The 57,671-nt window shown below is 42.0% G+C and carries 56 protein-coding genes, 1 pseudogene and 1 riboswitch (1 of these 58 running past the window's edge); of the genes and pseudogenes, 23 read left to right on the top strand and 34 right to left on the bottom strand.

Annotation, left to right across the window (positions count from 1 at the left end; genetic code table 11):
- Window positions 1-252: 252 nt before the first annotated feature.
- Window positions 253-1,128 carry a nucleotidyltransferase-like protein gene (locus tag ACFX4H_RS24400; RefSeq protein WP_241637343.1) on the bottom strand — a complete coding sequence of 292 codons (876 nt, stop codon included), beginning with the start codon at window positions 1,126-1,128 and terminating at the stop codon, window positions 253-255.
- Between the two features lie 172 nt (window positions 1,129-1,300).
- Between ACFX4H_RS24400 and ACFX4H_RS24405 the strand changes: the two genes are divergently transcribed.
- A complete protein-coding gene (locus ACFX4H_RS24405; RefSeq protein ID WP_034305326.1) occupies window positions 1,301-1,654 on the top strand; it encodes a YgzB family protein in 354 nt (117 codons plus the stop codon).
- Between the two features lie 96 nt (window positions 1,655-1,750).
- On the opposite strand, the gene perR is transcribed toward ACFX4H_RS24405, so the two are convergent.
- From perR to ACFX4H_RS24430, 5 genes and pseudogenes are all read right to left on the bottom strand, one after another.
- Window positions 1,751-2,194: a peroxide-responsive transcriptional repressor PerR gene (gene perR, locus ACFX4H_RS24410; protein ID WP_034305329.1), complete on the bottom strand. Its 444-nt coding sequence runs from the start codon at window positions 2,192-2,194 to the stop codon at window positions 1,751-1,753.
- Between the two features lie 166 nt (window positions 2,195-2,360).
- Window positions 2,361-3,205, bottom strand: a pseudogene (locus tag ACFX4H_RS24415) (D-2-hydroxyacid dehydrogenase).
- A 230-nt stretch (window positions 3,206-3,435) separates the two neighbouring features.
- Complete coding sequence (locus ACFX4H_RS24420; RefSeq protein WP_241637194.1) at window positions 3,436-4,545, bottom strand: aminopeptidase; 1,110 nt, start codon at window positions 4,543-4,545, stop codon at window positions 3,436-3,438.
- Window positions 4,546-4,556: 11 nt separating this feature from the next.
- Entirely contained in the window at window positions 4,557-5,027 is a 471-nt protein-coding gene (bcp, locus tag ACFX4H_RS24425) for a thioredoxin-dependent thiol peroxidase (RefSeq protein WP_034306447.1), read from the bottom strand.
- Window positions 5,028-5,089: 62 nt separating this feature from the next.
- Window positions 5,090-5,509: a potassium channel family protein gene (locus ACFX4H_RS24430; protein WP_034305333.1), complete on the bottom strand. Its 420-nt coding sequence runs from the start codon at window positions 5,507-5,509 to the stop codon at window positions 5,090-5,092.
- Window positions 5,510-5,745: 236 nt separating this feature from the next.
- Window positions 5,746-5,937, top strand: a riboswitch (cobalamin riboswitch).
- A 146-nt stretch (window positions 5,938-6,083) separates the two neighbouring features.
- Between ACFX4H_RS24430 and metE the strand changes: the two genes are divergently transcribed.
- Window positions 6,084-8,393 (top strand): 5-methyltetrahydropteroyltriglutamate--homocysteine S-methyltransferase, encoded by a 2,310-nt coding sequence (metE, locus tag ACFX4H_RS24435; RefSeq protein ID WP_377436420.1) that lies wholly within the window; start codon window positions 6,084-6,086, stop codon window positions 8,391-8,393.
- Complete coding sequence (locus ACFX4H_RS24440; RefSeq protein ID WP_063592101.1) at window positions 8,386-8,862, top strand: acyl-CoA thioesterase; 477 nt, start codon at window positions 8,386-8,388, stop codon at window positions 8,860-8,862. The genes metE and ACFX4H_RS24440 overlap by 8 nt, the downstream gene beginning before the upstream one ends.
- Before the next feature lie 41 nt (window positions 8,863-8,903).
- Here the strand turns inward: ACFX4H_RS24440 and ACFX4H_RS24445 are convergent, their stop codons facing one another.
- The 3 genes from ACFX4H_RS24445 to ACFX4H_RS24455 are packed head-to-tail and all read right to left on the bottom strand — an operon-like array spanning window position 8,904 to window position 11,541.
- The gene (locus ACFX4H_RS24445) at window positions 8,904-9,689 is read right to left on the bottom strand and encodes an ABC transporter permease (protein WP_377436421.1); all 786 of its coding nucleotides are present in this window, start codon (window positions 9,687-9,689) and stop codon (window positions 8,904-8,906) included.
- Window positions 9,690-9,693: 4 nt separating this feature from the next.
- Window positions 9,694-10,485 (bottom strand): ABC transporter permease, encoded by a 792-nt coding sequence (locus tag ACFX4H_RS24450; RefSeq protein ID WP_063592102.1) that lies wholly within the window; start codon window positions 10,483-10,485, stop codon window positions 9,694-9,696.
- A 48-nt stretch (window positions 10,486-10,533) separates the two neighbouring features.
- The gene (locus tag ACFX4H_RS24455) at window positions 10,534-11,541 is read right to left on the bottom strand and encodes an ABC transporter ATP-binding protein (RefSeq protein ID WP_057278728.1); all 1,008 of its coding nucleotides are present in this window, start codon (window positions 11,539-11,541) and stop codon (window positions 10,534-10,536) included.
- Window positions 11,542-11,692: 151 nt separating this feature from the next.
- On the opposite strand from ACFX4H_RS24455, the gene ACFX4H_RS24460 reads away from it, so the two are divergent.
- The 4 genes from ACFX4H_RS24460 (at window position 11,693) to ACFX4H_RS24475 (ending at window position 19,672) form a co-directional block, all read left to right on the top strand.
- A complete protein-coding gene (locus ACFX4H_RS24460) occupies window positions 11,693-12,019 on the top strand; it encodes a hypothetical protein (RefSeq protein ID WP_377436422.1) in 327 nt (108 codons plus the stop codon).
- Window positions 12,020-12,147: 128 nt separating this feature from the next.
- The gene (locus tag ACFX4H_RS24465) at window positions 12,148-13,437 is read left to right on the top strand and encodes a glutamate-1-semialdehyde 2,1-aminomutase (protein ID WP_283867122.1); all 1,290 of its coding nucleotides are present in this window, start codon (window positions 12,148-12,150) and stop codon (window positions 13,435-13,437) included.
- A 339-nt stretch (window positions 13,438-13,776) separates the two neighbouring features.
- Window positions 13,777-18,249 carry a glutamate synthase-related protein gene (locus ACFX4H_RS24470; protein WP_283867121.1) on the top strand — a complete coding sequence of 1,491 codons (4,473 nt, stop codon included), beginning with the start codon at window positions 13,777-13,779 and terminating at the stop codon, window positions 18,247-18,249.
- 331 nt (window positions 18,250-18,580) lie between these two features.
- Complete coding sequence (locus ACFX4H_RS24475; RefSeq protein ID WP_034305350.1) at window positions 18,581-19,672, top strand: FUSC family protein; 1,092 nt, start codon at window positions 18,581-18,583, stop codon at window positions 19,670-19,672.
- Window positions 19,673-19,729: 57 nt separating this feature from the next.
- Here ACFX4H_RS24475 and ACFX4H_RS24480 read toward each other — a convergent pair whose 3' ends face one another.
- Entirely contained in the window at window positions 19,730-20,188 is a 459-nt protein-coding gene (locus ACFX4H_RS24480; protein WP_084738069.1) for a MarR family winged helix-turn-helix transcriptional regulator, read from the bottom strand.
- A 328-nt stretch (window positions 20,189-20,516) separates the two neighbouring features.
- Between ACFX4H_RS24480 and ACFX4H_RS24485 the strand changes: the two genes are divergently transcribed.
- The 5 genes from ACFX4H_RS24485 to ACFX4H_RS24505 all read left to right on the top strand — a co-directional run bounded on the left by ACFX4H_RS24485 (window position 20,517) and on the right by ACFX4H_RS24505 (window position 24,936).
- Window positions 20,517-21,155: a biotin/lipoyl-containing protein gene (locus ACFX4H_RS24485; protein ID WP_057278723.1), complete on the top strand. Its 639-nt coding sequence runs from the start codon at window positions 20,517-20,519 to the stop codon at window positions 21,153-21,155.
- Window positions 21,156-21,210: 55 nt separating this feature from the next.
- Window positions 21,211-22,815, top strand: a complete 1,605-nt coding sequence (locus ACFX4H_RS24490; protein ID WP_371748515.1) for a DHA2 family efflux MFS transporter permease subunit — start codon at window positions 21,211-21,213, stop codon at window positions 22,813-22,815.
- 18 nt (window positions 22,816-22,833) lie between these two features.
- A complete protein-coding gene (locus ACFX4H_RS24495) occupies window positions 22,834-23,364 on the top strand; it encodes an NAD(P)H-dependent oxidoreductase (RefSeq protein WP_034305357.1) in 531 nt (176 codons plus the stop codon).
- 13 nt (window positions 23,365-23,377) lie between these two features.
- The gene (locus ACFX4H_RS24500; RefSeq protein WP_063592107.1) at window positions 23,378-23,725 is read left to right on the top strand and encodes a hypothetical protein; all 348 of its coding nucleotides are present in this window, start codon (window positions 23,378-23,380) and stop codon (window positions 23,723-23,725) included.
- Window positions 23,726-24,018: 293 nt separating this feature from the next.
- Entirely contained in the window at window positions 24,019-24,936 is a 918-nt protein-coding gene (locus ACFX4H_RS24505) for an EamA family transporter (protein WP_048678324.1), read from the top strand.
- Window positions 24,937-25,014: 78 nt separating this feature from the next.
- Here ACFX4H_RS24505 and ACFX4H_RS24510 read toward each other — a convergent pair whose 3' ends face one another.
- The 5 genes from ACFX4H_RS24510 to fabL all read right to left on the bottom strand — a co-directional run bounded on the left by ACFX4H_RS24510 (window position 25,015) and on the right by fabL (window position 29,293).
- Complete coding sequence (locus ACFX4H_RS24510; RefSeq protein ID WP_034305364.1) at window positions 25,015-26,763, bottom strand: ABC transporter ATP-binding protein; 1,749 nt, start codon at window positions 26,761-26,763, stop codon at window positions 25,015-25,017.
- Between the two features lie 241 nt (window positions 26,764-27,004).
- The gene (gene ntdP / locus ACFX4H_RS24515) at window positions 27,005-27,535 is read right to left on the bottom strand and encodes a nucleoside tri-diphosphate phosphatase (RefSeq protein WP_048685440.1); all 531 of its coding nucleotides are present in this window, start codon (window positions 27,533-27,535) and stop codon (window positions 27,005-27,007) included.
- A gap of 233 nt (window positions 27,536-27,768) precedes the next feature.
- Complete coding sequence (locus tag ACFX4H_RS24520; RefSeq protein WP_048685443.1) at window positions 27,769-28,023, bottom strand: YgaB family protein; 255 nt, start codon at window positions 28,021-28,023, stop codon at window positions 27,769-27,771.
- Between the two features lie 160 nt (window positions 28,024-28,183).
- Window positions 28,184-28,462: a gamma-type small acid-soluble spore protein gene (locus ACFX4H_RS24525; protein ID WP_063592108.1), complete on the bottom strand. Its 279-nt coding sequence runs from the start codon at window positions 28,460-28,462 to the stop codon at window positions 28,184-28,186.
- An 81-nt stretch (window positions 28,463-28,543) separates the two neighbouring features.
- Entirely contained in the window at window positions 28,544-29,293 is a 750-nt protein-coding gene (gene fabL, locus ACFX4H_RS24530) for an enoyl-[acyl-carrier-protein] reductase FabL (RefSeq protein ID WP_063592109.1), read from the bottom strand.
- A 67-nt stretch (window positions 29,294-29,360) separates the two neighbouring features.
- On the opposite strand from fabL, the gene ACFX4H_RS24535 reads away from it, so the two are divergent.
- A complete protein-coding gene (locus ACFX4H_RS24535) occupies window positions 29,361-29,585 on the top strand; it encodes a hypothetical protein (RefSeq protein ID WP_034305377.1) in 225 nt (74 codons plus the stop codon).
- 95 nt (window positions 29,586-29,680) lie between these two features.
- Here ACFX4H_RS24535 and mutY read toward each other — a convergent pair whose 3' ends face one another.
- Window positions 29,681-30,796, bottom strand: a complete 1,116-nt coding sequence (mutY, locus tag ACFX4H_RS24540; protein WP_063592110.1) for an A/G-specific adenine glycosylase — start codon at window positions 30,794-30,796, stop codon at window positions 29,681-29,683.
- Window positions 30,797-31,004: 208 nt separating this feature from the next.
- Here mutY and ACFX4H_RS24545 point away from each other — a divergent pair, with 208 nt between their 5' ends.
- Window positions 31,005-31,982, top strand: a complete 978-nt coding sequence (locus tag ACFX4H_RS24545; protein ID WP_063592111.1) for a metal-dependent hydrolase — start codon at window positions 31,005-31,007, stop codon at window positions 31,980-31,982.
- Window positions 31,983-32,031: 49 nt separating this feature from the next.
- On the opposite strand, the gene ACFX4H_RS24550 is transcribed toward ACFX4H_RS24545, so the two are convergent.
- A complete protein-coding gene (locus ACFX4H_RS24550; RefSeq protein WP_034305384.1) occupies window positions 32,032-32,298 on the bottom strand; it encodes a YfhJ family protein in 267 nt (88 codons plus the stop codon).
- A gap of 113 nt (window positions 32,299-32,411) precedes the next feature.
- Here ACFX4H_RS24550 and ACFX4H_RS24555 point away from each other — a divergent pair, with 113 nt between their 5' ends.
- A complete protein-coding gene (locus tag ACFX4H_RS24555) occupies window positions 32,412-32,567 on the top strand; it encodes a small, acid-soluble spore protein K (protein ID WP_034305387.1) in 156 nt (51 codons plus the stop codon).
- Window positions 32,568-32,608: 41 nt separating this feature from the next.
- Here the strand turns inward: ACFX4H_RS24555 and ACFX4H_RS24560 are convergent, their stop codons facing one another.
- Together ACFX4H_RS24560 and recX are read right to left on the bottom strand one after the other, a co-directional pair.
- The gene (locus ACFX4H_RS24560) at window positions 32,609-32,920 is read right to left on the bottom strand and encodes a YfhH family protein (RefSeq protein ID WP_034305394.1); all 312 of its coding nucleotides are present in this window, start codon (window positions 32,918-32,920) and stop codon (window positions 32,609-32,611) included.
- 76 nt (window positions 32,921-32,996) lie between these two features.
- On the bottom strand, window positions 32,997-33,794 hold the full coding sequence (recX, locus tag ACFX4H_RS24565; protein ID WP_098187156.1) for a recombination regulator RecX: 798 nt from the start codon (window positions 33,792-33,794) through the stop codon (window positions 32,997-32,999).
- A gap of 126 nt (window positions 33,795-33,920) precedes the next feature.
- Here recX and ACFX4H_RS24570 point away from each other — a divergent pair, with 126 nt between their 5' ends.
- From ACFX4H_RS24570 to ACFX4H_RS24580, 3 genes are all read left to right on the top strand, one after another.
- Window positions 33,921-34,841, top strand: a complete 921-nt coding sequence (locus ACFX4H_RS24570; RefSeq protein WP_328137233.1) for a TIGR01777 family oxidoreductase — start codon at window positions 33,921-33,923, stop codon at window positions 34,839-34,841.
- 52 nt (window positions 34,842-34,893) lie between these two features.
- Window positions 34,894-35,016, top strand: a complete 123-nt coding sequence (locus ACFX4H_RS24575) for a YfhE family protein (protein WP_081088510.1) — start codon at window positions 34,894-34,896, stop codon at window positions 35,014-35,016.
- Between the two features lie 112 nt (window positions 35,017-35,128).
- Window positions 35,129-35,311, top strand: a complete 183-nt coding sequence (locus tag ACFX4H_RS24580) for a YfhD family protein (protein WP_034306455.1) — start codon at window positions 35,129-35,131, stop codon at window positions 35,309-35,311.
- Window positions 35,312-35,660: 349 nt separating this feature from the next.
- On the opposite strand, the gene ACFX4H_RS24585 is transcribed toward ACFX4H_RS24580, so the two are convergent.
- From ACFX4H_RS24585 to ACFX4H_RS24605, 5 genes are all read right to left on the bottom strand, one after another.
- Entirely contained in the window at window positions 35,661-37,241 is a 1,581-nt protein-coding gene (locus tag ACFX4H_RS24585) for a fatty acid--CoA ligase (protein WP_063592113.1), read from the bottom strand.
- Between the two features lie 131 nt (window positions 37,242-37,372).
- Window positions 37,373-38,524 carry a thiolase family protein gene (locus tag ACFX4H_RS24590; protein ID WP_377436423.1) on the bottom strand — a complete coding sequence of 384 codons (1,152 nt, stop codon included), beginning with the start codon at window positions 38,522-38,524 and terminating at the stop codon, window positions 37,373-37,375.
- A gap of 25 nt (window positions 38,525-38,549) precedes the next feature.
- Window positions 38,550-39,695: an acyl-CoA dehydrogenase family protein gene (locus ACFX4H_RS24595; protein WP_034305403.1), complete on the bottom strand. Its 1,146-nt coding sequence runs from the start codon at window positions 39,693-39,695 to the stop codon at window positions 38,550-38,552.
- 70 nt (window positions 39,696-39,765) lie between these two features.
- Window positions 39,766-40,533 (bottom strand): 3-hydroxyacyl-CoA dehydrogenase, encoded by a 768-nt coding sequence (locus tag ACFX4H_RS24600; RefSeq protein WP_034305405.1) that lies wholly within the window; start codon window positions 40,531-40,533, stop codon window positions 39,766-39,768.
- A 73-nt stretch (window positions 40,534-40,606) separates the two neighbouring features.
- Window positions 40,607-41,002 carry a MerR family transcriptional regulator gene (locus ACFX4H_RS24605; RefSeq protein WP_034305406.1) on the bottom strand — a complete coding sequence of 132 codons (396 nt, stop codon included), beginning with the start codon at window positions 41,000-41,002 and terminating at the stop codon, window positions 40,607-40,609.
- Between the two features lie 166 nt (window positions 41,003-41,168).
- On the opposite strand from ACFX4H_RS24605, the gene ACFX4H_RS24610 reads away from it, so the two are divergent.
- The 3 genes from ACFX4H_RS24610 to ACFX4H_RS24620 all read left to right on the top strand — a co-directional run bounded on the left by ACFX4H_RS24610 (window position 41,169) and on the right by ACFX4H_RS24620 (window position 43,169).
- Window positions 41,169-41,594, top strand: a complete 426-nt coding sequence (locus ACFX4H_RS24610; RefSeq protein WP_377436424.1) for a universal stress protein — start codon at window positions 41,169-41,171, stop codon at window positions 41,592-41,594.
- A gap of 159 nt (window positions 41,595-41,753) precedes the next feature.
- A complete protein-coding gene (gene cidR / locus ACFX4H_RS24615) occupies window positions 41,754-42,635 on the top strand; it encodes a cidABC operon transcriptional activator CidR (RefSeq protein ID WP_377436425.1) in 882 nt (293 codons plus the stop codon).
- Window positions 42,636-42,797: 162 nt separating this feature from the next.
- Entirely contained in the window at window positions 42,798-43,169 is a 372-nt protein-coding gene (locus ACFX4H_RS24620; protein WP_034305408.1) for a hypothetical protein, read from the top strand.
- Between the two features lie 56 nt (window positions 43,170-43,225).
- Here the strand turns inward: ACFX4H_RS24620 and ACFX4H_RS24625 are convergent, their stop codons facing one another.
- From ACFX4H_RS24625 to ACFX4H_RS24645, 5 genes are all read right to left on the bottom strand, one after another.
- Window positions 43,226-43,948 (bottom strand): amino acid ABC transporter ATP-binding protein, encoded by a 723-nt coding sequence (locus tag ACFX4H_RS24625; RefSeq protein ID WP_034305415.1) that lies wholly within the window; start codon window positions 43,946-43,948, stop codon window positions 43,226-43,228.
- A complete protein-coding gene (locus ACFX4H_RS24630; RefSeq protein WP_054397812.1) occupies window positions 43,945-44,601 on the bottom strand; it encodes an amino acid ABC transporter permease in 657 nt (218 codons plus the stop codon). Before ACFX4H_RS24630 ends, ACFX4H_RS24625 begins: the two co-directional genes overlap by 4 nt.
- A 78-nt stretch (window positions 44,602-44,679) precedes the next feature.
- The gene (locus tag ACFX4H_RS24635) at window positions 44,680-45,501 is read right to left on the bottom strand and encodes a basic amino acid ABC transporter substrate-binding protein (RefSeq protein ID WP_034305421.1); all 822 of its coding nucleotides are present in this window, start codon (window positions 45,499-45,501) and stop codon (window positions 44,680-44,682) included.
- Between the two features lie 339 nt (window positions 45,502-45,840).
- Window positions 45,841-46,860, bottom strand: coding sequence for an AI-2E family transporter (locus ACFX4H_RS24640; RefSeq protein ID WP_377436426.1), 1,020 nt, complete (start codon window positions 46,858-46,860; stop codon window positions 45,841-45,843).
- A 980-nt stretch (window positions 46,861-47,840) separates the two neighbouring features.
- Entirely contained in the window at window positions 47,841-48,071 is a 231-nt protein-coding gene (locus ACFX4H_RS24645; RefSeq protein WP_048687214.1) for an excisionase family DNA-binding protein, read from the bottom strand.
- A gap of 244 nt (window positions 48,072-48,315) precedes the next feature.
- Here ACFX4H_RS24645 and ACFX4H_RS24650 point away from each other — a divergent pair, with 244 nt between their 5' ends.
- Window positions 48,316-49,242, top strand: coding sequence for a glycine-rich domain-containing protein (locus tag ACFX4H_RS24650; protein ID WP_377436427.1), 927 nt, complete (start codon window positions 48,316-48,318; stop codon window positions 49,240-49,242).
- 105 nt (window positions 49,243-49,347) lie between these two features.
- Window positions 49,348-49,596, top strand: coding sequence for a hypothetical protein (locus ACFX4H_RS24655; RefSeq protein ID WP_241637205.1), 249 nt, complete (start codon window positions 49,348-49,350; stop codon window positions 49,594-49,596).
- A 113-nt stretch (window positions 49,597-49,709) separates the two neighbouring features.
- Here ACFX4H_RS24655 and ACFX4H_RS24660 read toward each other — a convergent pair whose 3' ends face one another.
- The 5 genes from ACFX4H_RS24660 to ACFX4H_RS24680 all read right to left on the bottom strand — a co-directional run.
- The gene (locus ACFX4H_RS24660; protein ID WP_377436428.1) at window positions 49,710-54,380 is read right to left on the bottom strand and encodes a hypothetical protein; all 4,671 of its coding nucleotides are present in this window, start codon (window positions 54,378-54,380) and stop codon (window positions 49,710-49,712) included.
- 166 nt (window positions 54,381-54,546) lie between these two features.
- Entirely contained in the window at window positions 54,547-55,743 is a 1,197-nt protein-coding gene (locus ACFX4H_RS24665) for an MFS transporter (RefSeq protein WP_048687223.1), read from the bottom strand.
- A gap of 477 nt (window positions 55,744-56,220) precedes the next feature.
- A complete protein-coding gene (locus tag ACFX4H_RS24670) occupies window positions 56,221-57,015 on the bottom strand; it encodes a DUF4097 family beta strand repeat-containing protein (protein ID WP_063577353.1) in 795 nt (264 codons plus the stop codon).
- Window positions 57,008-57,562, bottom strand: a complete 555-nt coding sequence (locus tag ACFX4H_RS24675) for an HAAS signaling domain-containing protein (RefSeq protein WP_034305443.1) — start codon at window positions 57,560-57,562, stop codon at window positions 57,008-57,010. Before ACFX4H_RS24675 ends, ACFX4H_RS24670 begins: the two co-directional genes overlap by 8 nt.
- A protein-coding gene (locus tag ACFX4H_RS24680) for a PadR family transcriptional regulator (protein ID WP_034305446.1) crosses the window boundary here: on the bottom strand, window positions 57,559-57,671 show its end. The gene runs 208 nt beyond the window's last position; the window shows 113 of its 321 coding nt (coding positions 209-321); the start codon falls outside the window, past its right edge — the gene reads right to left on this strand; the stop codon is at window positions 57,559-57,561. Before ACFX4H_RS24680 ends, ACFX4H_RS24675 begins: the two co-directional genes overlap by 4 nt.

The following is a 57,671-nucleotide window of genomic DNA, read 5'->3' on the forward strand; positions in this document are numbered from 1 at the left end:
ATTTGCTTTTTTGATAGTGTGTGCTCACTTAAAATTTAACGTTGGCGCTTTGTTTTGTTCAGTTTTCAAAGAGCAATCTCGATGTCGTCTACTTCGTAAGCGACTTTTACATCTTATCATGTTTCCAACTCTGTTGTCAACATGTTTTTTATTTTTTTTGTTTTGATGAAGCTGCGAAAGCTGATGTCCCGCAGCGACATGTATTAATATAACACCTATATTATTATTGGTCAACAATAAAAATGCATTTTTTTAAAAGTTTTTTGATACACGATAAAACCGATGATATACCTCTTGCCCTTTTGTCTCCGCTTTGATGACATCGATTACCTTCTTCTCTATCAAATATTCCAATAAAACGCCTAGGTCTACTGAATAAAACTTAACTTCCGGATGCTCCATAAGCTCTGCAATCGTCCACGGATCTTCTTTCATTCCCATTATTTCGACCAAATGCTGTGAACCTGCATTCGTCCTCGAATATATAAGAAATTCGCTCGCAAGGAATAAAAGCTCCAATCTTTTTTCGAGCGTTTCCTCACTGCTGATCAATTCTTTATACAGCTTGTAAATTTCAGGTTCCATATGCTTCACTTGGTTCCAGACAGTAACCTCCGGATAAAAGCCCTGTTCTATTATCTCCAAACGGGCCAAATGATGCAGGGAATGAACGATATGATTGTATGCCTCAAGATGATGGCCTTTTTCAAAGAAGCTTTTCCCATCCATGTACCTGCGAATTAACTTCGCGAACTCCATCCCCATCTTTAACTTCCTTCCATAGAAGGGGAACTCCCGGATTTCGGTTTTCAAACGGTCCAGATATTCGTTCCGGTCAAAAAGGACCTTCCCGTTATATATCCAGTCAACCACTTTGCGGTTCGTGCCTAATAGGAGCCATTCTTTTAATTGGTCTTCCTTTACGATATGCAGGGCCGCCTTTTTATCCTGGTATGTGTAATGTTTTAAAAACACGGCCTCTTCTGCTTCGTCTGCAATTACAAAAAGGATGTAGTCAAACGTATCGGTAATCGGGCTATTATCATCTCTTTTTTCTACTAACAAGATTCCAAGTGTAGATTTTAAACTTGCTCGCTCTTGATAAATCGGGCGAAGGATATCTTCCATCATAAATTCCTCCAAAACCTTTTTTTTAGATTTTCGACAAAACTCTTCAAATTCCTGCTTAGTTCCCTTACCCCAAACCAATTCAACAAAAGTAATATGTATCCTTTATTTCTTTTTTGTTCCATCCATTGTTTATGTTATAGTTAAAGTTATATTTTAGGAGGGACAATCCATGGCTAAATATTCTAGTAAAATCAATAAAATACGCACTTTTGCTTTGAGTTTGATTTTCATTGGCTTTATCGTAATGTACCTTGGGCTTTTCTTCAAAACACATCCTGTTGTCATGACGATTTTCATGGGGCTGGGCCTTTTATTCATAATCGCAAGCACAGGGGTTTATTTCTGGATTGGAATGCTTTCTACAAAATCGATCCAGGTTGTCTGCCCTAACTGCAGCAAACCTACAAAAATACTAGGACGTGTAGATATTTGCATGCATTGTGAAGAACCATTGACACTTGACAAAAAGTTGGAAGGCGAAGAATTCAATGAAAAATATAACCGGAAAAGCCTGCATGATTAAGTCGATTAGCTGAATTCCCTTTCAAGAAGGCTTTAACAATTGTATCATTTCTTCATAAACATGAAAAAAAGTTCCAACCAAGTGGAGGAACTTTTTTTAATGCGATTCTTTTTTCGCACAATCCATACAGTCGCCGTAGATTTCCATCCGATGGTGACTAACATTGAAACCAGTGACTTGTGCTGCGAAATGCTCGACTTCATCCAATGCAGGATAATCGAAGTCCACAATTTTACCGCAAGTTTGGCAAATTACATGATAATGATTCGTCGTCACAAAATCAAACCTTGCCGAAGAATCCCCATACGTAAGTTCTTTTACCAAACCTACCTCACGGAACACACGCAGGTTGTTATAAACTGTTGCCACACTCATATTCGGAAACTTGCCTTCCAGCGCTTTATATATATCATCAGCGGTAGGGTGGGACATGCAGCTTATCAAATACTCAAGTATCGCATGGCGTTGAGGAGTTATTCTTACACCGGTATCTTTTAAGGAATCCAACGCTTCTTTTAACTGAACTTCAGACACCGTCATCCACCTCTTTTTCTCATTAAGTATGCATTCTTAAATTATAATGTTTATAAATAGTGTACCTTTTATACGTTGAATTTGTCAATAATTCAATGGCTTAACCATTCTTTTTTAGTTTATTCATGAAGACTTGATTCTTTCCCATTTTTGCATTGAAACTTAGTATCCCCTAGATAAGTCGATTACGTTGGTGAAGTCTTTTCCAGCTTTCAGGTTCACGCATATTTTTTTCGAATATGGGCAATGGTCCTTGGTAAATATTCTCCGCTTTCACTTGAAAGATGCGATTTGACTGTAACATTCTCCATCCTCCAAAAAACGGATGCCCTTTTCCTAAAGGCTCCGGATCAAATACATCCAAGATGGCATGAGACAATTCCCCGGCATCCAGGGCTTCGATCAGCACTTCATCTTTAATCAGGTCGCCGCGGCCAATATTCACGAATACTGCAGATTCTTTCATGGCTTTGAAGTGTTCTTTTTGCAGAAGGCCTTTCGTTTCATCCGTACTTGGCAGGACGATACAATATAATCGGCTCGCGGTTTGGCTTCCATTAAATGATCCAGGTCATAAAGGTGATCGATGGATTGCACCATTTTCCCGCTCCGGTTCATTCCTATCGTCTTCATCCCAAAGGCTTTCCCAAGACAAGCCACTTCCCCTCCAATTGCACCCACGCCCATTACGAGCATGGTCTTGCCATTCAATTCCCCTACTTCAATCTTTCTATCCCACAATTCTTCCTTTTCATTCTTCATAAGCAGCTTCAATTTCTTTTCATATTGCAAAAGCATCCCTATCGTATACTCGGCCATCGGGATTTTATGAATGCCTCTTGCGTTGGTCACCATTATGCCTCGTTCCTCGATGGCTTTAAATGGCATTATTTCCATCCCTGCACTCATGACCATGATCCATTTCAAGTTCGCTGCTTTCTCAATGATTTCTTCAGTTAAATCTTCACCATATGTAATTAAGATTTCCGCTTCACGAAGCGGCCCATCCTTTTTGATAAATGAAGTTCAAATCAGGAAAAGCTTTCATCATTTCCGTTTGGATACCTTCATTCGGAATGACAGTCGAAAGTACTAACATGTATATCTCCCCCTTTTAATTAACATAAAAAAACACGGGCTCTATGTGTCCCGCGCAACTTTCTCTGAGGAGGTATTCCCTTAATAAAGCATATTCTGGTGTCCCCTTTTTGAGTTGGACAAAAGCCTCATCCTTATTAAAAAAGGCTTTATTTTAAAGAATTTGGGTTTAATGCATGTAATTCCGGCAAAACAAAAAAGCCATCCCTTCTGATCAGGACGTCGTCGAAATAGATGTCACCGCCCCCATATTCCGGACGCTGGATCAAGACCATATCCCAATGTATCGATGACCTGTTTCCATTATCCGCTTCATCATAGGCAAGTCCAAGAGCCAAGTGCAGGCTCCCGCTTATTTTCTCATCCAACAAAATATCGTCCATAGGTTCCAATATGTATGGATTGATTCCAATAGCGAACTCCCCTATAAACCGGGACCCTTCATCAATATTCAGAATTTGGTTCATTTCAGGGTCACGATTGGAAGTCGCTTTAATGATTTTCCCCTTTTTCAAGTTTAATTCTATGTCACTAAAGGTGATTCCTTCATAGGTTGTGGGTGTGTTGAAGGATATCCTTCCATTGAGACTATCTTTTATGGGTGCCGTAAATACTTCCCCATCCGGTAAATTGTTTTTTCCGGCACATATGACGGCCGGCATGCCTTTGATGGAAAAGGTCAAATCTGTCCTTGGTGAAACGATCCTGACTTTGTCAGTACGTTGCATCAATTGTTTTAACGGCTTCAAAGCCGCCTCCATTTTTCCGTAATCCATTGTGCATACGTTCAAAAGAAAGTCTTCGTACCTATTGAAGGTCATGCCGGCTTTTTGCGCTGATGCCTTGGTGGGATAATTAAGTAAGACCCAACGTCGGTTGTTTACATAAAAAAGTGTAGGGGAATTCATGGCCTCCCCTTGAAGACGGTGCCTCTCGATGGGAACATCAGTCATTTCGGCATTGTTTTCTTCCCCAGTGATGATGATGACCGCATCGATATCCGTATATTTCTTCAAGGCCCATTGTGAAGCTGTGTCAAGCTGCTCCTTCACATTCCCTAGTAACAGGTGGCGGCTTATCTCATCGTCCTCGAGTTCCACATATGGATAAGCACCCACTCTGTATATTTCATCAATCAACTCTTTCAATAATGGTTTTGTGTTGATATGCCCCCGTATGAGGATTCTCTCTTTAGGCTGTAATTGTATCGAATGATGAATCAGCCTGGCTGCAAGCTTCGTTATCCTCTCATCCCTCATCTGCCTATCCCTTATTTTTCGAGTTCGCGAAGAGTTTCAAGCGCTTCTTCGACGTGGCCTTTAACCTTTACTTTACGCCATTCTTTGACTACATTTCCAGCCTTATCAATGAGGAAAGTTGAACGTTCAATGCCCATATACTCCTTGCCGAAGTTCTTTTTCAATTGCCAAACATCAAATGATTCAGCCGCTTCATGATTTTCGTCAGCCAGCAGCAGAAAAGGCAGTCCATGTTTTTCGATGAATTTTTCATGACGTGCCGCTGGATCTGGGCTGATACCAAGGATGACCGCGTTCAGTTCCTCGAATTGCTCATTATGGTCCCGGAAATCACAGGCCTCCGTCGTGCAACCTGGCGTCATGTCTTTTGGGTAAAAATATAAAACAATGTTTTTCCCCTTAAAATCCGATAGGGAAACCATTTCACCATTGTTTGCAGGGAGTTTGAAATCAGGTGCTTTTTCTCCAATTTTAACAGTCATATTGAACCCTCCATTTCTTTCATTATGGTAAGAGTACCCAATAATCGAAAGAAACACAACTTTCATTTATCCTTCCTATCTTTCTGCTCCAGATCGATCACCGTCCGAATCACGAACGCTGCCGGCAGTGTATACCCAATGAAGGCCTGAATGGTAGCTATCATCCTGCCCATGCCAATCGGGGCTATATCTCCATACCCTACAGAAAACATCGTCATCGCACTAAAATAAAAAGAAGTCTTCAATTGTTCATAGAAAGTCCCATCCAACCGATTGCCCATATCAAGAATCACCGAATGATTCTGAAGCTCGTATAATAAATATATCAGTGCAAATCCAACTAATATCGTCGCATATAAATTGCCAAGCCACAGCATATCCTCAAGAGAAAACTTCTTTCCTCCCGACTCAACAAGAAATAACGTACGAATGCTCATCACCATGCAAAAAATGATCCCTGCAATCAAGATGTAGAAAGTCATCCCCCACGCCCCATTTCAAAACGCCACTTCCTCTATACATACTCCCTGTCCAAACAATATATTCTTTTTAGGAATCAGCCTTATCACCGACAAACGCATTAAACGGAAACTTTCCCTAATTCTTTTTCCATGTTGACCCTTTTGGTCGGATATGTTAAGATTGCCTAAATTTTTATAATAGTTTTTATTTTATAAATCTTTGACCTGCAAACAGTTAACAATGCAGGTTTTGCAAAATTTCATATGTGGAAATAGGTTCCTAATTTTCATTAGGATTAAAAGGGAAGTCCGGTGTAATTCCGGCACGGTCCCGCCACTGTAATGGGAATGTTAGCGTCAATCAATTTGCCACTGATCAACGGATCGGGAAGGCCAGCCGCTAATGATATTCCCTAAGTCAGGAGACCTGCCTATTTCGACAACACTGTTTTAACCTACGGGAGATAGGGAGGTGTTAGGGACCTTATAATTGTAAGGGGCATTTTGCATGCCTCTTTATTTTAAGCATTTCTAACTTTCTTTTTTGACGGTTAGGAATGCTTTTTTTATTGTTCGATCAATTGAATGTAGGAGGATGGGAATTTTGAAGAGCAGCAGTTTGGGTTACCCTCGAATCGGGGAAGATCGTGAATGGAAACGTACATTGGAAGCTTTCTGGTCCGGTAAAATCGATGAAGCGGAATTTACGTCACAACTAAAAGCCATCCGTTTAGGCAACTTACAAAAACAGAAGCAACGAGGCATTGATATCATCCCAGTCAACGACTTCACTTACTATGATCAAATGCTCGATATGTCCGTCATGTTCGGTCTTGTTCCTGAACGTTATTCAGCTTATGAAGGCGGAAGTGTCCCCCTTTCCGTTTATTATTCAATGGCCCGGGGAAACAATGATGAAGTCGCTTCAGAAATGACGAAATGGTTCAATACGAACTATCACTATATTGTCCCTGAATTAAAACTGGCACAGCTTACTTTAACAGAAAATAAACCACTTACAGCATATCGGGAAGCCAAGGAAAAGCTAGGGATCGAAACGAAGCCCGTTTTGATCGGACCTTATACTTTCCTCTCCCTTTCAAAAGGCTTCAATAAACAAGAAATCCCTGGCATCATCCTGAGACTGCTTCCCCTATACACGCAAATCCTGCGAGAGTTGGAGCAAGAAGGCGTGAAGTGGGTTCAAATGGACGAGCCTTCCCTTGTTTCATCCATTTCCAAAGATGATATGCAAACCGTTACTTACCTCTATGAAAAACTGAATGAAGCAGCACCAAACCTGAACATCATGCTACAAACATACTTTGATGCGGTGGAACATTACCAAGAAGTCATCGAATTACAAGTCCAAGGGATCGGTCTTGATTTTGTACATGATAAAGGGAGGAATTTAAGTAACCTTGAGGCATTCGGTTTCCCGAAGGACAAAGTGCTTGCAGCAGGTGTGATTGATGGAAAAAACATTTGGCTATCTGATTTATCCCAAAAAATCGAATTGATCGAGACACTTAAGAAACAGGTAGCCGAGGACCAAATCTGGCTACAGCCCTCTTGTTCCCTGCTTCATGTCCCGGTGACCGTTCGTAATGAAACCGCCCTTTCAAAAGAAGTGAAAGAGGCCCTTGCTTTCGCTGATGAAAAACTTGAGGAAATCACACTTTTGGTCAAAGGGAATAATCAAGGCATTGAAGCGATCGCCGAAAAAGTCGATGCCAATAAATTTACGATTCAAACGTTAGCCAATTCAAATGTCCGAAATCACGGGTCTGTAAAATCCAATGTCGAAAAGGTTAAAAACGGGACCGCCGGCCGTCAGCTTCCATTTAAAGACCGTTACCAAAAACAACAGGAATTTTTCAAATTGCCTTTTCTCCCTTCGACTACGATCGGCAGCTTTCCGCAGACATTTGAAGTTAAACAAGCACGCGGGAAATTCAATAGAGGAGAATGGACAACCAAGCAATATGAAACATTCGTTAACGAAGAAATCGGCAGGTGGATCGAAATCCAAGAAGAAATCGGTTTGGATGTTCTCGTTCATGGGGAATTCGAACGGACGGATATGGTTGAATACTTCGGCCATAAATTAGGCGGATTCGTCTTTTTAGATAAGGGTTGGGTACAGTCCTATGGATCCCGCTGCGTGAAACCGCCAGTCATCTACGGCGACATCCATTTCATCGAACCGATGACAGTCAGGGAAAGTGTATACGCACAATCACTGACGAAGAAGACGGTGAAGGGAATGCTGACAGGTCCTGTTACGATTTTGAACTGGTCTTTCGTCCGTGATGATATTTCCAGGGAGGATGTTTGCTATCAGCTTGCGCTCGCTTTGGAAAAAGAGGTCATTGCCTTGGAATCTGCTGGAATTAAAATGATTCAGGTTGATGAGCCTGCACTTAGAGAAGGTCTGCCATTGAAAAAAAGCGATCGTGACGAGTATTTGAACTGGGCAGTGAATTCATTCTTGATATCCACATCTAGCGTGGAGGATACAACCCAAATTCACACGCATATGTGCTATTGCGACTTCAATAGTTTCATGGATGTCATCTCCTCCCTCGATGCCGATGTAATTTCCATCGAAACATCCCGCAGTCATGGGGAGCTCGCTTCCGCATTCGAGGAAAAAACATATGAAAAAGGCATTGGCCTGGGGGTGTATGATATTCACAGCCCGCGTGTGCCGGCAGTGGAAGAAATGGTCGATATGATTGAACGAGGCATCAAGGTATTGGATAAAGACCAGTTTTGGATCAATCCCGACTGCGGCCTGAAAACAAGGGGTATCCCGGAAACCGTCGCTTCCCTGAAAAACATGGTCGAAGCAGCAAAAGTCGTCCGTAAAAAACTTTTAGTAAACCAGCAGGCAAATGATTGAAAAGAACGTTGCTCATCCAACACAGCAGTCACGGACTTTTTTAACTGACCTTGTTTTTCCACCGGATACAAATCATCATAATACCATCTTTGGCGGAAAAGTAATGGCCTATGTTGATAAAATAGCTTGCATTTCCGCTATGCGACATTGTCGAAAACCCGTTGTGACTGCTTCAAGCGACTCTTTTGATTTTTTGGCCCCCATCAAAACAGGGGACGCGATCAACCTTGAAGCTTATGTCACCTGTACTCATCGCACATCAATGGAGGTATTCGTGAAAGTGGAACGTGAGAACCTACTAACAGGTGAAAAACAGCTAACGGCACGCGCTTTTTTAACGATGCTTGCCATTGATGAAGACGGTAAGCCGACAAACGTACCACAGGTCATCCCGGAAACGGAAGAGGAAAAACAGCAATATGTTCAAGCCCAAGCTAGATATATTGAAAGAAAGAAAAAACGGAACTAAACAAAAACCCCTTCAACATGAATGCTGTTGAAGGGGTTCTTTCAGTTCCCTGCTCCGCGGTACCTCTTCACTCCCTGATTCCATATGAAAACGGATATCACGAAAAAGGCAACCCCAATTGCAGGTGTGGCAAATGCATATGCATACCACTCTTCTTTTCTTAGGAAATAAGATGCCGGATAGACACCGACAAACGCGAATGGCAGCACCCATGTAAGGACAAAACGGATGACCTTATTATAAATATCAACAGGATAGCGCCCGTAGTTCCCGATATTGTACATCATTGGCATGATGGATGTTTTCGCATCCGACCAGAACCCAATGCTTGCTATCGCAACGAATATGGCTGCATATGCAAGTGCCCCGCCTATTGCAAAAATGATGAAAAGAATCGGGTCATACCACGCAAGCTGAAGATCCAATGAAATCGCCGAATAGAATATGATGATCAAACCGGTCACAACACCAAATAACGCTTCAAGCTCGATTCTTTCTAAAATGACTTGAAACAGGCTATGTATCGGTCTTGTTAATATCCGGTCCATTTCACCTTTGACGATATAGCGGTCATTAAAATCCCAGATGTTGAAAAAGGCCGAAAAAAGGGCGAATGGGATAAGGAAAAACCCATAAATGAATATGATTTCTTCACGGCTCCAGCCGCTTAAAAATTGCGTATGTCCAAAAACGACCAAGATAAATACCAGATTCACGACCTGATTGAGCAAGTCAGATAGGATTTCCATGAAGAAATCGGCTCTATATTGCAGTCTTGTCTTCATATATTGACTCACATATTGAAAAAACATCGATACATAAAACATCCCGTCAACCTCCTTGAATAATCAGCTGTTTTTTTGCGACTATCCATAAAAGCTGAATCGGTATTATGAGAATGATGCACCAAATTAACTGCTGTAAAAGCGCCATGCCAATTTCGCCTGAACTGTAACCGTTCGTAAAAATCATGCTTGGTACATAGCTGATCCCTTGAAAGGGTAAATATTTCATCACTTCCTGCGCCCATATAGGATAGAAACTGATGGGCAGCAGCAGACCGGAAAATAAATCAATGATAACCCTTTTAGCGCGGATTAATCCGGCATTATTATATAAGAAAAAGGTAGTGATTCCCGTCAATAAATTAATTTGTGTATTGATGATGAAACTGAACAGCAAGGAAATGCCGAAGATCCCCCATACAGCCGGATCGTGCGGCAATTCAATAGGAAAAATGAAAGCTACCAGCAGCATCCCCGGAATCGAGAAGAAGAAAAAACGGAATATCCCTTCCCCAAGTCCTTGCATCGTTTTCATGCCTAAATAGTTATAAGGCCGGATCATCTCAATGGCAACCTTGCCGTCTTTAATCTCAGTGGCGATTTCGCGGTCAATATTATTGAAATAAAAAGCGCGCGCCATCCATGCAACCGCAACATAGGTTGTCATCTGCATACCTGAAAGTCCTTCGATGGAGCTTTTTTCTCCATATATCGCATTCCATAAGAAATAATAAGCACCGATATTAATGCTATAAATTAAAATGCCGGTATAATAATCCGTTCGATACGCAAGCATCATCAAAAAACGCATGCGTATCATGGCAAGATACTTCCCCATGGCCCTCCCCCTTCTTGATAGACACGTTGTTTCTTAATGATAAGAGAGTCAGACAGTGCCTTCTTCGTAAATGTTGCGAACAATTTCTTCAATGGACGTTTCATGAATTTTGATGTCCTTTATTTTAAAATGAGATACGACTGCTGAAACAAGCTGTGAAATATGATCACTTTCTTCTTTCAACAAGGCAATGTATGTTTGATTTTTCTCATCATGAACCCAGTTAGCGGTAAATGGGAGCGCTAATGATTGCAATTCCTTCAATGCGATCGGCTCGATGAATTGAAAATGGATCTGTTTTTCCTCAGCCCAGTTATCTTTTAAACTCTGCAATTCCCCATCATAGATGATTTGCCCTTCATCAAGCATGATTACACGCTCACATAATGCTTCAATGTCCCCTAAATCATGGGTGGTCAAAAGGATTGTCGTATTATATTTCTCATTGATTTCTTTCAGGAACTCACGAATCTTCATTTTCACGAGCACATCAAGTCCAATTGTCGGCTCGTCCAGGAACAGCAAAGGCGGATTATGGATCAAGGCTGCCGCAAGCTCGCAGCGCATTCGCTGACCAAGCGAGAGTTTACGCACTGGTTTGTCCAGCAAAGGACCGATATCAAGCGTCTTGATGACATGTTCCATATGATCGTTATATTGTTCATCCGTTACCTTATAGACCTTTTTTAACAGCCTAAACGATTCTTGAACCGCAATATCCCACCAAAGCTGTGAGCGCTGACCGAATACGACTCCGATAGTCTGAGTGAACTTTTCCCTCTCTTTATGTGGATTCATGCCATTGACCGTGATTTCGCCTGCTGTCGGTTCCAAAATACCTGTCAGCATTTTGATCGTGGTCGATTTCCCTGCACCATTTTCCCCGATATAAGCTACCATCTCACCCTTTTTTACAGTAAAATTGATATCATTGACGGCAGGGACGACCTTATAATTTCTGGTAAGTAAATCCCGGAAGGCACCCTTTAGCCCTGAACGGCTTGATGCCGACTTAAATTCCTTCCGAAGCTGTTTCACTTGAATTGCATCACTCATCCTGTTACATCCTCCGTAATCTCTTGTCCTAATGAATTAGTTTATCCAAACCAACCTTTTTAGACAATAAAAATGCTTGGATGCCATCTACCATTTTCAGGGAGGAAATGGCCGTTGTACCAGATACATATATAAAGGAGACGAGTATGCTATGAATATCAAAAAATTATTACTATCCCAAATTGAAAAGGTCGTTTTCGACCTTCGATATGACTTCCTTTATGAAGATGAGTGCGGTGAATTATTATGCCAGGTCATCCAAAGGGATTCCAGCGGGTCGATCGAAAGCACACCCATCAGTTTCCACCTTCGCATTAATGAAGAGAAAGGAACCGGGCAGCTAATCTATTACCAAGCCCAGGGCGAAATGAACCGCCAATCCTTCGACATCGAAAATCCTGACACCATCTTGGCCATCCTTACTTTCATAACAGGAGTTTTGGGATCCCCCCCAAAAAATGTTGGCCCGGAATCCTGATTCTTCTGGGGGTGCTGCGTTTCCACCAGGGTACGAATCACATTTCCTAGCCTTCCACCCCAGATTTCCAGAGAGAAAAGTGCTATGATTAAGGGGAAATATGTTTATATTTATAGGAGGTTTTAAGATTGGATTTTAGAAATTCGGAGCTTTTACATAAAGAGGCATTGGAACATATCGTTGGCGGGGTTAACAGCCCATCCCGTTCTTACAAAGCTGTAGGCGGCGGTTCGCCAGTTGCGATGGATCATGCCAAAGGGGCTTATTTCTGGGATGTTGATGGCAATAAATATATCGATTATTTAGCTGCATATGGCCCGATCATCACAGGGCATGCGCATCCACATATTACGGAGGCTATCGTTAAAGCAGCGGAAACCGGCGTTTTATACGGCACTCCGACAAAACATGAAGTCAAATTTGCCAAAATGCTGAAAGAAGCCATACCTTCCATGGATAAAGTCCGCTTCACCAATTCAGGCACCGAATCAGTCATGTCCACCATCCGTGTTGCCCGCGCTTACACAGGGCGCGATAAGATCATCAAGTTTGCAGGCTGTTACCATGGACACTCCGACCTTGTTCTCGTCGCTGCAGGTTCCGGCCCGTCCACTTTAGGTACACCGGACTCTGCAGGCGTACCAAAAAGCATTGCACAAGAAGTCATCACGGTACCTTTCAATGATATCGGTTCATTTAAAGAAGCACTTGATAAATGGGGCCATGAAATTGCAGGCGTGTTGGTAGAACCGATCGTCGGCAACTTTGGAATCGTGGAACCAAGTCCTGGCTTCCTGGAAGAAGTCATTTCATTATCTCATGAAGCAGGATCACTCGTCATTTTCGACGAGGTCATCACAGCGTTCCGATTCATGTATGGAGGGGCACAGGACTATTTGGGAATTCAACCTGATTTGACCGCGCTTGGAAAAATCATCGGGGGCGGGCTTCCCATTGGTGCCTATGGCGGTAAAAAAGAGATCATGGATTCCGTCGCACCTCTGGGACCAGCCTATCAAGCTGGTACGATGGCAGGAAATCCGGCTTCCATGCTTTCCGGGATAGCTTGCTTAGAAGTACTTAGAGAAGAGGGGCTTTACGAAGAGCTTGACCGCCTGGGGAAAATCCTTGAAGAAGGTATCCTGAAAGCGGCTGGCCAATATAATGTTCCGATCACCATCAACCGCCTTAAAGGGGCATTGACGATTTATTTCACGACAGAAAAAATTGAAAACTATGAGCAGGCGGAAAATACGGATGGCGAAATGTTCGCCAAGTTCTTCAAACTCATGCTCAATCAGGGAATCAATTTGGCACCGTCCAAATACGAAGCCTGGTTCTTGACAATCGCTCACACGGATGATGATATCGCTTATACTCTAAAAGCGGTTGAACATGCATTCAAAAACCTAATATAATAAATCGAATCAGCATAATTATGCATTTTTTATACACCCTCAGGATGTACATCTATCTTGAGGGTTTCTTGTTTCCCTGTAATAAATCTTTAATATTAGCATTTGAAGCCAATCCTCACAAAAATCCCATCAATCACAGCATCCATTCCATTGTATAAAAAATTGATTTCTGAATATTTAAATGATATGATATGGATACATTTATATACATTTATACACTTTCTTTCAATCTATCAAAACTTGGACTATTGTTCGGGTTTACTAATATTTCCCCCATTAAACACATGCTACAGGAGGTGAAAGGCAGAGAATAAGGGTAACCTTATTCAAGCCACAAATATGGCCCAACAATGGACACCTGCTACATTCAAAGAATTTCACAAGGAAGAACATGATGCCTGCGGAATCGTTTCCTGCATTGAAAAAAAGAAGATCCCTACTAACGAAAACATCTTTGCCTGTATCGACGCCCTGGTTAAAATGAACCATCGCTGCGGCTTCATCAATGGTGAGGGCGATGGCGCCGGCATCCATATCGATATTCCCCGAGCTCTTTGGAAAAAGAAACTTGAAGCGGCAAATGTCGATTCAGGCATCGTCGATCAAGATACCTTCATAGTCGGCCACTTATTTCTAAGCAAAAAAACAGAAGCGAACGACTTAAAGGTCGAAGTTAAGGAGAAACTGCTCCAACATGGTCTCTCATTGATATTCGAAACGGATAAAGCCTACCGTTCCGAGGCATTGGGACCGATTGCCATTCAAGAAGACCCAATGTTCTGGCAATTCGCCTGTTCCTCAACCATCAATAACAACCAGGAGCTTTCAAATGTTCTTTTTGAGCTGACTTCCGACATCGAAAAAAGCGATTTCATCCATGTCGCCTCTTTAAGCCAGCATCATGCGGTATACAAAGTGATGGGTGCGGGGGATACGCTCCCTGCCTATTATCTTGATCTTGCCGATCCTTTGGCTGCCTCCACCATGACACTGGGACATAATCGTTTTTCAACCAATACTCTATCAAGCTTCTTCCGGGTCCAGCCTTTCAGCGTGCTTGGTCATAATGGCGAAATCAATACCATCGCCAAATTGCGTGATGAAGCGAAAATGATCGGAGTTCCCATCGCTAAAGATGGAAGCGACTCTCAGGATTTAAACAAGACGATCGAAACTTTCATCTGCCGTCATGGCTACTCTTTATTCGAAGCTGTCGATCTTATGTTTCCGCCAATCATCAATGAAATCAAGGAATATCCCGAGCACTTACAAGACTTATATACGTATTTAAGGGAAGCATGGGGTCATTTTGCACAAGGTCCGGCAGGCATCATCTCCCGTTTCGGCGATGAAGCCGTATTCTCTGTCGATTCTCTAGGCTTGCGCCCGTTATGGAATATTGAAACGGAATCATCCTATATGTTCACTTCCGAACCAGGAATCATCCCTTCCAGTGAATATACCGGAGATCCGAAACCGATGGGTCCAGGGGAAAAAATCGGGTTGAAATGGAACGGCGACCGAATTGAATTGTACACATACAAGGATTACCAGAATAAAGTGTTTGAACTATTCAATGATCGTTTCGTCCTTTCCAATGACCGAGTCCGCTTACAGCCCCAGGTTTTTGAAAAGGTTGTCTCCATGACAAACACGCAAGCCATTCATAATGGTCAGTATAAGGCCTTTGGGTGGGAAAGGGAGCATGTCCAATTAGTGGAACAGATGGCCGAAAAAGGCGCTGAGCCCATTCGTTCACTTGGCCATGATGCGCCGCTGGCAGCACTTAATCCCCAACGGACCAACATTGCTGATTTCATCAAGGAAAGCGTGGCCGTTGTAACCAACCCGGCGATCGACCGGGACCGGGAAACCGAGCACTTCTCAACAAGGACGATCATCGGAAAGCGCCCTTCCCTATTCGAAGCGAATAAGGCAGGAAAGGTGACGGAGCTGCTGACTCCCTTATTGATCGAAGGATCAACGGGTTATGAGTGCTCATCCATCGTATCGCAGCCAAGCTACGACCAGTTCATTAAATATAACCAAGATCAAAAACTCATGCACATCATCTCAAGCACATTCAAAGAGGATGAAAACATCACGGATGCCCTGACCAGGATTACGGATGAAAGTGTCAATGCTGTGGATGAAGGAAAAACGCTGCTCGTTCTGGATGATGCCCTTGCCCATCAAAACGGCAACCTTTGGCTTGATCCACACCTGGTCACTTCAGCCGTCGACCAAGCGTTGGTCCGTACAGGCAAGCGTCGTGATTGTTCCATCCTTTTACGTTCAGCATCGCTAAGGTCACTGCATGATATCATCGTTTCTTATGGTCTAGGAGCCAACTTAATCAGCCCTTATTATATGTTCCTTTCCTTATCTTCAGATGACCATAAGGGGGTTACCAATCTATATAACTCCTTGACGAAAGGGCTTGAGAAAGTCATTTCCACCATTGGCATTCATGAGCTGCGCGGCTATGGGAGACTTTTCTCAAGCATCGGTTTACATGAGGAAATCGCGAAATATTTAAATGTGGCTAATTTCTTCGGTTCCAATGATCTGGACTATAATTTTGATAAAATCAAGGCAGATGCCATCCAGCGTGCAGAGGATTACGGCAATGAAAAAGAACGGATGGGCAAGACTTTCCATCTATTCCCTAGAATTTGGAAATCCATTGGGGAAGTTGCTTCAACCGGGGACTATGATGCTTATCGTGAAAAGATCACTGAACAGGAAGAATCCAATCCGACGACGATCCGCCACTTGACATCATTAAAAACTTCAGATGCTTCCGTCCCTTCTGAAGAAGTCACTCTTTCGGTCGGTGAACAGGAATTGCCGTTCGTCATAGCCTCCATGTCCTTTGGATCACAAAATGAGATTGCTTTCCGTGCCTATGCAGAAGCAGCCGAGAGGCTAGGCATGATCAGCATGAATGGCGAAGGCGGGGAAATAAAGGATATGCTGGGCAAGTACCCGAAATCCCGCGGACAGCAAATCGCTTCCGGACGTTTCGGTGTCAATGCAGAACTCCTGAACTCTTCAAATCTATTGGAAATTAAAATTGGTCAAGGGGCAAAACCCGGTGAAGGCGGTCACCTTCCCGGTTCCAAGGTCACAGCGAAAATCGCAGAAGCCCGAAATGCAACAATCGGTTCCGATTTGATCTCCCCTTCCAATAACCATGATATATACTCAATTGAAGATTTGGCCCAAATGATCCATGAGCTAAAAACGGCAAATGACAAGGCAAAAGTTGCCGTCAAAGTACCAGTCGTTCCAAACATCGGTACGATTGCTGTCGGCGTCGCAAAAGCCGGGGCCGATATCATAACGCTTTCCGGTTTTGATGGCGGAACGGGTGCTGCCAGGATCCATGCACTCTCACATGTCGGCCTGCCAGTTGAGATAGGTGTGAAAGCGGCACATAATGCACTGCTTGAATCAGGTATCCGGCAGAACGTTGAAATTTGGGCTGACGGTGGGTTAAAAAGCTCGATGGATGTTTTGAAGGTAATGCTGCTTGGGGCAAATCGTGTAGGCTTTGGGACCCTTTCGATGATTGCCGTCGGCTGCACAACGTGCCGCGGATGTCACCTTGATACTTGCCATGTGGGCATCGCCACCCAAATTGAATCGGAAGCTCAGGCGAAAGAACACGGGCTGCGCCGTTTTGTTCCACGTAAATTTGATTTAGCCGTACAGGGGTTAACGAATATGTTCAGTGCATTTGCAAAAGAACTCAAATCTTTGACCGGATCACTTGGGGTGAAGAATCTTCAGGATATCGTCGGGCGTTCTGATTTGCTGCAGCAAGTTAAAGGGCAACAATCATTGGATTTAACCTATTTATTAAAAAATCTGGATATAACACCGTTCTCGCATAAGGAAGCGGCGGCATATTTGAATGAAGGCTCCATGCAGGTAGCCGTTGGCGCAGAATATCTTGATTCGCATGTAGATGAACTGCAGCAATCCCGCAGCTATAGCTCGATCACTTCCGAGCAGCGTGTACTCGGCAGCAGGGTCTCCTGTCACCGCGTTAGGGGCAGATTGGATGGATCATACAAAAAACTTCCTCCCGTTCACCTATCCTACCAGGATGGTTCCATTCCGGGTAATGGACTTGGGGCATACAATACGGAGGGAATTTCAATCAGCGTGAATGGCGGTGCCCAGGATGGTATCGGCAAAACATCGATTGGCGGTAACATTGCGATCTTTAAATCCCCAGGAAAAGATGGGAAGTTTTACAATGGCTCTGTCGGTAAGGGCTTTGGTTACGGTGCACAGCATGGTCTCCTCATTGCCCAGGGAGATGCCGATGCCAGGGCGGGAATCCGGCTTTCCGGAGCGGATATGATCATTGGCGGATTATTGAAACAACCGCTGCCTAAAAAGGAAAACGGTAATATTGCGGTAACATCCAATATTAAGGGATTCGCTTTTGAATACATGACAAATGGAAGAGGTTTAGTTCTTGGTGATCCCGGTCCATGGATTTGCGCAGGGATGACAGGCGGTGTCGTTTATTTACGGCAACAGCCTGAATCTGGATTAACCAAAGAGGTCATTAAGAAACGGGTTGCGAAAGGGGCAAAGATTTCTATTGAGTCCCTATCTGCAAAAGGCCTGCAGGATGTGGTTGAACTCCTTGGCAAATACACGGCCCTCTTGAAAGACCATGGCCAAACCGAAGAAGCCGCCTCTTTAGAGACACTGCTTCAGGATCCTGGAGAGCACTTCCTTCAGGTCGTTCCAGTTAAAGAACAGGCGGATCCTGCTGTATCCACGGAGTGATGCCGAAAATATATATTAAAAAAGGCTGATGCTCTTCAATTCGAGCATCAGCCTTTTCCCGTCATATACCTCTGGGCTCGTCTTCAAACGCGTGAAAAACAATGCTGAAAGCAATCAAGAAATTGCCTATCGTTTCTTTATATATTAAACTTGATTTTAACTATTGTAACTCTTAGGAAAATCCTGTATATTACTTTTTGTTTACATCATCTTATTTTAGTGTAAAGTACTCACAAATAAGTTAGAATACAACTTTAAGCAAAGGCCTATATATTAATAGAGCCTTTTCTCGCCAGATCCATTACAACACAAAGAAAGGATTAACCCATATATGAAGTTTGGTGCCCGCATTCTCAAAACAGGAATAGCAATTGTTTTAGCGCTTTACCTATCGGAACTGCTTAACCTTCCTGCTCCTGTCCTTTCTGGGATTGCTGCAATTTTTGCAATACAGCCGACCATTTACCGTTCATATCAAACGGTATTGGAGCAAATTCAAGGAAATATCATTGGCGCATTGGTTGCTGTCTCCTTCGTTTTGTTGTTCGGAAATGATATTTTTATAATCGGTCTTGCCGTAATGGTTGTCATAACCATCAATTTAAAACTGAAAATGGATAAAACGATTGTCCTTTCCATCGTGACGGTCATTGCCATCATGGAAAGCCAGGACGGGGAATTCCTTAATTTTGCCTTTATTCGTCTCTCATCCGTTTTGCTTGGAATCGTTTCTTCGTTTATCGTGAATCTTGTTTTCATTCCTCCAAAGTACGAAGCAAAGCTTTATACACGCATTACAGATGTAACGGAAGACATCTTGAAATGGATCAGAATCAGCACAAGACATGCTACAGAACACACTTTATTGAAAAAGGACATCAGCCGGCTGAAGGCGGAGTTACTCGATTTGGAACATATCTATTCCATGTACAAAGAGGAACGGGAATATTTCAAGAAGAACAGTGTTGCTAAAGCAAGAAAGCTTGTCGTTTATCGGCAAATGATCATAACGACGAAAAAAGCGTTTGAAACCTTGAAGAGAATCCATAAATTCGAGAATGAAGTATATCAAATGCCTGAAGATTTCCAACGGAGCATCTTACAGCAGCTTGATTCATTGATCCGCAAGCATGAGCAGTTGATATTACTGCATATCGAAAAAATCAAGTCAATCGAGGAGATTGAAGATTGGGACCAGGATTGTTTAAGTCGTAAAGAGCTGCTCGCCCATTTTTTCGAACAGCAGAATCAAGTGGACGAAATGCATGATAACCTAGGCCACCTCTCTGCCCGCCTTGTTCCATTGATTTCTGCAGTCATAGAATATGACGAACAATTGGAACACCTTGAAAAGCTGATCGTCAGCTTCCAGTCGTTCCATAAGGAAGATAACGAAATATCTGTCCAGTACGAAGAAGATTAAAAAAGACGGTTCCCGGGAACCGTCTTTTTTTCGTCTCTAATTAGAGCATGCCCTCATTCAATCATCCAAAAGGTTCTTATCAGCAGCCTTTTCAATCGTATCCAATTTCTTCAAAAGATCCTGCAGCTCATCTTCCGAGAATGAATTGAAGTTCTTGCCCATCGATTTGTTATGATCCGCAAGGACTCTCCCCAAAATCGCTTCCCCAGCCTCTTTCAATTCAAGGTTGATGACCCTGCGATCCTTATCAGAGGGCTGCCGTTTCACATAATCCATTTCGACCAGCTTATCTACAAATACTGTAATCGCACTTGGCTTTACGGTTAAGAAGTCAGCCAGCTGGGTCGATTTAATCGACCCCTCTTTTTTCAATATCAATAAAATGAAAAACTGAGGCGATGTTAATCCATAAGGCTGAAGATTTTTTGCTACGATGGCCCTAAGCTTCTTCCTAATCCGAAAAATCTGCATCTCAATACTATTAGTTACTTCCCATTTAAATTCCAGCCTTCTCACTCCTTATATAGGACAATCCTACCTCTTAAATTTAATTAAATGGCATTCCAATGTCAACTTTACTTTCCATATATCCTTAAAACTAAAAAAAATTCAAATTTTTACTATTTCACTGTATTTATTTCCCACCATTTTTCCGAATAAATTACATGACAAAAAATAATTAAACTGGTAAACTCTTTACTTAATAATATTAATACTTATAAAAATTAATATTTATTAAAATTAATAAATAAACATTAGAATAGGAGGTTATTTCATTTCTAGCTAATGAACGTAAATCAAAAAAAAGGAACACATCATCAATATATTTTTGGAGGCGAAACAAGTGAATAGAGGACGTTTAGTTTTAATCAATGTCATTGGTTTGGTTATTATAATAGCGGCATTGGCCGGTGGGGCTTATTACTATTATGAAAGCACGAATTTCATTAAAACGGATGAAGCGAAAGTGTCAGGTGAGCTATATACCATCGTTGCCCCCGCTGCCGGTAAACTAGCAGATTGGGACTTACACGAAGGAGACAGTGTAAGTAAGGATGACAAAGTTGCCAATGTAACCACCTTAGACGGTAAAGAAGCGGTAAAAACCGCAGCACAAGGTACGATCGTTAAAACACAAGTGCATGATGAGCAGCTTGTTCAAGCAGGTCAAACGCTAGCTCAAACCATCAATATGGAAGATTTGTCCATAACGGCTAATATTGAAGAAAATAAATTGAAGGATATCGAAAAAGGTGACAGCGTCGATATTATCATCGATGGAGATCCCGATACGGTCTTCGAAGGTACATTGGAACAGATCGGTTATGCTACAACGTCTGTCTTTTCAGTGATGGGCAATCAAAACAGCAGCGGGAACTATACGAAAGTCACTCAAAAAGTACCAGTGAAAATTTCCATCAAAGCACCATCCGATAAAGTTCTGCCTGGAATGAACGCAGAAGTGAAAATTTCGACTAAATAAACCGGCTACACAGTTATACAGAAAGGAGGCTTTTCTTTACATGGCTTCTCAAACCATCACAGTAAATGAAAACAAGGGAATGAAACAGTTTGCCCCCATGTTAATTATCCTAATGCTAGGTTTGTTCATGGTCATTTTGAATCAAACCCTGCTTAGTGTCGCCATGCCTAGGATGATGGCAGAATTCAATGTAGCTGCGACTACGATTCAATGGTTATCAACTGGATTCATGCTCGTGAATGGAGCCTTGATCCCACTTTCCGCTTTTTTAATAGAACGGTTTGGCACGCGCATTTTATTCCTGGCTGCCATGTTTCTATTCACCGTCGGGACATTCATCTGCGGCATCGCACCAAATTTCCCCGTCATCCTTACAGGCCGGCTGATTCAGGCCGCTGGCGGCGGAATCCTGCAGCCTTTGGTCATGACGATCATTCTTTTCATCTTCCCTCCGGAAATGCGCGGGAAAGGGATGGGGATCTTTGGACTTGCCATTATGTTTGCCCCTGCAATCGGCCCGACTTTATCAGGTTGGGTCATTCAGGAATATAGCTGGCGGGTCATGTTCTACGCAATGGTGCCATTAGGCATGATCGTCATGACACTCGCCTTTTTAAGTATGCGTAATGTAGCGGAACCAAGGAAAATCAAATTGGATTTGCTGGGTGCCTCTCTATCCTTGCTAGGTGTTGCATCATTACTATACGGTGTCAGTGAAGCAGGTTCCAAAAGCTGGACGGATCCAATCGTTCTGGGAACGATCATCATTGGGCTGATCCTTTTGACGCTTTTTGTGGTTCAACAGCTAAAATCGGAAACACCTATGCTCGACTTCCGTGTATTTAAGTATGACATGTTCGTATTATCCAATATCATTTCTGCAATCGTCACAGTGGCCATGTTTACCGGGATATTCTTATTGCCTATATATTTGCAGACTTTAAGAGGCTTCACACCAGTTCAATCCGGCCTGTTGATGCTACCCGGAGCCCTTGTGATGATGGTGATGTCACCCATTTCAGGAGCATTATTTGACAAAATCGGACCTCGTCCATTAGCACTAATTGGGTTGGCGATCACTGCCGTCACAACCTTCGAATTCGCTAAATTGACTACGGAAACAACCTATTCGACTTTGGTCATCATCTATGCCATCCGCGCACTTGGAATGTCTTTACTGATGATGCCGATCATGACTGCTGGGATGAATCAGCTGCCTAAGCATTTGAATACACATGGTACGGCAATGAGCAATACGCTGAAACAAGTGACCGGAGCCATTGGTACGAGCTTCGTGACGACCATTTATACAACCCGTGCTTCTTTCCATGGAACTGCTTTAGGAACGGAAATGAGTACGAGTGATCCCGGTTTTGTTCAGAATTTCCAGACTATCGTTCAATCCATCATGACTTCGATGAATCAAACTAGTGAACAGGCACAGGAAACTGCCATGTCGCTGATTTCTTCTCAAATCCAGGGTCAAGCAAATGTGATGGGAATCAATGATGCATTCTTTTGGGCAACAGGCTTCGCAATTGCAGGCATCGTTCTCTCACTATTTTTGCGCGACGTTCGGAAGGATAAAGCAATGAAACAAGCTAAACAAGAACCTTTGGATGTACCTTTGCTTCCTTCGCCAGTAAAAAAATCGGTTTAATTAAATGGAGGAATTAAAATGAAGATCTATGTTGTTTACGACAGTGAAGGTAACCATACGAAAGCACTTGCCGAATCAATAGCTCAAGGAGCCGCTGCGGTTCCTGGGGCTGAGGTTCTCATTGACCATGTAAACGAGGCGGATGTTTATAAGCTTCAGGAAATGGATGCGATCATTTGGGGCTGTCCCGGTCATTTCGGAACCATCAGTTCGAGTTTGAAAACATGGATCGATAAACTTGGGTATCTATGGGCGGAAGGTGCGCTGATCAATAAAGTGGGTGCTGTGTTCTGTACCACGGCCACCGTACATGGCGGACTCGAGGCTACCATGCTGAACTTAATCACCCCTATGCTTCATCAAGGCATGATCATTGTCGGCTTGCCCGGCACTGTCCCGGAAAATGCCTTATATGGTTCCTACTATGGAGTAGGGATAAGCTGTCCGCCCGGTGTGGATGACAATATCACCAAAAATGACTTGAAGCTTGGAGAAGCATTAGGAAAACGGGTAGCCCATGTCACCCGTTCATTCATAAACGGGCTCTAGGAGGCTTGATTCAATGGGCATAATTCTAATTATCATCGTTGCCATATTAGCGGTTACGGGCTTGATCACATTCAATATCAAAGCCTTATCACCTGAAGGTAAGCCGCCTGCAGTCGAGGAAGAGAATTCGTCGGAAGAGTCCGCTTTCCCGACTGCAGATGATTCCATTACCGAAATCATCTCCCCCACAGACAATGATGAATTGAAAATGAAAGATCAGGATTATCGTTTGGCTCTTTCCAAGCTTCATAAACAAAAACCAAATGATGAGCCAACTGCAGAAAAAAAGCCTGATATTCGCAAAATGAAAGACAAGGAATACCGTGGTACATTGGAGGACTTCCGACAGAATGGCGATTAAAACACCCCCCCATTAGGCTAATTTGCCATTTGGGGGTTTTGTTTTATATGCCATTGAATGGATCTTCTCCTACCTCTGCGGCCACCTTCAACTTAGTGATCGACGTGCAGTCTTTAACTTTATTTTCTGGTTGACAAATATTCACAAAGACTTTAAGCTAAGGTAATGCAACGCATACAATTTGTTAAACTCAGCTTTTGTTGAGAGACGGAATTTTAAAAGGATTTCCTTTTTTCGTTCGTCACTTGCCTTTTTGGCAGGTGGCGATTTTTATTTTTATAGGGGTGAAAAATATGCAACTTTTGAAGTATTCCATAATGGTCTTAATCGGTTCGATTTCATATGGCACTTTATCCACCATGATGAAGTTTGGATTCATGGATGGCCATTCTTCTGGAGAACTGGTCGGCAGTCAATATCTTGTCGGTTGGTTGATTGTCTCCGTTATATTTCTCTTTTCGTTTAAATATAAAGTTTCATGGAAAAGTGCCGGATTACTTTTAATCACGGGCATGATGTCCACTTTCGTCGGAAAGGCATATGCCGTTTCCGTATCCGAGCTACCCGCTTCGATTGCCGTTGTCTTTTTATTTCAATTTACCTGGATAGGCGTCCTTATTGAAAGCTTCTTAAATAAAAGACGCCCGGATAAAAATAAACTCATTGCCATTTTCGTTCTTTTCATCGGTACATTATTGGCAGGGGCGATCTTTGGTCAGCCTCTATCTGGCCTAAGCCTAAAAGGCGTATTGTTCGGACTATTGTCTGCATTGCTTTTTGCGCTGTATATGTACTGCAACTCTCAATTCGCTGTTGGGGAATCTTCCATGAAACGGCTGTTTTTCATTGCAACGGGTGGTATGCTGACTGCTGTATTCACGACTAACCCCGTCACACTTGTAACGAATCTTGTCCAAACGAACCTATGGTACTACGGTCTGCTGCTCGGAACATTGGGTGTTTTAGTTCCTTTCTTTTTCTTTGCTGTCAGTTTACCGAAAGTGGGGGTCGGGCTTGGAACGATTCTTTGTGCTGCGGAACTGCCTTCAGCGATGGTCGTTTCCGTCATCTTCTTGAATGAACAGGTTACGTCATTGCAATGGTTCGGGATGTGCTTGATCATCGTCGGCATCGCCTTGCCTGAGGGAATAAAGCATCTGCCGCATTTCCTTCCTGGAAAAAAAACGCTGCATGAAAAAAGGATTTCATAACGTGCATGCACAAGTTCGTATCAGAATAAAAAAGAAGGCCATTCTTAGCGGAATGGTCTTCTTTTTTATCTTGTATCCTTAAGAATCCAATTGTTGCACTTGAAATAGGTTGTAGTAATTCCCTTGCTTTTTCATAAGTTCTTCGTGTGTTCCCATTTCCGTAATTTCCCCATTATCTATATGAATGATCCGATCGGCATGGGTGATGGTTGATAACCGATGGGCGACGATGATCGTGGTCCGGTTTTTCGCCAAAATATCCAGCGCCTCCTGGATAAAGTGTTCACTTTCCAAATCCAATGCGGAGGTGGCTTCGTCGAGAACAAGGATTGGCGGGTTTTTCAAAAATACCCTCGCAATGGCCACCCGTTGCTTTTGGCCCCCGGATAATTTAACTCCCCGCTCCCCGACTTTCGTTTCATATCCTTCTTTTAGACCCATGATGAAGTCATGGGCATTCGCCGCCTTTGCCGCTTCAAATACTTCTTCATCACTTGCATCAGGTCGTCCCATAAGGATGTTGGCCTTAACCGATTCACTAAATAAGATATTATCCTGTAGAACCATTCCTATTTTATCTCTTAGGCTGCGGACTTGATATTTACGGATATCCGTCCCATCCAATAATACCCTTCCCTCCGTCACATCATAGAAACGGGAAATCAAACTGACGATCGAGGATTTCCCGCCCCCGCTCATACCGACAAGTGCAATGGTTTCCCCTGGTTTAACATCCAAGTTTATATGTTTCAAAACGGGTGCCTCTTTCTCGTCATAAGCAAACGATACATCCTGAAAGGTTATTCGGCCATCTACATGCTTCAGCTCTTTCGCCCCTGGTTCATCATCGATATCATACTTCTCATCCACAAACTCAAAAACCCTGTCCATGGACGCCAATGTCTGGGTCATTGTCGTCGAAGAGTTAACTAAACGTCTGAGGGGATTATATAGCCGGTCAATGAAACCGACGAAAGCAACCATGGTACCCAGTGACAATTGTTCATGAATGACCTGATAACCGGCAAATCCTATCACGAGCAAGGGGGCAATATCCGTGATCGTATTCACGACAGCAAATGACTTGGCATTCCAGCTCGTATGCTTTAGGGCTTTATCGAGGAAATTCTTGTTCTGCTTCGCAAACAATTCCTGTTCCCTGTCTTCTATCGCAAAGCTTTTGATGACTGACATCCCTGAAACCCGTTCATGAAGGTGACTCTGTACATCCGCTAAGGCTTGGGACCGAATCCTTGTATACGTTCTCAGCTTGCCAAAGAAATGCTTAATCGAAAATGCGTAAAATGGTAGCATGATGATGGATACAATGGTTAATTTCACATCCATCGTAAACATGATGACTATCACTATGATGATCGTTGCGATATCGAGCCAAAGGTTCATTAAACCCGTGATGACAAAGTTCTTCGTTTGTTCCACGTCCGTGATCATCCTTGAAATGACCTCGCCCACCCTTGTATTGGAATAATATTTAAAACTCAGTTTCTGTATATGGGTAAATAAATCATTACGAATATCATATAAGATTTTCGTTCCGGTCCATTGAGCGAAATATTGTCTGTAATACTCAATCGGCGGTCTAACTGCAACAAAAATGAATATCATGATGGCCATCGCCCATATAAGGCGTTCGGACTTCACGGCTTTGGACAGATCACCGTTTCCGATGATGTCATCCACTATATACTTACTGAGCAATGGAAGCAAAAGCGGAATCGCGAACTTTAGCAGTCCAATCAGTACCGTTCCGATTATCTGCCATTTATATGGTTTGACGAATTGCAAATATCTCTTAATGCTCCCCACGGAATTCCTCCTTTTCTTAATCAATAAAGCCAAATGCTAAAAAAGCCCATAACGGTCATTTGGGAATCTTATATGCACTATTCAATTATATTTTCCTTTTCGGTAATTAACTATCAAAAGGATCACTTTCATAAACATTTGTAGGAGGTTAAATGGTTCCTGCGTATTGAAAGAGTGAATCAGATGTGTAGGTAAGATACACAATGAAAAAGCCTGCCAATTATGCAGCAGGCCTTTTCTATCATCGATAGGTTAAAAAGCGTTCATACCAACTATCAATAAACTCTGCGGAGAATGGTCCTTTTCGCTGGCGTATCATATAAATCAAATAGTCTACGTTCTGTTTCAATATTGAATCGATGGCATCCGGGTAATTCATTTCTTTCCGATGCCTTTCATATTCATCCTCATCCAGCAAATTAAACGTCATATCTGGGAATACTTTAATGTCCAGGTCATAATCAATGTATTTCAATGCTCCCGAATCGTATGTGAACGGCGAACTGATATTGCAATAATAATAAACCCCGTCCTCTCTCAACATACCAATAACATTAAACCAATACTTTGAATGAAAATAGCAAATCGCCGGCTCTCTCGTAATCCAGGTCCTTCCATCTGATTCCGTTACCATAGTACGGTCATTCGCTGCTATCACCAGATTTTGGGTCCCTTTTAAAACGGTTGTCTCTTCCCAGATACGATGGATATGTCCATTATGTTTATAGCTATGGATTTGGATTTTTCCTCCTTCGGCAGGAACAATCCCCATTTATCTCTCCCTACTTTCTATAGACACCCTGACAGCGTACTGTGCCCTATTCCGTTTGCAGTTGTTTTGTGTATTTAAAATATATACTTTTTTCCATTTACCCTATATTCCTATATTATAGCGATTTATTCATAAATTTAAAACAAAAGTGGCTAATCTCCCAGTGAAAATGTGTAAATAAGTCGAAAAAGTCTGACCATCCACCCATTTCATCTAAGAAATTAGCCGGTTATTTATCGTATGGCTGCCTGTCCTTGCTGAAAATAACGGATGACTTCTTCCGTTTGCTTTTCGAACATTTCATGGATACTTTTCAATTCCTGCTTTTTAAGTTGAATCTCTTCCTGAATGGTGACCGCTTCACTCTCCTCTTCAAGGGCAAGGAGTTGCTTCTCTATATCTTGGCATCTTTCGATTTCGGATTGTAAAAGTAAAAGCTTATCCATCGTTTTCAACTGGTTGTTTATAAGCCGGTTAAATTCCTCCATGAATGCACCTTCCTAATCTGTATTTTTTCTATAGTATGTATATTCTATTTTTATCAGCTTTCTCCTTTGACATAAAATGTAAACACGACGAAACATTTGTCGAATCCAATGGAAGGCAAAAAAAAGCACCCTTCATAAGAAGGATGCTTTTCATCGGCAATTAGCCTTGGTTTTTATTGCTTTGAGATCTTTGGTTTTGTTGTTTCACTTCTTGAACGTTAGTTTCAGAAGCAAACTCTGTACCGAATTGCCCTTGTGCTTGACCTTGGCCTTTTCTTTGTTGAGATTGCGCGTTTTGTTGTCTTACTTCTTGAACGTTAGTTTCAGAAGCAAATTCTGTACCGAATTGGCCTTGGCCTTGCTGAGATTGTGCGTTTTGTTGTCTTACTTGTTGAACGTCAGTACCTGCTTGTGATTTATTCATGTTGTTTTTAGCCATTGATATCACCTCCACGATAATAAGATAACCATTATCCAGGAGTGCTATCCAACAAAAATCATTTAAATTTTTCCAGTTACATTAAACAAGCAATGAAATGCCTCCATCAACTATTACGGTTTGTCCACGAATCATCCTGGCTCCATCGGAAATTAAAAACATGATGGTATTCACCATATCTTCCACCTCGACCATCCGTCCAGCGGGAGTCTGTTCTGCCGCCTCAGCAAGCATTTCATCCCGATTCGGGAAAGACTTCAGGGCATCCGTATCGATCACACCGCCTGAAACGGCATTGACACAAATATTTTTAGCAGCCAATTCGACCGCTAAATATCTTGTCAGGGCTTCAAGCGCAGCTTTGGAAACTCCAACAGCTGTATAATTTTTCAAATAGCGAATGGATCCTAGTGAACTGATGCTGACGATTTTCCCCCCGCCGTTCCTCTCCATTAGTTTCGCCGCTTCCTGTGCGCAGAAAAGGAGGGCTTTTGTATTGATGTCCATGGTCCAGTTCCAATGGGATTCCTCCAGCTCCATCAATGGACGCTGGACGCCAGAGGCCGCATTATTGATGAAAATATCCAAACGTCCGTAATAAGCATCGATTTCCTCAAACATGCTTTTCACTTTCGCAACATCACCGACATTTGCCTTGACTACAAGGGCTTTTCGCCCCAACGCTTCAATTTCGGCTGCCACTTCTAATGCTTTCGACTTGCTCCGGGCATAATTAATAACGAGGTCGTAACCCTCCTCCGCAAGCCTTATTGCCGTGCTTCTGCCTAAACCTTTACTGCTACCTGTAACGAGTGCCACTTTTTGTTCCATTCGTTTATTCATCCTTTCTGAGTAAACACCGAGTAATAAAAATCATTTTTTAAGGAGTGTTACTGTTATGTATGTTGGACGTGATATGACTGAGTTGTCGATGATGAAAAAATCGGATTGGGAAAATAGTGAACTTGCCTATTTTCATCACTCCCTTCAACAAATGGTACCTTATTTAAACCAAGAAGGACAGAGTATCCATAGCGAAATCGTCAAAGAAATTGAAAATAGAGGCGGACTTAACAGGCAAGAAGCCGATTATACTCATGGAACGAAAACCAGTTACGAATGATTTTATACGGATATTGCTTTGAAAATCAACAAAAGGAAGAGGATATCTTATCGGATATCCTCTTTTATGCATATATCTCGATTTCATTCGCTTATTCAATGCACTCCTTTTTCTTTATACGCCTTCATCATTTTTTGGTGGGAGACCGGAAATGCCAACTGCTCCATCTCTGCTTCACTCACCCACTTAAGTTGCTGTTCTTTTAGCGTCTCTTCACCGATATCCTCTTTGACCACACCGATATACGTATCCATTTTCCAAACGAGATGTGAGAAAACATGTTCAATTCTCACAAGTGATTCAGTGATTTCCGGTTTGACGCCATACATTTCCTTAAATCGACTCTCGAAGAATTCCCTCTTATGCAAGAGGGATGTATGGTTTTCGAAATTCGGATATTCCCAAAGATTAGCTAGCAATCCTTCTGAGGCTCGCTTGTGAATTAAAAATTCACCTTTTTCATTCGTTAAAACGGCAGCTACAATTGGTACATCCCTTGTTTTTTTCTTTTGGATTTTTACCGGCAATTCCGACTGAACCCCTGCTTCAAATGCTAGACAATGGCTTTGAACGGGGCATAATAGGCAGGCAGGCTTACCAGGTGTGCAGATTAATGCTCCAAGTTCCATCAAGGCTTGATTGAAGGCAGAGGTATGTTCATGATCGATCAGCTTCCTGACGGCAGCTTCGAATGTTTTTCTTGTTTTTGGCTTTGCTATGTCTTCATATATCATTAATATCCGTGATAAAACACGCATGACGTTTCCATCAACGGCTGGCTCCGGCTTGCCGTATGCGATACTTAGAATCGCACCGGCAGTATATGGGCCGACACCTTTCAATTTGGAGATTTCCTCGGGATCATCCGGTACAATCCCATTGTAGGATGCCTTCACTTCCTGAACGGCACTATGCAGATTCCTTACACGCGAGTAATATCCCAGCCCTTCCCAAGCTTTCAGGACCTTCTCTTCATCCGCATTGGCAAAGACCTCGAGTGTCGGGAACCATTCCATGAACCGGTTGAAATAAGGAATCACCGTGTCCACTCTCGTTTGCTGCAGCATTATTTCAGAAACCCAAACGCGGTAAGGGTCCTTATTCTCCCTCCATGGCAATTCTCTTTGTTCTTCGAGAAACCAGGAAACCAAATCTTTTTGAAATTCATCGATTTTTATTTTTTCTATTGTCGGGATCGTTATTTCTTTCACATCAGTTCCTCCAAAGATGTTACACTCTAATCAAAATTGGGAATACCTATAGTAGGCCATTCTTTTTTTAATATCATGTTCATATCCATTTATTTGTAGCGGGTCACTTGAAATAAGTCAAAATTATATTCATTTGATGGTTAATATATAAATACGGTATGATGAAAGAAGACCATTTTTTTCAATTTGTGGCAGGGAGGTTAGTTTTTTGGATACAGGTACTCACTTTGTCATGGGAATTGCTCTTGGAGGTCTTGCCACATTAGATCCCGTCATTGCGCAGAGCCCAGTTACTGCAAGTGCAGTCATAGCAGGTACGATATTGGGATCACAAGCTCCGGACATTGACACCGTTTTAAAATTAAGGAATAACGCTGTATATATACGTAACCACCGTGGAATCACGCATTCAATTCCCGCTGTTTTACTTTGGCCCTTGATTATCAGCGTAGCAATTTTCGCCATCATACCTGAAGCAAATTACCTTCATCTTTGGCTTTGGACCTTTTTAGCCGTATTCCTTCACGTATTCGTGGATATATTCAATGCTTATGGGACCCAGGCACTTAGGCCGATTTCGTCAAAATGGGTAGCTTTAGGGGTCATCAATACATTCGATCCATTCATTTTTGGAATACATGTTGCAGGCCTGATATTATGGGGCTTCGGATTTCCTCCAGGCTATTTATTTCTTTCCATTTACGGGATACTCGTCATTTATTACATTTCCAGGTTCAGGGAACAAGCTTTTATAAAAAGAGTGGTCAAACAGCAAATTCCTGGAGCAAGGAAAATTCTTTTATCACCGACGATGCGCTTTCACCGCTGGAAAATTGCGGTGATTACCGAAAAGAATTATTATGTGGCACGAGCCGATAATGGATATGTGAAGATTCTTGATACGTTCGATCGGGTGCCATTGCCTGAAAGTGAAATTCTCGAAGCCGCCAAGAAGGATATCAACTTGGCAGCCTTTCTGTCCTTTTCTCCGGTTTACCGATTCGAAATCGAACAGATAAAAGAATATTATGAAGTCCGTTTTATCGATTTAAGATATCGCAGCAATGGATATTACCCGTTTGTGGCAGTGGTCCATTTAGACAGCGAATTGAATATCTTGAATTCTTATACCGGCTGGATCTTTAGCGAAGCGAAGCTGCAGAAGAAATTGAATATTATTTTGTAGTATATTGAAAAAGAGCTGATTCCAGGGAACTCCTCTGGAATCAGCTTTTTTAATGCAGTCGATTCTGCTGATTTAATAACTGCTGATATTTAGGGTTCTTTGCAATGAATTCGTGGAATTGCTCACCGTAGTTATCAATCCAGGTCCTTACAACGCGCGATGTCATTTCTTCACCGGCATATTCATGCCCAGCCTTTGCATAGGTCGCTTCGAAATCTTCCCATAATAATTCCACCCAAGTCAAAGCTTGCTCATACGTGATGTGTTCATTTTTCTCAAGCAGTATCTTGGTTAATCTTTCATGGTAATCATTCATTAGAACCACCTCATTGCCAATATTTTTACAGAATGAACTATACTGTCCCATACCCATACTAGTTGTAAGCGGAAACGCTTCTTTCTTAATCTGATGCTTGGAGGAGAAAAAATTTGCGAAATAAACAAAAAGGATTCCCCAACCAAAACAATAACAAATTCCAAGGCGAGCCTCGTGCAAAGGCAAGATATGCTTCAAAGCGTGCAGATGGAAGTATTAATACACACCCTCAAGAAAGAATGAAAGCTTCAAACGAGCGATCGAATTAAAAGGTACATCAGAAGGAACCGGGTACTTCCCCGGTTCCTTTTTATTTCAGCATTGAAATCGGGAGTGCTTCTTCCTTACCGCTACCGCCCAAGCGGTAACCCCAAGCGAATACGCCGTTCATATAATCAATTTTGAAATAGACACCGGGATCTCCGTCAATTTGATATATTTCACCTTTTTTGAAATCATCAGGATTTAACAAATAGGCCTTGGCCATCGTCACTTTTCGTTCCAATACTGAATATTCATTAACCATTCCCAATTGCTCTGCTTTTCTCGCTTTTTCAGTCAACGCTGCGATTTCCTGTTGCAGTTCATAGGCAGACAGCTTGCTGTATCTTACGTCGCTCATATATATGACTCCTCAAATGAAATAATTAATTTACTTCTATATTAAACAAAATTTTGTGATTTGGCTATTGATGCACTTAATCACCATCAGGATTGGAAAGATAACGCTCAATCAATTCTATTGGAAAACCTTTTCGGTATAATGCCTGCTTCATTTTTTGTTCATATTCGAAGCCTTCATGGTTTTTATATCGGCGTTGCATTTTTTCGGCATGGTGGCAAAGGGAATCCCATTGTTCATCCTCATCCTTTTCCACCGTCACATCTTCAAGTGCTTCATGGATGATATCTCTTGGGAAACCTTTCCGTAACAAGGTTTGTTCAACCTTCAGCCTTAAAGCTCGTTCGGAAATGTTTTTTTCCTTTTTGACCGCTTTTCCAGCCAGATTCCTTGCATGTTCAATTTGAATACCATAAGGGTATTCCTTCAATGCCTCGACAATCAACTTATCTTGCACCCCTTTTTCCTTAAGCTCAAGCTTAAGGGTGGTGGGCCCTTTATTCCCTCCATTCACATGGGTCCGCACGTAAGCCTTGGAAAATTCAAGGTCGTCTAAATAGTTAAAACTGTATAGTTTATGTATCGCTTCCTTAATGATCGGCTCTTCCGTTTCCTTCTTTTTTAAATAAAGGCGAATTTCCGATTCCGAGCGCATCCGGTATGATAAATAATTAAGTGCATCGGTAAATGCTTTTTGGATTTCATCATGGAATTGTATCTCGGCCAAAAGCAGGTCATCAAGTTCCATACCCTTTTTCAACTGAAATTTCAATAGCACTTCTTCGTCTACACTGAAGGCATATTTTTCGTCAACGAAGATGTTATAACGATCTTTACGTTTCTTTTGGGTTGTTATTTTTGTTATGTTTGGCATAAATCCACCCCCCACACCTACTTTACCCCTTTACGTTTACCATTTCTATATATAGCATGCCTAAAAATGAAAAAAGAACATGGGCATGTTAAAGTGAAGGAAAGACAGGGAAAGGAAGTGGTTTTCATGAAAATAGCCATTGCTGGTGGAAGCGGTTTTGTCGGCACAGCCCTAATTGAAGAATTATCAAAAGAAAATCATGATATATATATTTTGACACGTCATCCCGAAAAATTTAAGAAACAGACTAATTTGACATATATCGGCTGGTTGACCGAGGAGGCAACGCCGGAAATGCACTTGGAGGGGCTCGATGTGTTCATTAACCTTGCTGGTGAATCTCTGAACAGCGGCCGTTGGACACCTGAACGAAAGCGCCGGATTGTCGAAAGCAGGATCGAGGCTTCCAAAGAGATGAACCGGATCATATCCATACTGCCCTCTAAAGTGTCCGTCATCATTAATGCAAGTGCAATCGGATATTATGGTATTTCGGACGATGAGACCTTTACCGAAACCTCTGAATCCATTGGTGATGATTTCTTGGCCCGTACTGTTCAACTATGGGAAAAGGAAGCGGCTAAATCACGCTCTTACAGTAAAAGGTTGATCTTTACAAGATTCGGGGTGATTCTTGGAGAAAAAGACGGAGCACTGCCAATGATGGCCTTCCCCTATAAACTATTTGGCGGAGGAAAGATCGGCAAAGGGAATCAGTGGCTTTCCTGGATTCATATCCATGACGCGGTCCGTGCAATCATCTTTAGCATGAATGATGCTAGGATAGAAGGTCCAGTCAATTTTACGGCACCAAACCCCGTCCAGATGGATACATTCGGTAAAACGATAGGAACTGTCCTGCACCGGCCCCATTGGTTAACTGTCCCCCCTTTCTTCCTCAAGAAATTGTTGGGGGAAATGAGCATCCTTGTACTTGAAGGGCAAAATGTCCTTCCCGCTAAACTTAAAGAAGAAGGATTCACCTTCTCCTTTCCAACCCTTAAAGAAGCCTTACAAAATATCCTAAAAGAAGATTCCCACGTATGAAAGGGTCATTTTAGGAAAAAATAGGGATATTAAGTGAATGGAGATGATCTAATTGCTCAAAAAACACGATAAAGAAAAAAGTAACTTAACTAGTACACAAGCGATTCTTTATGCTCGCGAATTTAAAAAGGCAGATCGAGCTGGTGGATATACCGAGAAGAAATCCCGTCGTTAGGTTTGGAGTTTTTTCCCTTACATTTTGAACAGCCACTAAACACAAAATAAGCTGGAGATGATTAATGAAATTCATCTCCAGCTTATTTTATATTCCAGGGGGCGACGATAACATGGGACGAAATAACATACACCATAATCGAGATAAGAACAAACAGAAACTTCCTCAGGTTCCCAAAAACCTGAAAAGTGACGGACTTGACGTTGAATATTCTTCCGAACTGGCTGACCAGGAAGATATCGAGGCACAAGCCCGTGCAAATGCGGCTGACCGCCGTGCTCATAATCGCCGATAAGCAGAATAAACCAACCCAAGGGGCTATAAGTTAGCCCCTTGGTCATCTTTATTTACATAGCTTATCCACAACCCTGTGTATATTGTGGATATATTCTGAAAATACTGACAAAAAATAAGTCCATTAACTCACCTTATCAACATGAAAATAATGTTATTTCTGGATAACCCTGTGGATTATGTGGATAAAGGAGGGATTGGGCTAACCACGCTACATTTTCGTTGTGGATAACTATTCTCTCTCCTTCATTTGTTCCACAAGGTTATTATTTATAAAATAATTTATCCAAATCTTTTTCCAGCAATTCTAAACCCTATCTTGGTATTTCACCGGCTGCTGACCCCTGCATTTAAAGAAGGTTCCCCAAACCTTTGCCATCAACATTTTCTTCCAACTGTTTACGTAGCAAGAACTTTTGTATCTTCCCACTTGCGTTCCGAGGCAGCTCATTACAGAAGATATATCTCCTTGGACGTTTATAGTTCGCCAATCTATTACTGTTCTTACACCAAGTTTCTAAATCTCTTTCGGCAAGCATTGGGTCTTTGGCTACGATGAATGCCGTTACCGTTTCCCCCCATTGATCATCTGGCTGACCAAGTACCGCACAGTCGAGAACTCCTTGATGCTCATATAGTGTATCTTCCACTTCACGCGGATAAATATTTTCCCCTCCAGAAATAATCATGTCGTCCACACGGTCCTTGACCCACAGATATCCATCTTCATCTAGGAAACCGATGTCACCGGAATGGTACCAGCCTTTGTAAAGCGCCTTTTCGGTCTCTCTATCTTTTTGAAAGTAACCCTGCATGATACACGGGCCCTTTACAAGGATTTCCCCTGTTTCCCCAGGTTCCAGCATATCCTCGGGATCTGATGGCCCTTCGTCATTCGGACGGGCAATGATGATTTCATGTTCGGAACATGCCTTGCCGGCAGAACCCGCTTTCCTAATTTGATCTTCCTCCAATAGGAGAGTTATGGCCGGCCCCATTTCAGTCATTCCATAGGCCTGGATGAACTGGATGCCGAGTTTCTCCTGACAGGCACGTACAAGGGATGGAGCCATCGGGGCTGCCCCGTAAAGCCCTAACTTCAAGCTCTGGAATTTATACTCCTCCAATTTTTCCTGAATGAGCATGTTCCACATCGTAGGTGCAGCAAAAAACTTGGTGACTCCCTCGGATTCAATCAGTTCCATGACCTTTTTGGGATGAAACTGATGTAATATGACATTAGCTGCACCGACCTGTACACGAGGTAAAAAAGAGCAGTGCAATTCAGCACAATGAAACATCGGTGCAGTAATCAAACCGATATCAGAGCGTTCATACTTCATGGCCTCTATTAAAATCTCGGCTTGTTTGACCATGTCTTTATGAAGGTGGATGACCCCTTTGGGACGTCCGGTAGTTCCGCTCGTATACATGATGGCATAAATGTCATCTTCGTGAACTTCAACTTCATCTGGCTTTGAGGAGATAATGGCCAATTTTTGGCGGTAACCTTTGGCATACCCAGGCACATCCCCATCAATATACCAGAAGGCCGTTTCCGGAAATCGCTTTTCAACCGCGGCGACGTTCGTTTCCAATTCGCGTTCGAATAGAACGACCTTTGGAGCAGCATCGTTCAAGATGAAGGCCAACTCTTCCGGCATTAAACGGAAGTTGATTGGATTGAAGATTGCACCGATTTTTGCACAGGCAAAGAACGCTGTTGCAAGCTCTTCATTGTTGTAAAGGTACGTAGATACCCTGTCCCCTTTTCGCACCCCTTCCGCTTGAAGGGCCGCCGCCAACCTATTCACCTGTTCATTCCATTGGATGTACGTATAGCGGATATTTCTTCTCACGTCGTAGATAGCTTCTTTAATGGGGAATTTCTGAACCGTCTGATCAAAGATATTTTTAATCGTTACTGACAAATCATTCTCCTCCTCAAGTAACCACCATCAACAGGAAGAATTCAGCAAAGCCTGCCGATGGTCGACTTCATCCCTTTTTCAGCTTTTACTTTCATGCGAATTACGAATATTCATAAATGGATAGTCCAGCTTCAGTCCATTCTTTCAATGATGGTGGCATTCGCCATGCCGTGGCCTTCACACATCGTTTGCAGCCCATAACGGCCGCCCGTCCTTTCTAATTCATGGATCATGGACACCATCAAACGGGCCCCGCTGCCGCCAAGAGGATGCCCCAATGCAATCGCCCCGCCATTTGGATTCAGCTTCTTTGGGTCTGCCCCCGTTTCTTTTAGCCAGGCAATCGGTACAGGAGCGAAAGCCTCGTTCACTTCAAAGATATCGATATCATCAATTGTAAGACCCGCTTTTTCCAAAGCTTTTTGGGTGGCGGGAATCGGTCCCGTTAGCATCAGGGTGGGATCCGACCCGACAACAACCCGTGTATGCACTTTAAAGCGCGGTTTCAATCCAAGTTCTTCTGCTTTACTGCGTTCCATCAATAATAAAGCGGCAGCACCGTCACTGATCTGACTAGAATTACCTGCATGGATTAAACCGCCTTCTTGAAATGCCGGTTTCAATCCAGCCAGCACTTCAAGCGTAGTTCCGCCCCTTGGGCCTTGATCTTCCGTAACTTCGATTTGATTTCCTTCTTTATCAGTACCCATTACTGATATCATTTCTCGGTTAAAATGTCCTTCTTTTTGAGCACGTATTGCCTTGGCATGACTTTCAACGGAAAACCGATCACAATCTTCACGTGTTATTCCCCACTTGTCTGCGATTCTTTCAGCTGATAAACCTTGGTTGATCACCTCGTAAAGGTCCATATACTTTTGGCTTGTTACAGCACCTTGAATATTCGACCCCATGGGAACTCGTGACATGTTTTCCACTCCACCTGCCACTACCACATCCATATCACCCGACAGGATGGCCTGGGAAGCAAAATGGACTGCCTGCTGACTTGATCCGCATTGACGGTCAATCGTCGTTCCCGGCACTTCAATCGGAAATCCGGCTATCAGTGCGGCAACCCTTGCTATATCACCGGCCTGTTCGCCCGACTGTGAAACACAACCTAAAATGACATCATCGACAATAGCAGGATCGATGCCCGCCTTTTCAATCAGCTTCTTCAATACTTCCCCTGCCAGATCATCAGGGCGAACGTCTTTCAAGACACCGTTCCTTCTGCCTACCGGCGTGCGAATTCCTTCAACGATAACCACTTCCCGCATATACTCTCTTCCCTTCTCATCTTTACTATAGGCCCAGATTCTTAGCGATGATTTTCTTCATGATTTCATTTGTGCCGGCATAGATGCTTGCTACCGGAATATCCCGATATCTTCTGGCAATTTTGTATTCCTCCATATATCCATAGCCGCCATGGAGCTGCATGCATTCAATGGATATTTTTCTGGCAGTCTCCGTCAAACGCCATTTCGCCATCGAAACTTCCGTTACAACCTGTTCACCAGCCATATGTTTGGTGATCAATTGATCTAGGAAAGCACGCCCCATTTTTATCTCCGTAGCCATTTCCGCGATTTTGAATTGAGTATTTTGAAACTGACTTACAGACTTTCCGAACGCTTCCCTGCCCTTCACATACTCAATCGTATCGGCCAGCATATCCTCAGACGCGGTTTGAGCACAAATTGCCACCACAAGGCGTTCCTGCTGCAGTTTTTCCATTAAATAAATAAACCCCTTGCCTTCTTCACCAAGCAGGTTTTCCTTTGGAACACGGCAATCCTCAAAGATGAGTTCTGCTGTATCCTGACTGTGCAAGCCAAGTTTCTTCAGTTTTCTCCCCCTGGAAAATCCGGGTGTATCCCTTTCGACCACGACTAAGCTAACGCCTTTATGTTTCGGAACGGCGCTGGGATCCGTTTTACAGGCAACAATGATCAAATCCGAATGAATGCCATTTGTGATGAATGTCTTTTGACCATTTAATATATAATGATCTCCATCCAAAATGGCAGTCGTTTTAATATTGGCCAAATCCGAACCTGTACCAGGCTCTGTCATGGCAATGGCTGTAATGATTTCCCCTGTCGTACATTTTCGAAGCCAGCGCTGTTTCTGCGACTCATTTCCGTAGGCGGAAATATACGGTACGGTGATATCACTGTGAAGTCCGAAACCAATGAACCCAGAACCAACCCTTTCCAATTCTTCATTAATGATAACGGCAAAGCCCCAATCTACCCCGGAACCCCCATAATCTTCTTCAAGGTCCGGACATAAAAAACCCTGTTCCCCCATTTTCACCCAAAAAGACCGGGGAATGATCCTCTCTTCTTCCCAACGTTCATAGTGGGGAGCTGCTTCTTTTTCTAAAAACTTTCGGAAGGACATACGGAAAATTTCATGTTCTTCACTTAGGTACGGATGCTTCATCTGTTTTATCTCCTCTCCATTCCTTTGTCGGAGGCTCTTTTTCTAGATTTACAATGGTTTGATTGACAACTTACCTTGGTGACATTCTAATGGCCCCATCCAGTCTGATTGTTTCCCCATTCAGCATTGGATTCGTTATGATGCTTTCCGTTAGTTTAGCGTACTCTTCTGGATACCCGAGCCTTGATGGGAATGGCACGGTTTTCCCTAATGACGTCCTGGCTTCTTCAGGTAATGAATCGAACATCGGTGTATGGAATAGACCCGGTGCAATCGATACGACACGTATCCCTTTGATGGCAAGCTCCCTTGCGATTGGCAGAGTCATACCGACAATCCCTCCCTTGGAGGCACTATATGCGGCTTGTCCGATTTGTCCTTCAAAGGCAGCGACCGAAGCTGTATTGATGATGACTCCACGCTCCCCCTCTTGATTCGGTTCATTTTCGACCATTTTTTCAGCCGCAAGCCGGATTACGTTAAATGTACCGACCAAATTGATTTGTACAACTTTTGAGAACGCTTTCAATTCATGTATGCCTTTCCTGCCTATGACCTTCTCTGCAATGGCAATGCCTGCACAGTTGATGACAGTATTGATGCTACCGAATTTTTTTATTCCTTCATCCAATGCTACAGATACGCTATCTTCACTGGTTACATCCGTTTTAATAAACAGGATCGAATCGCCCAACTCCTGAGCCATTTTAGCGCCATTTTCTTCCGAGAGGTCGAATATGACCGCTTTTCCACCTTTTTTAATGATGTTTCTTACTGTCGCCGCTCCCAGACCTGAAGCCCCGCCTGTCACAACTGCAATGGTTTCTTGAATTTCCAAATTCTCACCCCATCTGTTTCTAGAATATATATTCATCTTTCACTATCATCAAAACCTATTTTCAAGATTAATTTCACCGCTTGCCTGTTTTATCGTTCATTTTCAACTCATGAAGGGTTTCGGTAAAGCCTTTGATTACCTGTTCAAAATCCTGCTTCAACCCATCCAGCTCTTTAATTCGTTCATTAAGTTCGTTTAACTTCTGTCCTGCAGTTTCAATCGTTTTTTCCAATTGCTTAATGCCTGTCCTATCCTTATCGAATAAAAGGACTATATCCTTTATTTCCACTAACGAAAAACCATACTTCTTACCGCGCATTATGATTTTGAGCTGTGCATATTCTTTCTTTCCATAAACTCTTTTTCCCGTTTCGGTACGCATTGGCCTAAGCATACCCAGTTCCTCATAATAACGGAGGGTCCTTGTCGTCAATTCGAATTCTTTTGCTAAATCAGAAATGGTGTACATGTTAAAACCACACTTTGCAAAGGGATTATTTACCTTTATTCTAACATTAACGTTAACGTAAACTTCAATGAAATATTCACAAAATTTATAATATATGAAACTGCATGATAGATTTATATTGATATACTATAGGTATATTCTTTTTATAGAAGGGAATGATCGATCAATGCTATGTTCAAAAATATTAGTTGCTTATGATGAATCTGAGTTGGCACTTAAGTCTTTAGAAAAAGCGATTGAATTAGCGAAGCTGGATCCCGCTATCGAAATCCAGGTGCTTCACGCTGTTACACTGCCAATCAAGCCAAATATATATGGCAATGCTTTTCAGGAAATTGAAGAATCCATGCTTAAGTATGGCAAGGAAGTGATTAAAAAAGCGGAAGCCCTTTTATCCGAAATCCCGAATGCATCCCAAACATTTGTCGTAGAAGGTTCAGCCATCACGACTTTATTGCAACATGCAAAATCCGAGAATTGTGACCTTATTATCATGGGCAGCCGCGGATTGAGCGGCTTCAAGGAATTCCTGGGCAGCGTGAGCCACTATATCGTTCAACATTCTCCAGTTCCAGTCTTGTTGGTCAAATGAAATTTACGGCAGATATGGCCAGCCCCTTCATAAGCTGGGTTCCCCTTTGGAATCCAGCTTATTTATGCGTGCATGAACTCCAAACTTATCATGTTTTACAAACACTTCCGTTTACGGGTAAAATGAAACTAATTTCAAACGAGGATAACAGGTGACGCAATGGATATTAAACATTTGCAATACTTTATAGAGGTTGCCAATTTCAATAGCTTCACTCGGGCTGCCGATCATTTATTCATTACCCAGCCGACCATCAGCAAGATGATTAAAAACCTGGAAACCGAGCTAGGTGTTGAGCTTTTTGATCGTTCACGTAAGCAACTGATCTTGACCGATGCAGGCAGGGTTGTCTTAGACCAGGCAAAATTGATCGATAGGGCCTTTCACAATTTAGAAACGGAAATGGACAATTTATTAGGTTTAAAAAAGGGACATATACGCATCGGGCTGCCGCCGATCATCGACGCTTCTTTCTTCCCCCGAATTCTTAGCCGTTTTCACCAGGACTATCCCAATATAACCTTTCAATTAGTAGAGGATGGTTCAAAGAAAATAGAAGAATCCGTCCAAAATGATTTAATCGATATAGGCGTAATAGTCCTGCCAACCAACAACGCTCTTTTTCACCATTTTGCTTTTTTGGAAGAAGACATCAACTTGATAGTTCATCCCTCCCATCCCCATGCTTGTGGGGAAGAAATTGATTTGGCTGACTTGGAAAACGAATCTTTCATCTTATTCAATAAAGATTACGTCCTTCGAGATCTCATCATTTCATCCTGTAATGAAGCTGGTTTTACTCCACATATCGTAACTGAAAGCTCACGCTGGGATTTCATTGAGGAAATGGTTTACTGTAAACTTGGCGTTGCTCTATTACCGGAAAGCTTATGCCGTCATGATGAACGCGTAAAGGCAATCAAGGTTAGAAACCCCTCCATTAGCTGGAATTTAGGATTTATATGGAGTAAGGACCATTACCTTTCATACGCTGCAAAAGAATGGCTGAAATATACTAGGGAAGCAATGTCCCATAAGTAGTGGATTATCCAGCAAGATTGATGAAAGCACTATCATAGATTTGGGTTATGCACGTGATAACATCTAACCATTTTACAATGAGTTACGGCGGGGTTAGACTAGTATGAGTAAAAAGCACGTTAAATGCTGATTGATTCCATATGTTCTAAAAAGGAGATATTCATGATCACTTTATCTAATGTCGATGAGTTACAGGCATCAGAAGCAGCTCTGGAGAAAATTAAATATTCTTACCCCGAACTATTTAATAAACTGCTCCATGTCGTTGCCTTAACACGGGCTCTCCAATTTAAATATCAATTTATGGGCACATTAATCATGGATGAAAACCCTAACGAATACACCCCTGAATTCGTTATGCCCTCCGTTATCGAATTATATATTGAGGAAGTTCAAAAGTTAAAGGATGATCCGAATATCCAGGTATTACTTCAGACCTTCTCCCAAAGTAAAAATATTGGATATGCAAAAATCAGTATGCTTGTGCTCGGTAAAAGCCCTGAATCGCTTTTAGGCGCTTCATGCATCAAATGACGCCCCCTGATATGCCCCCAAAAAAAACCTCCCATAAGGAAGGTTTTTTTCTTTAATTAAAGCACTTTACTCAAAAAGGCTTTAGTTCTTTCCTGCTGGGGATTATTAAAAATCTCACTAGGAATATTTTCTTCAATAATATAACCTTCGTCCATGAAGATCACGCGATCTCCAACTTCTTTTGCAAACCCCATCTCATGGGTCACAACTACCATGGTCATGCCTTCCTTGGCCAGTTGCTTCATGACCTCAAGGACTTCACCGACCATTTCCGGATCCAGGGCGGAAGTCGGCTCGTCGAATAGCATGATTTTGGGTTCCATCGCCAACGCCCTGGCAATTGCGACGCGTTGCTTTTGTCCACCTGATAATGAATCCGGATATGCGTTCGCTTTCTCTGCAAGTCCCACTTTCTTAAGCAGTTCCATCCCTCTTTGGGAAGCCTGCTCTTTGGATATCTTGCGGACCTTCATAGGCGCCAGCATTATATTCTCAAGAACAGTCTTATGCGGAAATAAGTTAAAATGCTGAAATACCATGCCAACTTCCGTCCGGACTTTATTGATATTGACCTTCTTGTCTGTCGTATCAAGCCCTTCAATGAAAATATGGCCCCCCGTTATCGTTTCAAGTTGATTGATGCACCTGAGAAAAGTGGATTTACCCGACCCAGAAGGACCAATCACCACGACTACTTCCCGAGGGGAAACGATTGCATTGATATTTTTCAATACATCATTTTCGCCAAATGACTTCTTTAGATTCTCCACCTTTATCATTCTGTTTTCAACCTTCTTTCGAGTCTATTTAATACGAAACTTAAAATGAGGGTCAGGAATAGATAGATGAAGGCACAAGCCAAGTATGGCTCCCACACTTTAAAGTACTGACTCCCCATCGCTTTCCCCCAGTACATTAATTCCGGGGCAGCAATGACACAAAGCAGGGATGAATCCTTCAATAATACGATGAATTCATTTCCTAACGGAGGAATCATTCGTTTGAAAGCTTGTGGCAATACAACATGTATCATTGTTTGGGCATGGGTCATCCCTAATGAACGCGCCCCTTCCATTTGCCCTTTATCGATGGATTGAATGCCCGCCCGGAATATTTCTGCGATATACGCGGCTGCATTTAACGATAAAGCAATGACTCCGGCGGTTACTGCATTCGTTTCCCCGGTAAAAAAGGGCACGATTCCAAAATGGATTAAAAAGATTTGAACTAAAAGCGGTGTTCCGCGAAAAACCGTGACATAACCGTAAAATGGAAAGGCAAGCACTTTGTTTTTCATGATTTTCCCTAAACCGATCAATAACCCCAAAAAAGTTCCGATCAGGATGGAGGAAACCGAAAGCCCAATAGTAAGCAATGTCCCTTTTAATAAGAAAGGAGCATACTCAAAAATAATATCCCAGCGAAAACTCATTTCGTTCCCCTCCTAAAGGCCAAAAAAACTGCGTAACTTCATACGTAAAGTTACGCAATCTTTTACTATCCATTTGTTTTATTGTTGTGCTTTCAACGTTTCAATATCTGGGTCAGTACCAAACCACTCTTTATAAATTTCTGCATATTTCCCATTTTCATAAATGGCATTCACGGCTTTATCGAACTCCGATTTCAATTCACTGCCTTTTGGGAACATAAGACCATAAAACTCCTCATTGAAACTTTTGCTGTCTTCAACGACTTTCAGTTTTTGATCGGGGTTATTTTTTACATATTCTTCAACAACCGTATTATCAGCGACGACAGCCGATGCTCCGCCCTTCAGTAATTCCTGAATGGCCAGGTTATTATTTTCGAATTTTTTGATATCCTTATGATTCTTTCCAAGGAGTTTCTCTACCGCTTCCTGTCCAGTAGTACCGGTCTGAACGGCAATGACGTTACCTTTCAATTCATCTCCGGATTTTATATCACTATCCTCAGGAACGAGAATTTTGTTTGTGGATAAGAAATACGGAACCGAGAAGTCATAAGATTGTTTTCTTTCGTCATTCACTGTAATCGCAGATATGGCGACATCCGCTCTCTTACCTTCGATTTCAACAAAAATCGGATCCCAACCGACACTTTCCAATTTAACTTCATATCCCGCTTCTTTTGCAACGGCATTGATGAAATCAACATCGAATCCTACAATCTTATCGCCTTCAAGATATTCAAATGGAGCATAGTTGGCGTCAGTCACGATCCTGAGTGTTTTCCCATTTGACTCTTCTTCTTTACCAGTTGTCGAGACTTCCTTATCCTTCCCGCATCCTGTCATGACTAGTAACAAAGAAGCAACCATGGCAAACACTAAAAAAGAAACCTTTTTCAAAATAATCCCCTCTTCTCTCTCGTAAACTCTCTTTTTTTTAAAAAAAACAGATAAATCTAACTTTAGAGAACTTTCAGTATATTCTTTTAAGAATATTATACGTTTATTTGTTTTTTTATGCAATAAAAAGTCGATAAATAACTTTAGTAAAATAAAATTTTAATCAATTAACTTGGTAAATTAAAAACGCAACTGTGCTCTAATGGGGAAAAAGGCAACTTTCTCCCCTTCACTCGAATTAATTGATATTATATTGAAAACAGATAGTGCCACCGTTAAAAGATTTAATGGAACAAAAATAAGCAGCGGCCATATTAGCGGCCGCTGCTCAAATGATTATTATGGTACTTCCGTATTCCCCTCTTCAATATCCAACATATCCAACAGGAAGATGAATATCGGTATTCCGATGATCAATCCCCATATCCCAAGGAAATGCTCGGAAAACAATAGGATGATGAAGGTGAAAAATGTTGGAAGATTCGTTTTTGCCGACATGAATTTCGGATTTAAAATATAGCTTTCAATTGCATGGATCACAACAATCATGATTAATACAGCAATCACTTTGGGCATGCCGCCGATGCTATAGGCAATCATGCTAAGCGGGATGAGGGAGATGATGACCCCTGCAACCGGAATCAAACCAAGGAAGAAAATCATGATCCCTAGACCAAGCAACTGCGGGAAGCCAAGAATCCATAAGAAAGTTACGGATAGGACAGCATTCGTAATGGCTATCAAGAACTGGACCTCGATCACCTTCCCGAATGAATTGATGAATTTGACGCCAAAGTGGCTTAAGTTTATAAAGAAAGACTTGAATTTGGCGCGCTTGAATTTAGAAGTGAAGCGAATGATTTTATCTTTTTCCAATAAGAAAAATAGACTAAGTAACATGGAAATGAAAATTTGAAATGCCAGTTTACCGAAATCGGATATATAAAGATAGAGTGTATTCATCTGTTTTTGAAGATCGAGCGGCGATTCCAGCTCGTTCATTATATTAATGGCATATTGAATGACCCTGCTATCTGGTGGATGTTGAAAGAAGAAAACGATCTGTGTCACTAATTCCGTGAATTGTAGCGTAATGACCGGTAGATATTTATAAAGTACGATGGCTAAACAAGAAATGACGACTGCATATAAAAAGCTTATGACAACCTTAGAGTTGATATGCACCACTTTATTCAGCCGAATCATGATAAATTGCTCCAGCCTTCCCATCAGGAAAGTGAAAACAAATGTGAATAACACGATATTAACCATACTGCCGATGCTTATTAAAAAGATAACTAACACAATTAATGTAATTAACCTTGAAAAACCTTCGCTTTGCAAATACTCTTTTACCACTTACCTATCTCCTAACTACCATTCTGCCGTGATAATTCCATCTACCTTTCATTTTACACGGAATTGAGGAATTCTACTACAATTACCTTCCATTGACAACAAAATTATTTGAATGATCAGTATGACCCAGGATAGAGACGTAGTTAAGACCTTTTTCGGAAATTCGACCATTACTTTGACAGCCATTTCTGCATGAAAAAACATCTGACAAATCGGCAGATGCCAGACCTTGGACAAACTCAATGAAAATCGAGTATGTCTAAGGTTTTTTATTGGTTTGTACTATTTGGACGTTGATTTCCGCTCCAGGCACTCGCTTTCCGCGGGCGGTCGGGGAGCCTCCTCGGCTTGCGCGGGGGTCTCCCCTAGACACGCTTTCCCCGCAGGAGTCTCGTACCTTTCACTTCAATCAACTCTGTTCTTAAATTTAGAACGAACCTATCTATGGAGTTGAAGGTGTTGTTTTGGGGCAATGATTCGGGAACTTCTTTTTGATGAAAGGTACGTTACGTTTTCCGACCCCCTTTTGCCTCCGCTTTGGCTTGTACGATTCGAACGTTGATTTATGCTCCAGGCACTCGCTGCGGGCGGTCGCGGAGCCTCCCCTAGACGCAATTTTCTAAGCAGGAGTCTCGTACCTTCCGCTCCAATCAACTCTGTATAAAATACAGATAGAACCATACCTTTGGAATTGAAGGTGTTGCTTTGGATCAATAGGTCCGGAACTTCAACTTTGATGAAAGAGATGTTTTCCAGGCCCCCTTCTATCTACAAACAAAAGCTGAGGCTATGGCCTCAGCTTTTGTTATGGCTGTACAATTTGGGCGTTGGTTTCCACTCCAGGCACTCACTTTCCATGAGCGGTCGTGGAGCCTCATCGGCTTGAGCCTGCAGGGTCCTCCCCTAAACGCGCTTTTCTAAGCAGGAGTTCTCGTACCTTCCTCCTTTTTGAAACTCAGCATCAGCCAAATGGACAGATGCTAATCTTCATCCTTCACATCGATATCTTCGGGGATGGGTTCGTTATAATAATCCGCTAAATCCTTCTTATATTTCTCCATCTGTTCAAGATGCATATTAAACTGATCTTTAAAAATCAAATGCTGCTCACCATCATGAACGGTGCGAATTTTATTTTGAACGATTAAACTTTCTATATAAGATTCCGGCATCGATAGATATTCCGCAGTCTCTTTTACTGTCAAGTACATGCCTTCACCCCTTTTCCCCTCTAACTATACTAGATATGAGGCATTATTTGAAGCGCTTGATTTTTAACTGAAAACCCCTTACATGCCAAGGAAAGGACGATACCCGATTCAGGGTATTGTCATGCAAGCTCACGAGATTAATCAATTTCCTGGAACATTTTAGATAAAACAACTTACAATCTCTTCCATAAACATGTAAGATAATGTTAGCAATATATCCATAGATTAAGAGGAGTGGACAAAAATGACCTTCTTTTATGTCATTCTTGCGGCAATTTTTGCTGTTTTCCTGGTCAATTTCGTTAAAGGGCTAAGTGAACCGGCTAAAATGGAACGCTATCAAAATGAATTCCGTAAATACCGTGAAGAAACTTTAGATCTTCATGCAACTGAAGTCGTTTCAGAAGCATTGATAGAAAAGCTTAATAAAGCACTGGATTTCGATTATATGGAAAAGGTCAATACTGAATTCCGCCTGAAGCATCCACGGTACTCACAGTTAAAGGTCAATCAGGCCTGGCGTGAATTGAAACGCTATTTGATTATGGCAGCAGTGTTTGGAAAAGTTGAAATGTTTAATTCAGTCATCGATGAGTTATGGCATATCATGCTGAACTATAGTCAGGAATATGATGAGTTTTGCCAGGTTTTCATCGGTAGGACCATTCAGCACCATCCTCATTCAAAACCTGTTTTCAAACCCGATGAGCGCACTCTTTTTGACTTTTACTATGTACAGCTATTTACGGTGGACTCCCATTCCATTCAAAAATGGGGCAAATTTTTCAAACATGATAAAGGGCTATCACTTCTCCGTGATTTTGAAACGTTGGAGCTGGAGCAGTTAAAAGAGAAATATATGCGGAAACCGACCAGTATACAGGCGGAACGGACCTTTGAAGCTTTCAGTTCCCAATTTAAAGAAAATCGCCCCATGACAGAATTGAATTGGTGGAAAACGTACGATCAGACTGACTACGCAGCTCCTGCCTATTTCACTTATGCAAGCACCGATGATTTTGACAGCGAATTTAAAGATATATTCGGGAATGAACCGAACACAGTTACCTCCGGATCGGGCCATGCCGATCATGGTGGCCATACCGGTTCCCATGACAGCAGTTCTGATTCCTCTTCCAGCTGTTCTTCATGCAGTTCTTGTTCGTCTTGAGCTTTTCGCTTGGAGAAATCCAAGCGTTTTTGTATACACAAGCATTAGATGAACTGATTGATCGTGCTTAGTTTTTCACTTAATTTTAAAGGAGTTACAACTGATATGGGTGATAATGAGATCCGAAAATTCAGACCAGTTTTTGTCTATGCAAATTTGGAAAGTAAAAAAAAATTAGTGCAAGGATTAACTGGAGATCGAGTGAAATTGATTCAAGAACTAGAAAAATACAGAAATGTCCTATCACCATTTTTAATTAATGTTTTGCAAACTAATATAGATCAGTGGGAAATAGAAATTCATGATTGGCAAGAGGAAATAAAAAAAATAGAAGCAGAGAAAGAGAGCTTTTAAGTGCTCTCGGTTTACAGGCAAAAGGGGTTCGGAATTAATAAATTCCGAACCCCTTTTAATTTTCGTCCAAGGTTAAGAGCTTGGGTATCTGACGCATTCCATTTTCTTCTTCATTAATTCCACCGATTGAACCAATTCTTGATCCTTTGTTTATTTTTCTCAAGAACCTCCTTCGATGTCCGGTTGTCTTTTTGTTTTTTCCATTCAAAGAAAGATGCAATTCCGATAAGCAGCCCTCCGCCGATGATTAAATACAGCCACCATGGCATCTCGCTCCACATCGAATTGGTATTCATATAGACATTGAATAAAATCGTCCCAGTCCCAGCGATGAAATAGGATTTGTATTTCATCATGAATCCAAAGAGCATTGCTGCCAATGACACGGTTCCGATAATGAGGGCATCATATAAGGTGTTTCCTGCCATTGCATCAATGATCAGGGCTAAAAACAAAAGGAAAACAATGCCGCTTTCGATATATTGTGTAATTTTGCCTTTAACAAAGATTTTCCTCAGCAGAGTGGTGCTGACAATGAACAGCGGCAGAATATTCACCTCCTCCTCAAGTACAGGAGGGATCGTGAGCTGATCGACAATGACCCAATACGGATATAGGCTGAACAAAATCGCTGCTGCCAACTGGGATTTTCTTTCCAACATCCCTGTCGTCGTGCTTCTCATCAAAATGAAATAGGCCGGAATCAGAAGTGCCGCGATGATTTCCAAAATGAAATGTGCCGGTCCCCCTGTCAAAACATCCATGTTCATGGCAATAAGAAACAGCAGACCATAGACTCTGTAAAAATCCAATTGAAGTCCTGCCCCGCCTTTATCAAGCAAGCCTTTAAAGTATTTCTTGCTTAGCAAGACCATTATGGCCGTACACCCAAAAAGGACTGCCGTTCCAACGAAAGGCTGCAATGTGTCCGCGTACATGATGATGATCCAATACGGATACAAACTGAGAATTCCCGTCAGCCAAACGTAGATGCCCTTTTCTTTTACATCCTTTGTGAAACTTCCAATCAAGATGAAGTAAACCGTGATCAAGAGCGATACAAAAACTTCGAGTAACTGGGTCAATGTTTCAGTTGCTGGAAATCCCCGATTCATGGCCAGTAAAAACAGCAGGCCATATATCCTGTATGCATCGAAGGTCATACCTGCTTCTTCCTTTTTAATTAAACCATCGAAATAACGGCGGCTTAAAAGCAGCATCCCTGACATACAGCTAAAAAGGAATAGCAATTCCATTACAACAGATAAGCTGTCGGCATAGCCGACTATGATCAGGAAGGGATACAGACTGACTAATGCAGCAATATTGGAATAGATTTTCCTTTCTAGCTTTTCCGCTGTCAAGCTTCTCAGGAAAATGAAATAAGCGGTTAACAGCAGCGATACAAAGACTTGGAGTAACTGATGTTTAGTATCGTTAAAAACCTCCGCATTCATATCGATCAAAAAGAATAAACCATAAATCCTGAAAGGATCGAAGCTGATGATGCCTGATCCGTTTTTCTTGAGTGAACCGCTGGAATACAGCCTGCTTAACAACAACATTCCTGCCATACAGCCAAAAAGAACAGCCAAACTCGTGACGATTGGGAGTGTATGGGCATAAACTATGATATTGATGAACGGGAAAAGGCCGATGATGGCCGCTATTCCCGAGTAAATGCTTTTTTCTTTCTTATAGATTGTGAATCTTCCCATCAGGATGAAGTAGCTAGGCAACAGCAGGGAAACAAAAATCCCCAAAACCGCAGAAGCTGTATCGCTCATAAACACTTTCAGATTCAGAGTACACAGATATAACAAGCCAAAAATCCGATAATGATCAATGACTCTCTTCGTTCCCTCTTGGTTGAGCAATCCTTTGAAAAGGCGTCTGCTAGCTATCAACATCACAACCATACATACAAACAATACGATAATCGCCATAACCAGAGGCAATGTATTTACATACATATTATAGAAGATGAACGCCAGGCCTAGAGGAACCGCAACATAGTTCCGCCAATTCCTTTGCATGAGCAGATACCAGGCAAACAAGAGCTGTACAGTCATCACTCCTACCCAGACTGACTCGCGGTTAAGTGGAAAGCCTCGGATCGCCGTTTCCAAAATGGATATGCTTATCCCTAAATGAATGAATGGAATAAGGTAATAATCCATGATGCCTTTCCAATTCTTATTGGATAACCCCCACAGAATGGTTAAGAGTCCTGCTGTAATCATCATGCATATTGATGTAATGAATACTATTTGCTCGATGTTTACCACAAATAAATGGACCTGTAGGAAAAGGGTCGAAAACCCTAGGTAAGTAAAAACGTATTTTTCCCATTTCACATGCGCCCTTAAAGCACTCAAAATATAAATCAAGAGTTGTGCAACATATAGGAACGGAGAACTTTCCGTATGGATGATGAGCAAATAGCCAACGGGAATCGCCAGTAAATTGGCAAGGTGACTCGTATATTGGAAGTACAATTTCCCATTTTTTGAATATTTCCCAAGCCATTCTCCTAAAAGGAAAAAGACGATAGGACCTAGGAGCACAAACGCAATCTTCAGCACCATTGAACCAAAATCAAAAACATCGTAGAGTGAGGCATATAGTCCGGCACTTGTAATCACGACAGGCACCCAGAATATTTGCTTCCGATGTATATGGACGGACCAGCCGTTCATTGCAGTAGCTATGGCCATGACTCCGCTTGCCTCCAGAGGATTCATTGAATCGAAGGGAATCGATAGCAAGGAAAGGAAGGAAAGAATCTGTCCGCTATATGCAAAAACAGGGAAGAATGTAAGGTATCCCTTTTTAAATGTGTAAGCTGAACAGAGGGAAATCAGTGAAACCCCGATTAAATAGACACTGAGCGGGATATTTGATTGGACCCACCCTACGCTTTCCAGCAAATATGGATAGAAAGCAACCAAAGCCAGTATGAAAGTGATTGGAAATCCGTATATGGCGTTTTCCTTCATATGCTTTGATTCGTCTTTTATATAGGTGATGAAGAAAAGCCCAGAGATCATGGCGAGCTCTGCACTAACAGCAAGCCAAGCCATTTCGCTCAATTTACTGGTCAGTATCACTAGCATGATCATTGGGGAGATAAGTAAGATACTCTTCTTAAACAGGCTGTACCTTGGGTGACGGTTATATAGATATACTCCAAGATATTGAATGACCTGAACAACAAATAACAGATTTAAAATGGTAGAAAAAGAGACTGGCAAGGCAAAGAAAAGATATAGGAACGCTAAGTCGAAAACAAAAACAGCCGGGTACGTGAAGCTTGAATTTCCCGATTGAAGGGAAACATAAGCAAGCTGGGCGGATAATAACATGAGCGCGATGAATATTTGCGCATAGTTATCCTGGTACACCATCGCGTTACTATATAAGAAAACGATCCCGCTCTCAATCAAACTGGTAATCATGAAGTTCTTCGAAAGGTTAGTCCTTTTGACTTTAGCCAGATATTTCGATAGCATGGTAAAAATGATTGGAACAAGTGCAAATGCAATGATCATGTACTCACTTATAAACGAGTTATAAACTAGGTGGATATATCCATACGTGAAAACGGCGCTAAAAGCCATTTCATAATATATTTTTTTGAATTTGACCGAAATAATTAAAAACAAAACAGAAAAGACCATCAACGTTAGCGAATACACCAAGTTACTTGAAAATAACGTCAGGATCACAAAGGTCTCCACGATAATCTTAAACTGGATAAATTGAAAAATGAATGGTTTGAATAACGTTAATGCTTTTTGATTTTTCAATTGCTCCATATTCCATACTAGTATTAAATTAAGAATGCCAATCGCCAAAAACATCCACTCGATAGTCGGCGTCACAAAAGCCAATCCGAAATAGCAGGTAATGGCAAACGTGAATATTGAAATGAAAATGAATATTTTCGACTTGAAGTAGTCAGCAATCTTACAATAAATGGCTAAGCAGAGTAATCCCCCAATAAACCCCAGAAGTCCCCGCCCCCCACCATTAAGTGAAAGGTACTCTCCAAAAATCCGATAATATGAAGCTGATAAAATCGTAATCGGAATGAATAAACCCGCTAGCGTCAGGAATGCAAAAGAGGTCTGTTCAATTTTCAGCTTCGACGCGATGAAGGCCATCCCTGCAAAAATGACGGATACCATTCCAATGAAGAGAACTTTCAGGACCGCATTCAGATCCCCCCATGAAGTGGTTGCTAAAATCAACCCGCCAAACAGAAGCAATATGACCCCAGTGAGCAGGATGACAGAAATATTCCGTTCCCTGATTTGTTCAGGTGTTTTCTTCGGCTTTACCGGTTTTACCGGTTTCTCCCGCTTGATGGCCTGCTTTTGAATAACCGGTTTCCTATCATTGATCTCCTTGACAGGTTCAAGGCTCTCCTCGAAACCAGATTCAATAGGCGCATACCCGGCCTTCTCATCTTTCATTATTGATTCATTCAATCCACTGGATTCCCGTAATTGGAATGAAGATTCTTCGATCAGGCTATCCTGAATCCTCTTATCGGCAATTTCACCGATTATCGCTTCAGTTCCATGGGTGGATTTCTTCTTTTCTTGCTCTAAGCGCTTTTGTTTATGGAGGGCTAATTGGAAATGCCGATTGTAAGCCCTGCTAATCCGGATATATTCTGATTTAGGGATGAGCCGCCTTTCCCATAAAACATCCAGCTCTTCTTGGAAAATACGCTTCCTTCTTTCTAATGTCATTTCTTCATTTGAAGAGTCATTCATTCCAAGCTTCCCCTTCCTTCAAATAGACCTTCTATCATCTTATGTATAATCTCTTTTCGATAACATCAAAGTTTTTCCATTTTTAAAATATTTAGGATAATGCACCAAGCGTGTTCCTGCTGACTCAAAAAAAAAGAATGACTTCCATTGAAGCCATTCAACATCCTTATATTGATTTTCCTTTATCCTCGCTCCTGATGATGAATAAATAAACGATCATCGAAATGAAAATCGAGGCGGCCGCCGTGATATAGATGCTCCTATATCCGAAGAGGAAGCCAATCTGCCCGAACACGATGGCACCTATGCCCACCCCAAGATCGAAAAATGAAAAGTATGTGGCATTCGCCATCGCCTTCCGATTGGGTGCCGTCTTTTCAATCGACCATGCCTGCAGCGCCGGCTGAACAGAACCGAATCCAAATCCATAAAGCACTGCCGCAATGTAAAGTACTGCTTCACTCGGCATCCATGCAAGCAGCAGCATTCCAGCCATGATGAGTACCGTTGAAGGCACGAATACGGCTCGATGTCCCCTTCTGTCATATAGTCGGCCCGCGAATAATCTCGTGACCATAAGGGCCATTGCATATACTAAAAAGTACCACTGAATTCCATCTACACCTTTTTCCGCTGTATACAGAGGAAGGAAGGTTGCAATTCCACCAAATGTAACGGAGATGAAGAAAATGAGCAAAGATGGCTGAAGGGCACTTTTTTCATAAATATCAAACCTTTTGGCTCTGACAGCCGCCGAAGGATCACTTTCCACTTTTTGATACCGAATAAGTGATGCTGCAATGATGGCAAGCAATCCTAATAAAGAGCAGATTAAAAACAACTCTTGAAACGGAAGTACCGTAACTAGGAAAAGACCCAATGATGGCCCGAATGCCAGTGCTAAGTTACCCGATAATCCGTAATACCCCATCCCCTCACCCCGCCGTTTCGCAGGGATTATATCGGAAGCAATCGTTCCTGAAGCCGTTGAAGAAAATCCCCAGCCGACGCCCTGTACAATCCGCATCATGAATAACAAGCCGATGCTCCCCATGAAACCGAAGGAACCCACTGACAAAGCAAAAATGGCTAACCCAGCAAGAAAAACGATGCGCCTTCCTTTCGTCTCCAATAATCTTCCGGCAATTGGCCGGACAAGCAAGGCCGAAAAAGTGAAGATTCCAAGGACAGCCCCCACAAGACGATCATCACCGCCAAGCTGTTCCACAAACAACGGGAGGGTCGGCATCGTCATTTGAAAACCCATGAAGATGCACATATTTGCCAAACAGATCATGATGAAATCACGTGTCCAGATTTTATCAGTCCCTCTTACCCGTTCATCCACTAAGGTTTCCCTCATATTCCTTCACCTTCTAATTATAATAGTCATTGCCAGTTTACTAAAATTGGTTAAAATAAGCGAATGATTTATTTCGTGTACCTAAATATATATATATAAATAAAAGCCCAATATGACATAGGGCTCCCCCTTTAACAATCATGATCATTTCCGTCCACTTACCTTCCGTATGCGAACCATTATTTTAGATTCTCCATGCTGTAATGCATTAAACCATTGCCTCTATTCATCCGTAACGGCTCTTAGCTGAAACGCATCCCTCCAGCATAATGGATTTTCCTTACATTCAAATTTTAATAAAACATCCCCTGAAACAACCATTCTGCAAGTGAAGGATGGTTCTACACCCTATCTTATTAAATTCCAAAAACATCTAAAAGGAAAAACTTTAAATGTTTTTCCTTATCTCCTTAAGTAAAGGGGATGCATAACTGAAAAAAGCCGATCCCAATTGGATCGGCTTTTCATGCTTCACGACTATTTCGTTATCTCGATTTTCCCATTATTCGTTTCCAATTTAACTAGATTTTCACCTTTGCCAATGACAGTATCGCCCTCATACTTACCAAGGATATCCACTCTCCCATTGTCAACATGAACATCGAAAGTTGTATTCGTCGGTTCATTCTCCGTTTTGATCATGATTTTACCATTATTACTTTCGAGTTCGATCTGCCTATCCAAGTCTTTCGTGACTAATGTGATTTTACCGTTATTCGATGAACCAACTAGTTTTCCCTCCACATTATTAAGCTCTACTTTTCCATTAGCAGATTTCACTTCAACTTTTTCGGTTATTATATCATTTAATTCTACCCGGCCATTTTGAGATTTCACATTTAGATTTTCACTTTTCAATCCTGATATTTGCAATTTTCCATTATCGGATTCGGCGACAAAGGATTTATAAGATTCATCAGGCACATACACCTTTAAATGTAAGGATTGAATATGAAAACCAAAGCTAAACGTACGTCGATCCTTTAATTGTACCGAAAGCTTCTTCCCTTCCACATCTGCAGTGAAATCCAACTTGGAAACATCCATCCCTTTTGAAACCAACTCTATCCTGGTCTCCTTATCCTTCGTTGGCACGATCTCTACAGCTGCATTGTCAGCGTCGATCTGAATGTCCGTCACGATTTCCGAAATCGTTTTTTCCTCTGTAGTCGTTTCCTTATTCGTCATTTGGGAAAACGTAAACAGACTTCCTATTACCCCGATCAATAACAATACAAGTGCAATGATCGATAATTTTTTTACATTAATCATTTTTCAAACCGCCTTTCACAAGGGAAGCGTTAAATTTTAAATAGCGAATGAATCCTTTAGTTAAAGCACTCGTAGCGACAAACATTCCCATGGCAATGAAAATGCCAATCCCGCATAGTCCCAATGCGAAGAAAAGATCGAATAATTGAAAGTTACCTAACACAAGGTTAAACAGAGCGCCAAGCGGAGCAAGAATGAACGCTATCGCCGAAACCCACCCTGCAATGACAACTCCGATCAAGGCTATAAATGGTCCCAAAACGATCACTAAATTAAAGAACCCCAAACCAATGACTGCCCAAACTGCCCGCATAACATTACCTGCAGAAGTCGTTTGTTCTACCTGACCAAGATGATAGGTTGCCATCAGTTCCTTGGAAATCTGTTTAGGATTCCCAAGGGATTTGGAGATTTCCTGCTCTGACTTCCCTTCTTCCATTCCAATTTCGAAATACTCTTCGTAATCTTGAAGGATATCTTCCCGTTCCTCTAAGGAAAGTCTGGTTAAAGAGGCATTCAATTGTTTTAAAAATTGTTCTTTATTCATTGGTTCACACCTTCCTTGATTAATTGGTTGACCCCATTGGAAAATTCATTCCATTCCATCAGCAGTTCTTGAAGGTATCTCCGTCCTTTTTCGGTTAATGTATAATATT

The sequence above is a fragment of the Peribacillus sp. YIM B13477 genome, assembly GCF_042787955.1.
Lineage (GTDB): Bacteria > Bacillota > Bacilli > Bacillales > DSM-1321 > Peribacillus > Peribacillus frigoritolerans.

Bases quoted from the DNA above. Each gene is read 5' to 3' on its own strand.
- ACFX4H_RS24665 (WP_048687223.1), bottom strand. From the start codon at position 55,743: ATGAGGGAAACCTTAGTGGATGAACGGGTAAGAGGGACTGATAAAATC.
- ACFX4H_RS24450 (WP_063592102.1), bottom strand. From the start codon at position 10,485: ATGGGGAAGTATCTTGCCATGATACGCATGCGTTTTTTGATGATGCTT.
- ACFX4H_RS24520 (WP_048685443.1), bottom strand. From the start codon at position 28,023: ATGGAGGAATTTAACCGGCTTATAAACAACCAGTTGAAAACGATGGAT.
- ACFX4H_RS24610 (WP_377436424.1), top strand. From the start codon at position 41,169: ATGCTATGTTCAAAAATATTAGTTGCTTATGATGAATCTGAGTTGGCA.
- ACFX4H_RS24620 (WP_034305408.1), top strand. From the start codon at position 42,798: ATGATCACTTTATCTAATGTCGATGAGTTACAGGCATCAGAAGCAGCT.
- ACFX4H_RS24605 (WP_034305406.1), bottom strand. From the start codon at position 41,002: ATGTACACCATTTCTGATTTAGCAAAAGAATTCGAATTGACGACAAGG.
- ACFX4H_RS24630 (WP_054397812.1), bottom strand. From the start codon at position 44,601: ATGAGTTTTCGCTGGGATATTATTTTTGAGTATGCTCCTTTCTTATTA.
- recX (WP_098187156.1), bottom strand. From the start codon at position 33,794: ATGCCAAACATAACAAAAATAACAACCCAAAAGAAACGTAAAGATCGT.
- ACFX4H_RS24670 (WP_063577353.1), bottom strand. From the start codon at position 57,015: ATGATTAATGTAAAAAAATTATCGATCATTGCACTTGTATTGTTATTG.
- ACFX4H_RS24660 (WP_377436428.1), bottom strand. From the start codon at position 54,380: ATGAATGACTCTTCAAATGAAGAAATGACATTAGAAAGAAGGAAGCGT.
- perR (WP_034305329.1), bottom strand. From the start codon at position 2,194: ATGACGGTGTCTGAAGTTCAGTTAAAAGAAGCGTTGGATTCCTTAAAA.
- ntdP (WP_048685440.1), bottom strand. From the start codon at position 27,535: ATGGGGATTGTTCCTGCCGAAGGAGGAAAAATCCAAATCCATAGCTAT.
- ACFX4H_RS24570 (WP_328137233.1), top strand. From the start codon at position 33,921: ATGAAAATAGCCATTGCTGGTGGAAGCGGTTTTGTCGGCACAGCCCTA.
- ACFX4H_RS24650 (WP_377436427.1), top strand. From the start codon at position 48,316: ATGACCTTCTTTTATGTCATTCTTGCGGCAATTTTTGCTGTTTTCCTG.
- ACFX4H_RS24500 (WP_063592107.1), top strand. From the start codon at position 23,378: ATGGGCATAATTCTAATTATCATCGTTGCCATATTAGCGGTTACGGGC.
- ACFX4H_RS24525 (WP_063592108.1), bottom strand. From the start codon at position 28,462: ATGGCTAAAAACAACATGAATAAATCACAAGCAGGTACTGACGTTCAA.
- ACFX4H_RS24405 (WP_034305326.1), top strand. From the start codon at position 1,301: ATGGCTAAATATTCTAGTAAAATCAATAAAATACGCACTTTTGCTTTG.
- ACFX4H_RS24420 (WP_241637194.1), bottom strand. From the start codon at position 4,545: ATGAGGGATGAGAGGATAACGAAGCTTGCAGCCAGGCTGATTCATCAT.
- bcp (WP_034306447.1), bottom strand. From the start codon at position 5,027: ATGACTGTTAAAATTGGAGAAAAAGCACCTGATTTCAAACTCCCTGCA.
- ACFX4H_RS24470 (WP_283867121.1), top strand. From the start codon at position 13,777: ATGGCCCAACAATGGACACCTGCTACATTCAAAGAATTTCACAAGGAA.
- ACFX4H_RS24550 (WP_034305384.1), bottom strand. From the start codon at position 32,298: ATGAATGATTACCATGAAAGATTAACCAAGATACTGCTTGAGAAAAAT.
- ACFX4H_RS24580 (WP_034306455.1), top strand. From the start codon at position 35,129: ATGGGACGAAATAACATACACCATAATCGAGATAAGAACAAACAGAAA.
- ACFX4H_RS24455 (WP_057278728.1), bottom strand. From the start codon at position 11,541: ATGAGTGATGCAATTCAAGTGAAACAGCTTCGGAAGGAATTTAAGTCG.
- ACFX4H_RS24560 (WP_034305394.1), bottom strand. From the start codon at position 32,920: ATGAGCGACGTAAGATACAGCAAGCTGTCTGCCTATGAACTGCAACAG.
- ACFX4H_RS24430 (WP_034305333.1), bottom strand. From the start codon at position 5,509: ATGACTTTCTACATCTTGATTGCAGGGATCATTTTTTGCATGGTGATG.
- ACFX4H_RS24655 (WP_241637205.1), top strand. From the start codon at position 49,348: ATGGGTGATAATGAGATCCGAAAATTCAGACCAGTTTTTGTCTATGCA.
- ACFX4H_RS24535 (WP_034305377.1), top strand. From the start codon at position 29,361: ATGTATGTTGGACGTGATATGACTGAGTTGTCGATGATGAAAAAATCG.
- ACFX4H_RS24595 (WP_034305403.1), bottom strand. From the start codon at position 39,695: ATGAAGCATCCGTACCTAAGTGAAGAACATGAAATTTTCCGTATGTCC.
- ACFX4H_RS24475 (WP_034305350.1), top strand. From the start codon at position 18,581: ATGAAGTTTGGTGCCCGCATTCTCAAAACAGGAATAGCAATTGTTTTA.
- metE (WP_377436420.1), top strand. From the start codon at position 6,084: ATGGGAATTTTGAAGAGCAGCAGTTTGGGTTACCCTCGAATCGGGGAA.
- ACFX4H_RS24400 (WP_241637343.1), bottom strand. From the start codon at position 1,128: ATGGAAGATATCCTTCGCCCGATTTATCAAGAGCGAGCAAGTTTAAAA.
- ACFX4H_RS24505 (WP_048678324.1), top strand. From the start codon at position 24,019: ATGCAACTTTTGAAGTATTCCATAATGGTCTTAATCGGTTCGATTTCA.
- fabL (WP_063592109.1), bottom strand. From the start codon at position 29,293: ATGGAACAAAAAGTGGCACTCGTTACAGGTAGCAGTAAAGGTTTAGGC.
- ACFX4H_RS24645 (WP_048687214.1), bottom strand. From the start codon at position 48,071: ATGTACTTGACAGTAAAAGAGACTGCGGAATATCTATCGATGCCGGAA.
- ACFX4H_RS24675 (WP_034305443.1), bottom strand. From the start codon at position 57,562: ATGAATAAAGAACAATTTTTAAAACAATTGAATGCCTCTTTAACCAGA.
- ACFX4H_RS24445 (WP_377436421.1), bottom strand. From the start codon at position 9,689: ATGTTTTATGTATCGATGTTTTTTCAATATGTGAGTCAATATATGAAG.
- ACFX4H_RS24590 (WP_377436423.1), bottom strand. From the start codon at position 38,524: ATGCGGGAAGTGGTTATCGTTGAAGGAATTCGCACGCCGGTAGGCAGA.
- ACFX4H_RS24625 (WP_034305415.1), bottom strand. From the start codon at position 43,948: ATGATAAAGGTGGAGAATCTAAAGAAGTCATTTGGCGAAAATGATGTA.
- ACFX4H_RS24440 (WP_063592101.1), top strand. From the start codon at position 8,386: ATGATTGAAAAGAACGTTGCTCATCCAACACAGCAGTCACGGACTTTT.
- ACFX4H_RS24460 (WP_377436422.1), top strand. From the start codon at position 11,693: ATGAATATCAAAAAATTATTACTATCCCAAATTGAAAAGGTCGTTTTC.
- ACFX4H_RS24495 (WP_034305357.1), top strand. From the start codon at position 22,834: ATGAAGATCTATGTTGTTTACGACAGTGAAGGTAACCATACGAAAGCA.
- cidR (WP_377436425.1), top strand. From the start codon at position 41,754: ATGGATATTAAACATTTGCAATACTTTATAGAGGTTGCCAATTTCAAT.